This window comes from Pseudomonas sp. UBA3149, assembly GCF_002364655.1.
Lineage (GTDB): Bacteria > Pseudomonadota > Gammaproteobacteria > Pseudomonadales > Pseudomonadaceae > Chryseomonas > Chryseomonas luteola.
On record NZ_DEYV01000002.1, the window covers coordinates 57672 to 107921 of the forward strand.

Annotated in this window: 40 protein-coding genes (1 of these 40 cut by a window edge); 19 read left to right on the plus strand and 21 right to left on the minus strand. The window is 54.6% G+C overall.

The genetic code is table 11. The features are described from left to right. Window positions 1–251, minus strand: partial view of a DMT family transporter gene (locus B3729_RS00780; protein ID WP_074828379.1) — the 5' portion only. 178 nt of this gene lie to the left of the window's left edge; only the first 251 of its 429 coding nucleotides appear in the window; the start codon lies at window positions 249–251; the stop codon falls past the left edge of the window. A gap of 86 nt (window positions 252–337) precedes the next feature. Between B3729_RS00780 and B3729_RS00785 the strand changes: the two genes are divergently transcribed. Then, the gene (locus B3729_RS00785; protein WP_286786764.1) at window positions 338–1285 is read left to right on the plus strand and encodes a LysR family transcriptional regulator; all 948 of its coding nucleotides are present in this window, start codon (window positions 338–340) and stop codon (window positions 1283–1285) included. Window positions 1286–1764: 479 nt separating this feature from the next. Here B3729_RS00785 and mqo read toward each other — a convergent pair whose 3' ends face one another. Continuing rightward, complete coding sequence (mqo, locus tag B3729_RS00790; RefSeq protein ID WP_286786765.1) at window positions 1765–3396, minus strand: malate dehydrogenase (quinone); 1632 nt, start codon at window positions 3394–3396, stop codon at window positions 1765–1767. Between the two features lie 781 nt (window positions 3397–4177). Here mqo and B3729_RS00795 point away from each other — a divergent pair. From B3729_RS00795 to B3729_RS00820, 6 genes are all read left to right on the plus strand, one after another. Further along, the gene (locus B3729_RS00795) at window positions 4178–5332 is read left to right on the plus strand and encodes a mandelate racemase family protein (RefSeq protein ID WP_286786790.1); all 1155 of its coding nucleotides are present in this window, start codon (window positions 4178–4180) and stop codon (window positions 5330–5332) included. A gap of 67 nt (window positions 5333–5399) precedes the next feature. Continuing rightward, entirely contained in the window at window positions 5400–5663 is a 264-nt protein-coding gene (locus B3729_RS00800) for a hypothetical protein (RefSeq protein ID WP_286786766.1), read from the plus strand. Between the two features lie 153 nt (window positions 5664–5816). Then, a complete protein-coding gene (locus B3729_RS00805; protein WP_286786767.1) occupies window positions 5817–6551 on the plus strand; it encodes an oligogalacturonate-specific porin KdgM family protein in 735 nt (244 codons plus the stop codon). Between the two features lie 342 nt (window positions 6552–6893). Beyond that, window positions 6894–8684: a sodium:solute symporter family protein gene (locus tag B3729_RS00810; protein ID WP_219653155.1), complete on the plus strand. Its 1791-nt coding sequence runs from the start codon at window positions 6894–6896 to the stop codon at window positions 8682–8684. Window positions 8685–8813: 129 nt separating this feature from the next. Next, a complete protein-coding gene (locus B3729_RS00815) occupies window positions 8814–10544 on the plus strand; it encodes a sodium:solute symporter family transporter (RefSeq protein WP_286786768.1) in 1731 nt (576 codons plus the stop codon). A 116-nt stretch (window positions 10545–10660) separates the two neighbouring features. Further along, window positions 10661–11827 carry an oligogalacturonate lyase family protein gene (locus tag B3729_RS00820; protein WP_286786769.1) on the plus strand — a complete coding sequence of 389 codons (1167 nt, stop codon included), beginning with the start codon at window positions 10661–10663 and terminating at the stop codon, window positions 11825–11827. A 41-nt stretch (window positions 11828–11868) separates the two neighbouring features. Here the strand turns inward: B3729_RS00820 and B3729_RS00825 are convergent, their stop codons facing one another. After that, entirely contained in the window at window positions 11869–12603 is a 735-nt protein-coding gene (locus B3729_RS00825; RefSeq protein WP_019364554.1) for a FadR/GntR family transcriptional regulator, read from the minus strand. A 332-nt stretch (window positions 12604–12935) separates the two neighbouring features. Between B3729_RS00825 and B3729_RS00830 the strand changes: the two genes are divergently transcribed. Then, complete coding sequence (locus B3729_RS00830; protein WP_122043876.1) at window positions 12936–13907, plus strand: dienelactone hydrolase family protein; 972 nt, start codon at window positions 12936–12938, stop codon at window positions 13905–13907. A 40-nt stretch (window positions 13908–13947) separates the two neighbouring features. Here the strand turns inward: B3729_RS00830 and B3729_RS00835 are convergent, their stop codons facing one another. From B3729_RS00835 to B3729_RS00865, 7 genes are all read right to left on the minus strand, one after another. Further along, entirely contained in the window at window positions 13948–14511 is a 564-nt protein-coding gene (locus tag B3729_RS00835) for a DedA family protein (RefSeq protein ID WP_019364552.1), read from the minus strand. Window positions 14512–14849: 338 nt separating this feature from the next. Further along, window positions 14850–15485, minus strand: a complete 636-nt coding sequence (locus B3729_RS00840) for a DUF6348 family protein (RefSeq protein ID WP_010798933.1) — start codon at window positions 15483–15485, stop codon at window positions 14850–14852. Between the two features lie 257 nt (window positions 15486–15742). Next, the gene (gene poxB, locus B3729_RS00845) at window positions 15743–17467 is read right to left on the minus strand and encodes a ubiquinone-dependent pyruvate dehydrogenase (RefSeq protein ID WP_286786770.1); all 1725 of its coding nucleotides are present in this window, start codon (window positions 17465–17467) and stop codon (window positions 15743–15745) included. Window positions 17468–17680: 213 nt separating this feature from the next. After that, window positions 17681–17926 carry a hypothetical protein gene (locus B3729_RS00850; RefSeq protein WP_010798935.1) on the minus strand — a complete coding sequence of 82 codons (246 nt, stop codon included), beginning with the start codon at window positions 17924–17926 and terminating at the stop codon, window positions 17681–17683. 116 nt (window positions 17927–18042) lie between these two features. Next, complete coding sequence (locus B3729_RS00855; RefSeq protein WP_286786771.1) at window positions 18043–18957, minus strand: DUF2242 domain-containing protein; 915 nt, start codon at window positions 18955–18957, stop codon at window positions 18043–18045. Window positions 18958–19109: 152 nt separating this feature from the next. After that, window positions 19110–21074, minus strand: a complete 1965-nt coding sequence (locus B3729_RS00860; RefSeq protein WP_286786791.1) for a DNA topoisomerase III — start codon at window positions 21072–21074, stop codon at window positions 19110–19112. A 173-nt stretch (window positions 21075–21247) separates the two neighbouring features. Beyond that, window positions 21248–21505: a hypothetical protein gene (locus B3729_RS00865; RefSeq protein ID WP_010798938.1), complete on the minus strand. Its 258-nt coding sequence runs from the start codon at window positions 21503–21505 to the stop codon at window positions 21248–21250. Window positions 21506–21839: 334 nt separating this feature from the next. Here B3729_RS00865 and B3729_RS00870 point away from each other — a divergent pair, with 334 nt between their 5' ends. The 9 genes from B3729_RS00870 to B3729_RS00910 all read left to right on the plus strand — a co-directional run bounded on the left by B3729_RS00870 (window position 21840) and on the right by B3729_RS00910 (window position 32330). Beyond that, the gene (locus B3729_RS00870; protein WP_286786772.1) at window positions 21840–22856 is read left to right on the plus strand and encodes a zinc-binding alcohol dehydrogenase family protein; all 1017 of its coding nucleotides are present in this window, start codon (window positions 21840–21842) and stop codon (window positions 22854–22856) included. 192 nt (window positions 22857–23048) lie between these two features. Beyond that, window positions 23049–23876: a M48 family metallopeptidase gene (locus B3729_RS00875; protein WP_150346194.1), complete on the plus strand. Its 828-nt coding sequence runs from the start codon at window positions 23049–23051 to the stop codon at window positions 23874–23876. A gap of 215 nt (window positions 23877–24091) precedes the next feature. After that, the gene (locus B3729_RS00880; RefSeq protein WP_286786773.1) at window positions 24092–24802 is read left to right on the plus strand and encodes a response regulator transcription factor; all 711 of its coding nucleotides are present in this window, start codon (window positions 24092–24094) and stop codon (window positions 24800–24802) included. Beyond that, a complete protein-coding gene (locus tag B3729_RS00885; protein ID WP_286786774.1) occupies window positions 24799–26151 on the plus strand; it encodes a sensor histidine kinase in 1353 nt (450 codons plus the stop codon). Before B3729_RS00880 ends, B3729_RS00885 begins: the two co-directional genes overlap by 4 nt. 95 nt (window positions 26152–26246) lie before the next feature. Further along, window positions 26247–28463 carry a TonB-dependent siderophore receptor gene (locus B3729_RS00890; RefSeq protein ID WP_286786775.1) on the plus strand — a complete coding sequence of 739 codons (2217 nt, stop codon included), beginning with the start codon at window positions 26247–26249 and terminating at the stop codon, window positions 28461–28463. A 66-nt stretch (window positions 28464–28529) separates the two neighbouring features. Continuing rightward, entirely contained in the window at window positions 28530–29450 is a 921-nt protein-coding gene (locus tag B3729_RS00895) for an ABC transporter substrate-binding protein (RefSeq protein ID WP_019364542.1), read from the plus strand. After that, window positions 29447–30451 carry a FecCD family ABC transporter permease gene (locus tag B3729_RS00900; RefSeq protein WP_286786776.1) on the plus strand — a complete coding sequence of 335 codons (1005 nt, stop codon included), beginning with the start codon at window positions 29447–29449 and terminating at the stop codon, window positions 30449–30451. The genes B3729_RS00895 and B3729_RS00900 overlap by 4 nt, the downstream gene beginning before the upstream one ends. After that, on the plus strand, window positions 30448–31509 hold the full coding sequence (locus B3729_RS00905) for a FecCD family ABC transporter permease (protein ID WP_286786777.1): 1062 nt from the start codon (window positions 30448–30450) through the stop codon (window positions 31507–31509). The genes B3729_RS00900 and B3729_RS00905 overlap by 4 nt, the downstream gene beginning before the upstream one ends. Beyond that, window positions 31506–32330, plus strand: coding sequence for an ABC transporter ATP-binding protein (locus B3729_RS00910; protein WP_286786778.1), 825 nt, complete (start codon window positions 31506–31508; stop codon window positions 32328–32330). Before B3729_RS00905 ends, B3729_RS00910 begins: the two co-directional genes overlap by 4 nt. Before the next feature lie 8 nt (window positions 32331–32338). Here B3729_RS00910 and B3729_RS00915 read toward each other — a convergent pair whose 3' ends face one another. Both B3729_RS00915 and ppnN read right to left on the minus strand, forming a co-directional pair. After that, window positions 32339–33358 carry a transporter gene (locus B3729_RS00915; protein ID WP_010798948.1) on the minus strand — a complete coding sequence of 340 codons (1020 nt, stop codon included), beginning with the start codon at window positions 33356–33358 and terminating at the stop codon, window positions 32339–32341. Between the two features lie 135 nt (window positions 33359–33493). Next, window positions 33494–34867 (minus strand): nucleotide 5'-monophosphate nucleosidase PpnN, encoded by a 1374-nt coding sequence (ppnN, locus tag B3729_RS00920; protein ID WP_286786779.1) that lies wholly within the window; start codon window positions 34865–34867, stop codon window positions 33494–33496. Window positions 34868–35146: 279 nt separating this feature from the next. On the opposite strand from ppnN, the gene B3729_RS00925 reads away from it, so the two are divergent. Further along, window positions 35147–37510, plus strand: coding sequence for a DNA polymerase II (locus tag B3729_RS00925; RefSeq protein ID WP_286786780.1), 2364 nt, complete (start codon window positions 35147–35149; stop codon window positions 37508–37510). Between the two features lie 130 nt (window positions 37511–37640). Then, window positions 37641–38258, plus strand: coding sequence for a histidine phosphatase family protein (locus B3729_RS00930; protein WP_286786781.1), 618 nt, complete (start codon window positions 37641–37643; stop codon window positions 38256–38258). A gap of 324 nt (window positions 38259–38582) precedes the next feature. On the opposite strand, the gene B3729_RS00935 is transcribed toward B3729_RS00930, so the two are convergent. The 9 genes from B3729_RS00935 to B3729_RS00975 all read right to left on the minus strand — a co-directional run. Beyond that, entirely contained in the window at window positions 38583–39380 is a 798-nt protein-coding gene (locus B3729_RS00935) for an undecaprenyl-diphosphate phosphatase (protein ID WP_074828313.1), read from the minus strand. 402 nt (window positions 39381–39782) lie between these two features. After that, window positions 39783–40544 (minus strand): ABC transporter ATP-binding protein, encoded by a 762-nt coding sequence (locus B3729_RS00940; protein WP_286786782.1) that lies wholly within the window; start codon window positions 40542–40544, stop codon window positions 39783–39785. Then, window positions 40541–41581 carry a FecCD family ABC transporter permease gene (locus B3729_RS00945; RefSeq protein WP_010798954.1) on the minus strand — a complete coding sequence of 347 codons (1041 nt, stop codon included), beginning with the start codon at window positions 41579–41581 and terminating at the stop codon, window positions 40541–40543. The genes B3729_RS00940 and B3729_RS00945 overlap by 4 nt, the downstream gene beginning before the upstream one ends. After that, a complete protein-coding gene (locus tag B3729_RS00950) occupies window positions 41578–42648 on the minus strand; it encodes an ABC transporter substrate-binding protein (RefSeq protein ID WP_409438661.1) in 1071 nt (356 codons plus the stop codon). Before B3729_RS00950 ends, B3729_RS00945 begins: the two co-directional genes overlap by 4 nt. Before the next feature lie 188 nt (window positions 42649–42836). Continuing rightward, a complete protein-coding gene (gene zigA, locus B3729_RS00955; protein ID WP_286786783.1) occupies window positions 42837–44075 on the minus strand; it encodes a zinc metallochaperone GTPase ZigA in 1239 nt (412 codons plus the stop codon). Then, window positions 44059–44463, minus strand: coding sequence for an RNA polymerase-binding protein DksA (dksA, locus tag B3729_RS00960; protein WP_286786784.1), 405 nt, complete (start codon window positions 44461–44463; stop codon window positions 44059–44061). The genes zigA and dksA overlap by 17 nt, the downstream gene beginning before the upstream one ends. Window positions 44464–44657: 194 nt before the next feature. Then, window positions 44658–47108, minus strand: coding sequence for an EAL domain-containing protein (locus B3729_RS00965; protein ID WP_286786785.1), 2451 nt, complete (start codon window positions 47106–47108; stop codon window positions 44658–44660). 150 nt (window positions 47109–47258) lie between these two features. Beyond that, window positions 47259–48143, minus strand: a complete 885-nt coding sequence (locus B3729_RS00970) for an EamA family transporter (RefSeq protein ID WP_286786786.1) — start codon at window positions 48141–48143, stop codon at window positions 47259–47261. Window positions 48144–48643: 500 nt separating this feature from the next. Further along, the coding region (locus B3729_RS00975; RefSeq protein ID WP_286786787.1) for an acyltransferase family protein at window positions 48644–50250 on the minus strand (1607 nt) is incomplete at its 5' end.

A 50250-nucleotide genomic window follows, 5' to 3' on the forward strand; every position in this document is an offset into this window, starting at 1 on the left:
GTCAGTACGACGACATAGATAGGACCCAGAATGCCGCCCACCAGCAGCCAGCGTGGCTGACTGAATAATTGGGCCATTTTCGGGCGCGCAAAAATCAGTGCAAATGTGAGCAGTGCGGCGCCAACGAGAAAAATCGACAAGGTAGCGGAGAAGTGACCTATTTCCCCTCCCAGCGGCCCTAACAGGCCCGCCTCCATCGACAGACCCATGCCGGCAATCAGCACAACTAACAGAATCAGAGCGTGTTGCATGTTTATCCTCAAGAAAAAACAATGCGCTACGCTAGTAAGTTGTCATAATTGGAACAATCGGCTTTCAGACAAATAACTATTGTTTTATGAGCAACTCGCCTTCCATGCTGGCCTTGCGGCTGTTCGTCAGGGTCGCGTCGGTCAAGAGCTTTACGCAGGCAGCTGCAGAGTTCAATTTGCCTGCCTCATCCGTTTCGCGCCATATCTCTGCGTTGGAGGCGACGTTGGGGCAGCGGCTCTTGTATCGCCACACTCGGGCAGTCCGATTGACCGAGGCAGGGGAGCGCTATTACCAGCATGTTCGGGACGCCCTGCTTCAGCTGGATATGGCGGCGGAGCAGATTGGTGGAGACACTTCAGAGCCACAGGGAACACTTCGGCTCAATGCTGCCGTCGCGCTGGGGCGTCTGCATCTGGTTCCATTGCTGGTAGAGTTTCAAAAGCGATATACAAAAATAGACGTTGAGCTGACATTAACGGATGCGTTTATTGATCCTGTGCAGGAAGGGGCTGACATTACTTTCCGAGTAGGACGCCTGGAAGATTCCAGCCTGGTGGCGCGCAGTTTAGGAGAGCAACGGTTCGTGGTGTGTGCTGCGCCGGTGTATCTGGAACGGCAGGGTATACCGCAAAGTCCCGGGGCGCTTGAGCATCACAACTGCCTGGTCTACAAGGGAATGCGCGGTGTGCGTCAGTGGTATTTCCGCTCTACAAGCCAGACACCCTTTCAGGCCTATCAGGCCAAAGGTAGCTTTAGAAGCAATAATGCCGAATGCCTGCTTGAGGCGGCGGTGCTTGGGGAGGGGATCGTACTGTTCCCGACATGGCTCGTGCATCAAGCGCTAAGCAGCGGTGCACTGGTAGCAGTGTTGACGGACTGGGAAGCGTCAGAAGATCTCGAAACCCATGCAGTGCATGTGATCTATCCGGAAAACCGCATGCGCTCAGCCAAGGTGAAGGTTTTTCTGGATTTCCTGTTTCATCACGTCGGTCAGCCACCCTACTGGGACAATGGCTTGCCCGTTCAGCGTTGAGAGCGCTTAATCCTCGATGCCTGTACCCGCACGTCTGACTTTGGGATGCGCGTGAAAAGCTAGGCAGACGTCGGCTATGTGGGAGAACGCGATACTGTTAATCTGCTTCACGACTATTTACCGCTTCAGTCGCGTTACAAGTATCTGATCCTGTACCAGTAGTCTGATATAGACGCTCTACAACGCCCTTTCAGCCTAAAAGCCCGTTCGCAGGCGAACTCATTCATCTTTCGTCTTACCAAGCTTGTATCTGCATCTCGTTAAAGGCTTCAAGTAAGGTTTTCAAGATGAGCGAAGACGATATCGAGTTCATTGCTTCCTGGCTGGGGCTCATTCTTTTTGCGCGGATTGTACTATTCAGTCTGGGCTATGGTTGATGGCGGCCCTAACGCTAGGCGGAATGCGCCATGAAGACGCTTGCAGACGGACATAAAAAACGGCACCCGAAGGTGCCGTCTTAACCAAGGTAAACGAGCTGTTTAAAGCGCAGCCGTTTTTGCCTCAGTCGGCTGATTTTCTTCAGCCTTGTTTTCAGACGCTGCCTGCTGGGTAGCGGTAGCATCTTTAAGCTGGAGTATACCAGCTGTGTAGCTGCGGACTTCCTTGATCAGCGGAGCATTGTTATCCAGCGACTGACCGTAGGATGGAATGATTTCCTTAAGCTTGCTCTGCCATTCTGGCGTCGCAACCTTGTCCTTGAATACTTTTTCCATCAGATGAAGCATGATGGGCGCAGCAGTCGAAGCACCTGGCGAGGCACCTAGCAGCGCAGCAACGGAACCGTCCTGTGCGGAAACCACTTCGGTACCAAACTGCAATATGCCATTGCCGTTCGCATCTTTCTTAATGATCTGTACGCGCTGGCCGGCGGTCCAGAGCTTCCAGTCTTCCTTGCGAGCGTTCGGGTAGTAGTCCTTCAGCGCAGCGAAGCGGTCTTCATCAGACTGCATCAACTGACCAACCAGGTATTTGACCAGATCGAAGTTGTCCATTCCCACCTGCATCATGGGCCAGGTGTTGTTGCTGGTCATGGAATGCATGAGGTCCATCAGCGAGCCGTTCTTCAGAAACTTGGTCGAGAAGGTTGCGAACGGTCCGAACAGAATGACGCGCTTGCCATCCAGCGTACGGCTATCAATGTGCGGCACCGACATGGGCGGCGAGCCCACAGATGCCAGGCCGTAGGCTTTTACCTCGTGACGTTTGGCGATTTCCTGATTTTCAGTTACCAGGAACTGGCCGCCAACTGGGAAACCGGCATAGCCATTGGCTTCAGGAATACCTGTTTTCTGCAGCAGCATCAGAGAAGCGCCGCCTGCACCAATGAAGACGAAGCGGGTGTTTACCGAGGTTTCCTTGCCGCCATTGGCCAGGTCTGCAACGGTTACTTTCCAGGTGTTATCGGGGTTGCGCTTGATATCGCGCACTTCGCTGTTCACTGAAAGCTTGAACTGCGAATGATTTCCCAGCGAACCTACCAGCTGGCGAGTGATTTCACCGAAGTTTACGTCAGTCCCTGCCGGCATCCAGGTCGCTGCCACTTTCTGCGCAGGGTCACGACCTTCCATGATCAGCGGTGCCCACTGCTTGATCTGGCTGTGGTCTTCCGAGTACTGCATGCCCGCATACAGCGCGTTTTTCTGCATGGCTTCATAACGCTTGTGCAGGTAGTTGACGTTGTCGTCACCCCAGACAAAGCTCATGTGCGGCGTGGTATTGATGAACGATCTGGGGTTCTTCAATACACCGTTCTTGACCTGGAAAGACCAGAACTGACGGGAAATCTCAAAGCCTTCAGTAATCTTCGGAGGCTTGGTGACATCGATGGTGCCGTCCTTGAGTTCGGGCGTATAGTTCATTTCCGCGAAGGCAGAATGGCCCGTTCCGGCATTGTTCCAGCCGTTGGAACTTTCTTCGGCTACCTTGTCCAGACGCTCGTACATGTTGATCGTCCAGGTGGGCTCAAGCTCTTCCAGGTAGGTAGCCAGGGTAGCGCTCATGATACCGCCGCCGATCAGTACAACATCGACAGGGGCATTATCGTCGGCCCAGCTGTGTCCGGACATCGCGAACATGCTGGAGCACAGAGCAGCGAGAACACGCTTTTTCATGCAGATTTTCTCTAGTTAGGCATACAAGCAAATGAAATCAGATAGCGCTGTCTTATCGGCCATCTACACATTTGCTTGAGTAGGCAAGGCACACTTATTTTTGAATCTGTAACGCATCAAGTCGAATGAAAGGTCGGGTCGATTCGACATGAAGCACGCGTACAGCCAAAAAAATTCAAGGTCCGGATCAAGAGGTGGCAGGACATCCACTCGAAAATGTCACTACATTGCGTTGGGTGTAGCGGATACATCATGAGAGGTTTATCTGGGCGCTCAGTGAAACGTGTCCAGTAGAATATCGCGAAAAAGCCGCGACGGAAAGTCACACCTTAAAGTTCCGGTCAATAAGACCAAAGTTTAATGTCTGGCAGGGAGTCGGCAGGACATTATCATCGACACGTGCAGGTCGTCCGGTATTGCTCTGCTCGTTCTGTCCTCCCTCCTGTACCAGCCTGCAATCAACGCCTAGGCTTTTTATCCTTGCGTGGTAAGATGACTATGTTGTCTTTTGCAGAAGAAGCTGACCGGTCAGTCATCACTTTTTCAGATTTGAAAAAATAAATTACTTGATCTGCTTATAAGCTTGCTTAGGTTACATCTCCGCCAGAATTCGCTTTTTAGAGCCTATTTAGCGTCATTTTTCAATTCTATTAAAGTCTCAAGCTGGAAGCTGTAGCCTCCTTGACAAAATAGCGCGCAAGAAAAATACTGTGTCACGTGGTATGACGACATACCGGAAATTGCTCCAAAAAGAACAATAGTCATGGACAGCCTTCCTCTTATGAATATCTCCCGTGTCAGTGTCGATGTGTTTTCCTATCCCACTCGCCGTGCTGTCGATAGCGCAGGGCATTCCCATCCGGGAGATGAAGTCCAGGCCCGTATGGCATTGTTGAAGATCACCACGGAGGACGGTTGCGAAGGTTATGCCTTTGGCGCTCCGGAATTGCTTCGCCCACATATCATTGACAATTTTGTACGCAAGGTACTGGTTGGACAGAACGCGCTTGATCGTGAGCGACTCTGGCAGGATCTGGCGCATTGGCAGCGGGGAAGTGCAGGTCAACTTACCGACCGCAGCCTGGCCCTGGTGGAGCAAGCGCTCTGGGATTGGGCTGGCCGCAAGTTCCAGGTCCCAGTCTACAAGCTGTTGGGTGGCTACCGAGACAAGGTCTTGGCCTATGGTTCTACCATGTGTGGCGATGATTTGCCGGATGGCCTGTCAACACCTGACGAATATGCGCGTTTTGCCGAAAAGCTCGTAGCCCGTGGTTACAAGGGTATCAAGCTGCATACCTGGATGCCGCCCATCTCCTTCGCACCCGATGCCAAGATGGACGTAAAAGCTTGTGCCGCTGTACGTGAAGCAGTAGGCCCGGATATTGCCCTGATGCTTGATGGCTACCACTGGTACAACCGTACTGATGCCCTCTACATCGGACGTGAAATTGAAAAGCTGGATTTTGCCTGGTTTGAAGAGCCTATGATGGAGGAGTCCGCAGAGTCGTATGCCTGGCTGGCTGAAAACCTCACCATTCCTGTATTGGGGCCTGAAAGCCTGGGCGGCAAGTATCACAGCCGCGCGGGATGGGTGAGTGGAAAGTCCTGTGACATTCTACGCGCCGGGGTAGCTGGCGTAGGCGGTATTGGCCCATGCGTCAAAGTCGCTCACCTGGCTGAGGCGTTCGGATTGGATTGTGAAGTTCATGGTAATGGTGCACCCAATCTGGCTGTCGTGGGTGGAATCAAGAACTGCTCCTGGTACGAGCGCGGGCTATTGCATCCGTTCTTGGAGTATGACGACGTACCTGCCTATCTCAACAGTATCGTCGACCCCATGGACAAGGACGGTTACGTCCACCTGCCTGACCGTCCTGGCCTGGGTGAGGACATCAACTTTGCCTATATCGAAGCCCATATCGTGAGCCAGCACTGATCCACGGTTGTGCCTGGGCTAATCATGCCCAGGCAGGTCTTGAACAATTATAAAAAAGGACTGAGCTATGAACCTGAACACCTTTCGCCTCTCGCATGTCTTCTTCGAGTGCCTGGCCCGTATCTCCAGGCGAGTACCGGAACTGTATAACCTGGGGCTGGCTGGTACAGCGCACATTCATGCTCAGTCCTCCTCGTGCATCGCCTCCATACCCAGCCGTATCAACCGGCTACAGGCTTTCCGCTCCAGTCCTCTTGTTGCTCTGCCATTACCTCTGGCGATGACCGGCCGATGTAATGGTCGGCGCGGCCGGGCCAAAAGTCCTGCCTAAGCGCCGCTGGCAGGCCTGGCTTGCCGTTCGCGTGTTATCCATCTGAACCAATCGTGCCGCCGAATAGATCGGGAGCCGTACACCCCTGAATACCGGGCTGTTACCGCTTAAGCCTATTCAATCTCTCTGTACGTTATTAACAAGAATAAGATCATGAAGATAACAATAAAGACGCTAGCTGTTGCGACCTCTCTGGGAATCACCGTTTTGGCAGGCAATGCTCAGGCTGCCGATTCGGGTTATATCAACTATCGGCACCAGTATCTGGAAGACTCCAAACTTCACTCTGATCGCGTTCTGATCGGTATACGTCTGGACAATGGACTCGGTTTCGAAGGGGAACTGAAGTACAAGACTGGAGGCAGCCGTAAGGACGTCGCGTTTGATAACACCGTAGGGGATGGTCACGAATTTACGGCTGATTATCGGTACTCCCTCACTCCTCAATGGACGATTGCACCTTTTATAAGTTTGGTTGCAGTGGAAAACGCAACGACGTATCGAACCGGCGCGCGCCTGGGTTACAAGGTAAACAATCAGTGGACAATCAGCGGACGCTACCGCTACGAGGCCCGCAAGCTGGATCGCAATCAGGTCGACAACTCCGTGCCTGATAGAGCCAAGCGTGACCAGCACGTTCACCGCTTCGATGGGTGGCTGGGCTACGCTCCGGGCGGGAAATTATCGTACGAATATAACCTGGTCTATTTCAAGGCGGACTATACCCGTTACGACGGCAAGAAAACCGACTACGAACAAAACCTTGCCTTTAAATACAAGTGGGACAAGCGCTGGCAGCCCTTTGTTGAGTTGGGTGATGTGAAAGTTAATTCCACCGACAGTGATCGCCAGCTACGTATGCGCGTGGGTGTGCATTACAGTTTTTAACATGCAGTAAATATCCTGCAATGAAGTACAGATGAAGTTATTGGAAAGTACTTTATAAACTTAAAGATTCTCACTTCATCTGTCTTCATTCTTGTTTCTGAAACAACAAGAACATCATTTCAGAACAACGAAGTCATGTTCTCTTTTATTCGGTGAATAATATGAGAATCATCAAGGTAAAAATAACAGAGAGCACGCTTCGCTCTGTCCCTAATACCTCAAAGTTCATACCAGAGACCTTCCATAGTTCTTTCCAATGGGCGCGAAACAGGTTGCTTTAACATTTTCTATATCCCTCTGATTTGTTTTCGGCCAGTGGCGCCAATATTGTGAGAGAACGCTATGAACATAGATATGTTGGTGGTGGCAGGCTATTTTTTGCTGATGATCATCATTAGCCTTGCCTTCAAGAAAATGGCCAATAAGTCGGCAAGCGACTATTTCCGGGGCGGCGGTCGTATGCTGTGGTGGATGGTAGGCGCTACTGCATTCATGACACAGTTTTCGGCCTGGACCTTTACCGGGGCGGCGGGCAAGGCGTTTAACGACGGTCTGGCGGTAACGTTTGTTTTCTTGGGAAATATCTTTGCCTATGCTATTTCCTATTGGTGGTTCAGCCACCGCTTTCGCCAGATGCGTGTTGATACGCCTACCGAGGGTATCAAGATGCGTTTCGGCAAGACGAACGAGCAGTTCTTTACCTGGGCCATTATTCCTTTAAGCGTGCTCAACGGTGGTGTGTGGCTAAATGGTCTGGCGATCTTTGTCGGAGCCGTGTTTGGCTATGACATGGCGACCACTATTTGGATCACAGGTATCTCCGTACTGCTTATCTCGCTCTTGAGCGGAGCATGGGGGGTGGTCGCCAGCGACTTCGTTCAGACGTTGGTCGTTGCCGTCATCTCTGTGGCCAGTGCCATTGTCGCCTTGGTCGCCGTTGGTGGGCCTTCTGAAATGATTGCCCGGTTCCCGACCAATTTCGTGATGGGACCCGATATGAACTACGGCCTGCTGTTAATAGGCTCGTTCCTGTTCTTTCTGGTCAAGCAGCTGCAAAGCATCAACAACATGCAGGACTCCTATCGTTTTCTCAATGCGAAAGACTCTGACAACGCACGCAAGGCGTCCCTGCTTGCTCTGGCATTAATGGTCGGGGGAACGCTGATCTGGTTCATTCCACCCTGGGCCACAGCCGTCCTGTATCCAGATGCTCCGCTGGCACATGCTGAATTGGGAAATAAGGCCAGTGATGCAGTTTATCTGGTCTTTGCAGAACGCTTGATGCCGGTAGGAACGATAGGACTCCTGGTTGCCGGGCTATTTGCTGCCACCATGTCGTCGATGGACTCTGCCCTGTGCCGTAACGCCGGTATTTTTGTACGCAGTTTCTGGGCGCCTGTAGTGTGCCGTAACAAGCCTCTCAGCGAGAAAAAGCTGCTGCACGTCAGCCAGATCGCCACGATCGTAAACGGTATTCTGGTTATCCTTATTGCTCAACTCTTTGCTCAACTCAAAGGTCTGAGCCTATTCGAGCTGATGATGCGGGTTGCCACACTGCTTCAATCTCCCATTCTGGTGCCACTGTTCTTCGGCATGTTTATTCGTAAAACGCCAAAATGGGCGGCCTGGGGTACCGTTGCCTTTGGCATGTTTGTGTCCTGGTTGGTCATGAATGTATTCACTGCTCAATGGTGTGCCGGCTTGTTTGGAGTGACCCTGACCGCACGTGAACTTTCTGAGCTGACGACTACTATTACCGTGGCAGCTCATCTGGTGCTGACGGGCGGTTTCTTCTGCGCCACTACCTTGTTCTACAAGGAAGAGACATTTACTGCAGAGGAAAAACAGCAAACGGCCCAGTTCTTTAAGGACATCGAAACGCCTGTAATTGCTGAAGGTGATCAGGACGTGTATGACCGCCTACAGCGCAGCAAGCTAGGGCAGATTACCTTGATGATGGGGGCTGGCTTGATGTTGATGGTACTGGTACCCAACCCGCTCTGGGGACGGCTCCTGTTTGCAGCATGTGCCATCTCCATCCTACTCTGTGGCTACCTGCTCAAGCGCAGCGCTCATGTAGAAAAAAGTATAGAGACACTCCAGGCTCGATTGACTACCGAGCGTGCGTCCTGAGAAAGCGCTGAAAGATGCCGGCATCCGAAAGGGTGCCGGCTTACGCATGACCTGGCGTTTTCCAGACTGTTTGTTTCAGTATGCTTCAGCCCGCCTGCTTCAGCGTCACGTTGGCATAAGGCTCAAAGAATGACCTCACTCGATCTGTTGGTGGTTGCGGTATACCTCGTTTTTATCATTGTGGCAGCCTGGTGCTTTCGTCGTTACGCACAGAGCAGCAGTCAGTTCATCAATGGCGGTGGTTCCATGCCCTGGTGGATGGCCGGGGCGACTGCCTTTATGACGCAGTTCAGCGCTTGGACGTTTACCGGCGCCGCAGGAAAGGCCTTTACCGATGGCTTTCCCGTTCTGGTCCTGTTCTGGGGCAATGCTCTGGGATTTTTCATCGCCTGTCTGTTCTTTGCGGCACGTTACCGCAAGCTTCGGGTTGAAACCTCGATGCAGGTGATTGCCCTGCGTTTTGGCAAGCCGACCGAGCAACTCTTTACCTGGCTGCAGTTCCCGCTCTCAACCCTTACGGCCGCCATCTGGCTTAATGGATTAGCCTACATCCTCGCCTCGATGACCGGCTTTGGCATGGTACCGACCCTGCTCATCACCGGTACGGTCATTACCTTCATTTCCGCCAGTGGCGGTGCCTGGACAGTCAACGCAACCAACGTCATCCAGCTGGTTCTGATCTTGGCAATTACCCTGGTAACCGGCTGCTTTGCGCTATACACAGGCGGTGGGCCAGGCAACATCGTCGAGCGCTTTCCCGTGGATTTTTGGCAGGGGCACGACATGAATCTGTGGCAGATCCTGTTGTTCTGGATTGCCATGATCCTGATGCAGCAGGTGCTGTCGACCAACAACGCGATTACCTGCTATCGCTTTCTGGTTACTCGAAACGAGCATGAGGCTCGGCGGGCAGCCTTTCTGGCCGGGGTTCTTTTTGTGGTCGGCCCTGTCCTATGGTTTATTCCGCCGTGGGTAGCCGCCACGCAAGGTGCAGACCTTGTGGGGCAGTACCCTCAACTGGGCGAGCAGGCGGGAAACGCGGCCTATCTCTACTTTGTTCAACAGGCAATGCCAGCCGGTACGGTTGGGCTTACATTAGCGGCAATGGTGGCTGCGACCATTGCTCCCATGAGCACTGCGCTCAATCGCAATGCGGGGATCTTTATTCGTAACGTCTATCAGCGTCCTGCCCATGGGGAGGCCCACTTGCTTGCCATGGGCCGCTGGGTGACGCTGCTCAATGGTGCCCTGGCCACCCTGACAGCGTGGTGGATGGCCGAGCAGGAAGGCATAGGGTTCTTCGAGCTGGCAATGATGGTCAGCTCCCTGTTTCTTCTGCCCCTTTCCATTCCTGCTCTGTTGGCCGTGGTCGTACGACAGACCCCGGATTGGGCGGGTTGGAGTACGGTGCTGGTCGGCGCAGCGGTATCGCTGATCTTTTATGTTGGCTTCAACCCCGTGGCGCTTCCTGCGTGGTTGGGTGGGTATACGCTCACCGAACGTGAGGCGAGCGATCTAAAGTTTGGGGTGACGGTTCTGGCGCATGTGGTTTTCACGGGTGGTTTTTTTATCGGGACCCGCGTCTGGTATAGCCCTACCCGTAACACCGAGAGGCGGCAACAGCTCACGCTATTCTTTCGCAATATGTATCGTCCCCTGCAGCCCGATGAGATTGCCTGCGTCGATCCTTCCCAAGCCAGGAGGCTAAGCGCCCTGGTAACAGGTATGGGGCTGCTTTTACTTCCACTTCTTCTATTGGCTGAGGCTCCCCAGGGGCGCTGGTTGCATGCCGCTATTGTAGGAACGGTACTGATATCAGGATTAGCACTGCGACATTGGGCAGGCAGTAGTAGAACATAAGCAGTTAACGCTCAGAATTAAGACTTCGTTATCAATAGCGAAGAGGGCGAATCCATATTGTTGAGCAACTCATAAACAGTCCAATAGAACATCATTGAAAACAACAGAGGTGTGTTATGGCAAAGGGTTCCCATATTGAACTGGATTACCATACGTATAGTGATGAAGGTACTGGTGCTGAAGTAACACGCCTTACACCCACCGATACAGTGTGTCACCGAAACTATTTTTATCAGAAATGTTTTACCAATGATAGTACCAAGCTGTTATTTGCAGCCGAGTTTGATAATAACCGTAATTATTATCTACTCGATATTCAGAAAAAACAGGCGGTACAGCTAACGGAAGGCGCTGGTGATAATACTTTTGGCGGCTTTTTATCTCAAGATGACCGTTATCTCTATTATGTGAAAAACGAGCGTCAGTTACGCCGTGTGGAGTTGGCAACGCTGGAGGAAACAACGGTCTATCAGGTAGCCGATGATTGGGTTGGGTATGGTACATGGGTAGCGAACAGTGCCTGCACAAGCTTGGTTGGAATCGAGATCGCCCGCTCGGACTGGACGCCGCTGACCGACTGGGAAGTGTTCCGGACATTCTTTACCAGTAACCCCCATTGCCGACTGATTCGCGTCGATTTGGGCACAGGAGAGGCTCGTGTCGTTCACGAAAACACGATCTGGCTCGGGCATCCCATTTATCGCCCCTATCACGATCATACTGTTGCGTTCTGCCATGAAGGTCCTCATGACATGGTGGATGCCCGGATGTGGCTGGTCGATGAGGACGGCTCCAATGTACGCAAGGTGCGGGAGCAGAAGCCGGGGGAGAGTTGTACCCACGAGTTCTGGGTGCCGGATGGCTCCGCCATGATCTATGTCATCTATCCAAAGGGCCAGCAGGCGCGGCAGATCTGGCGATTTGATCCCGACACCGAAACCAATGAGATGCTGATGGAGATGCCGGCCTGCTCGCACTTGATGAGCAATGAAGACGGCACGATGCTGGTAGGTGACGGTTCCGGTACGCCTGTCGATGTAAAGGACACTCAGGGGTATACAATCGAGAACGACCCCTGGCTTTATGTCTTCGACGTGAAACGCCAGCAAACTGCGCGCCTGGCTGCGCACAATAGCTCCTGGCGGGTACTGGATGGCGACAGACAGGTGACCCATCCACATCCATCGTTCACGCCGGATAATCGCAAGGTGTTATTCAGCTCCGATTTCGAAGGCAAGCCCGCCGTGTATCTGGCAACGCTGCCCGACACGTTGTTTACCTGATTGACATGTCATGCCCAGCCAGTGGCTGGGCATGAGCGCCTTTACTCGTAAAGTGTATGGCGAGCCTCATGAGCCTGATAGAGGCGTACACGACTGTTGCTTAAATGCAGGTACATGGCCGCCCGTGCCGAATCAGGGCTCTGCAGCGCAATGGCGCTATAGATCTTTTCATGTTCGCGATACACAAGATCAAGATACGCGACGCGATCCTTCTGAGCGGCATAGGCCGAATTCATCTTGGTACGTGGAATGAGCTTTGTACCCAGATGCTTCATGATGTCGAACATATAGGCGTTGCCGGATGCCTTGGCAATGCGCAGATGAAACTGTGAGTCCGCATGGATGGCAATGCCTGTTTTCGGGCCACTGTCTTTCATGGAAAGCAGGGCCAGCTCGATCTCCTTGAGCTCCTGCGGGCTGCGATTCTGCGCTGCCAGCCCAGCCGCCTCGACTTCCAGGCTCATGCGTAGCTCCAGCAGGCTCAACACATCCTGCAGCGTGGAAATGGTTTCCGGTCCCAATTGCAGAGTAGGCGGGGGCGGCATATCAACAATAAAGGTGCCGACACTGCGGCGTGTTTCGACCAGACCCGCCGCTTGCAGTCGCAGCAGCGCCTCTCGCACCACGCTGCGACTGAATCCTTCGCTACTGGAAATTTCCAGTTCCGAAGGCAATTTTTCTCCCCGCTTGAAAACCCCATCGCGAATGTACTGCGACAAACGGGCAACCAGTTCTTCAGCTAGACGTTTTGGCTTTTGGGAAGGCCTGTCGATCATAAAGGGCTCATTTGTTTTTCTGGGCTCGATGACTTCCGCAGCAAGCATACACATTTCGGCTGATCCGCTCAGAAGAAAAGCATGGCAAACCGAACACCTTTGTGTGCCGTTGTGCAAGGAAGATGGCTTTCGATGCCATTGAGCTTTGATGCCTGAAACATGCCTGAAGGCACGTTGGAATCAGAGCGATCTGCGTCACATGAAAATTGACGGTCTCGATTATTGACTGATCAGTCAAGCTGCCCGGACCGTAAGGCAGAGCAGGGTATAAACCTACCGGGTTGTTTTGTTATGGTCAGGTGCAAGCCATAGCCATAAGCGAGACAACAAGAATGAAACGTTCCGCCCTTGCCACCCTGGCGGTACTTGGAAGTCTGGTGGCAGTTGCCCAGGCCCAGGAGCACTCGGATATTCCCGCGCGCCAGGAGTTTTATGCCTATGCCTCCCAGACCCTGAGTGATACCCAGTTCCTTACCGGGCAGTCAGGCAGGCCTGTCACCTTAACTGCCGGATTGAGCCTGCCAGCTGGGGAGGGACCGTTTCCGGCGGTCATTCTCCAACATGGCTCCGGTGGTATTGGCGATAACATTGCCTATTGGCAGCGCACCCTTAACCAGCAGGGAATCGCCACGTTTGTGCTCGATGGATTCACCGGCCGCGAGCTGATCAGTACCGGTAAGGACCAAGCTCAGCTGGGACGGCTCAATTTCATTCTGGATGAATACCGAGCCTTGGCGCTGTTGGCCAGTCAGCCTCGTATCGATGCCTCCCGTATCGTATTGATGGGCTTCTCTCGAGGCGGCCAGGCGTCGCTTTATGCCAGTCTTGCTCGCTTCCAGAAGGAATGGATGGCGGGAGACGCCCGCTTCGCGGCCTATATTGCCTTCTATCCTGACTGCTCCATTTCCTTCAAGGATGAAGACAAGGTGGTAAACAAACCCATTCGGGTCTTTCATGGCGAGGCAGATGACTACGATCCCTTGTCCCGGTGCACTCCTTACCTGGATCGCCTGGCCAAGGCAGGCGCCGATGTAAAGGTGTTTCGCTATCCTGAGGCCCACCATGGTTTCGACAGTCCTGCCTCTCAGCCTGTACGTGTAGCACAAGGCAGTCAGACGGTACGGGCATGCCAGATTGTCGAGGGTGAGCAGGGCGCGCTGATCAATCAGGAAACGGGGGAGCCGTTCCGCTATACCGACGCCTGCGTCGCGCATGATCCCCATGTAGGGCCCAATGCCGATGCCACACGGCAAGCCACAGAGGATGTATTGGCGTTTCTGAAAAACGTATTGGATAAACCGTAAAACGAATTACCCAGCCTCTTGCCAAGGCTGGGTGACAGGATCAGGCGTGGCGACGCCGACGGAAGAACCAGATTGCGGCAACGATAGCCAGTAAGGTGGCGGCTATTCCTGCCAGCCATAGTCCGGCATGTGGCTGGGTTGCAAAAAGCCGTTGCACGAACTCTCCCACACCGTAGCCAATACTGACCATGATGGTTGCCCAGAGAAAGGCGCCAACGATATTCAGTGGTACGAAGCGTCTGGCAGGGATGCCACTGGTGCCGATGATGATGGGACCAATGGTTCTGAAGCCATACGCAAACCGCGTCCCGATCACCCATAGCGATGGGTAGCGCTGAATCAGTTGGCGTGCTCGCTCGATTCGATGCTGATGACGGTGAAACTTCTTCAGGACGGGATCGCCATATCGCCTTCCGATGAAGAAGAGGAACTGATCACTGATCATTGCGCCAATGGCCGTCATCAGGATGGTCAGGAAAAAATTCAGATAACCATGGCGGGCAGCCACACCTGCCAATATGGCCAAGCCGTCGCCTTCGATAAGCGGCCCGACCATGACGGCCAGGTAGCCGTAGTGGGTTATCCATTCGTTCGGTTCAAGCATGTTGCGGTCCTGATAATCCAGGTATTGTCTCAAAAACAATACCGTCCAGGCGTTGGTCGCGCGTACCAGGCCTCGTTGAGATAGCGATCCGGGAATTTTGGCATAACCGCTTTTCGAAAGGGCAAATGAACCCTCTGCGTATCGCTATACGAAAGGATTTCGCAAACGGATCGCCATTTTGCCAAGCTAGCTAGAGAGTTACTGGCACCTGATCAAGGGAAGCACCGTTGATGATCACTTAGCGAGATCCTTGATGGCTTACAGGTATGATTCACCGATACTGCCGATAGCGCCAAAGCGGGTCATGGGATAAACCGCTCTGGCGCTAGGCTGTTGAGTTAGACTGCCCGCAGCACCACGAAATTGCGTACGCTGAAGTAGCCATCGTCACGGCTCCACGGAAGCGCCTGCAGGTTCGAAGCACCTTCTTCCCAATGAATATTGTCACTGAGTGCCTCAAAGCGGTGCTCCTGGTTATAGTTGCAGAAGAACGTACGAAACCAGTGGGTGTTGCCTTTCAACGGCATGTTTTGAATGGTGGTATGAATCGACGGCACCAGATTCTCCGGCAGCTCGCTGGTGCTTCCTTTGGCTGCGCGGATTCCGAGGTTGCCTACATAGGCCCGGTAGCGGCGCTCATTGATCAGCCAGTTTTCAACCGAAACGTGTTCGGCTGCATCGACTTCCCAGAACGCTGCCAACAAGACATGCAATGAGTTGGCGATAAAGTTTTCGAAGGCATTTGCCAGCCCCTCATCACCCTCACCGATACCTGCAAAAATCTCTTCGACCAGCACGCCCTCTTCGACCATCACATGAATATCCAGGCGCCCGCTGCCTTCGCCGGGATACCAGCGGGCACGTATGGCCGGGAGCTGATTGTTGGGCGCTACCCAGCCATCATATACAGCACCGGTCAGGCCGTGTTTTTCCAGAATCAGTTTGAGTGCGTCGGTTGGGTTCAAGGTCGTCATAGGAGTAGCCGTCAGTAAATAAGGAAGAGCATGCCGAGTTTGCCGGGGCTCAGAACTGACGAGAGTCAATAGGCCGGGCCGCAGAGTAAAACCTGCCGGCGATCACGCGTGGCTCATAAAGGCGCGGATCATAGGCAGCGCAGCGGCAATGAGCAATCCAAATGCCTTTACATTATTGGATCTGAGTTCTCGCTCATCTTTTGAAACATTCAAGTTCACCACACGGTGTGCGTGGTGAACTTTTTTGCACAGCGGCGCTAGCGCAACAGATTGGTACGTGCCAGCTCCAGGACTTCATCGCCACGGCCATTCATAACCGCCCGCAACAGATAAAGGCTGAAGCCTTTGGCCTGCTCGAGCTTGATGGCGGGCGGCATGGCAAGCTCCTGTGTAGCCGTCACGACATCGACCAGTACCGGGCCGTCATGGGCCAGGGCCTCCCGTAAGGCAGGCTCCAGCTGTTCGGCACTGTCGACACGAATTCCCTTGACGCCCATCGCATTGGCCATCGCAGCAAAATCCGGGTTCTGCAACTGGGTACCAGTATCCAGATAACCGCTGGCTTTCATTTCCATGGCGACAAAGCCCAATGTGGCATTGTCATAAACCACCACTTTGACCAGTAGACCCAGTTGGGCCAGCGAGATGAAATCACCCATGAGCATGGCGAAACCACCGTCACCGGACATCGAGATCACCTGGCGCGTGGGATAAGCTGCCTGAGCCCCTATCGCCTGAGGCATGGCATTGGCCATGGAGCCATGATTGAACGAGCCGATCAGGCGGCGTTTGCCGTTCATTTTCAGATATCGGGCAGCCCATACCGTTGGGGTTCCGACGTCTGCCGTGAAAATGGCATCCTCATCCGCCAGCTCACTCAGGACCCGGGTCAGATACTGCGGATGAATAGGTCGACCGGGTTGGGAGGGTTTGGCCAGATCATCCAGTCCCTCACGGGCCTTGGCGTAGTGCTTGAGCGAATCCTCGAGGAAGTGCCGATCGGTACGACGCTCCAGTCGTGGCAAAAGCTCACGAATGGTTTCGCCTACATCGGCGGTGATTCCCAAGTCCAGGGCGGTTCGGCGGCCTAATGCCTGAGGGTTGATGTCGACCTGTACAATCCTGGCATTGGTTGGGTAGAACTGACGATAGGGAAAATCAGTGCCGAGCAAAATCAGCGTGTCACAATTGAGCATCGCGTGGTAGCCGGAACTGAAGCCGATCAGGCCCGTCATGCCAACGTCGAACGGGTTATCCCATTCGACATGCTCTTTACCCCGTAACGCATGAACGACAGGTGCACCGAGCGTATCGGCCAGCGCAACGACTTCGTCGTGGTAGTCCGCACAGCCGCTACCGCACATCAATGTCACGGCTTTGCTATCCGCGAGCAGGGTGGCGAGTCTGTTGATATCCTGCTCCGAAGGCATCAGGCGAGGCGGATTGAGAACCGGCCAGGCGGTCTTCCCGGCGTCCACTTCCAGCAGCGCCACATCGCCGGGAATCACGATGACCGCAACGCCGCGCTGGAGGATGGCTGCCCGCATGGCACGATGCAGGACTTCGGGCATTTGTGCCGGGTTACTGACGAGCTCAACGAAATGACTGCATTCCTTGAAAAGCTCCTGAGGATGGGTTTCCTGAAAGTAGGAAAGACCAATTTCCGATGAGGGAATGTGCGCAGCGATTGCCAGGACCGGTACGTGGTTTCGGTGGCAATCATAAAGTCCGTTGATCAGGTGCAGGTTGCCTGGCCCACAACTGCCTGCACATACCGCCAGCTTGCCCGTAGCTGCTGCTTCCGCCCCGGCCGCAAAGGCTGCGGTTTCCTCGTGGCGTACATGCATCCAGTCGACGGTTTCCATCTTGCGCAAGGCATCGTTCAGGCCATTCAGACTGTCTCCGGTGACGCCCCAGATACGCTGTACGCCTGCCTGCTCCAGTGTGGTAGCCAACTGCTGGGCAATGGTGATCTTAGCCATAACGATTCGTCCTTTGACAAAGTAATGATCGATGGCTCAAGGCATCATAGGACGTGGCTGGGTTCGGTTGAACGCCAGGGATTGCAGCCATCCAGATGATGAGATAGCGATGCTGCAAACAAGTACGCTCTAGATCAGCCTGCCATCGAAGCTCTTTCGAAGCAGGCGTTCCAGGCTAAGTTCAATCGATTTCTGGAGGAAGATAGGGCAGGACTAACCCTTGGCGGATTGAATGGCGTCCAGCAGGGCTTGGTCAGACGTCTTGTCAATCCATGCTTCAGGCAAGCTCACGCGTACTGACTGCTCACCACCACTAGGCGTACATACCACGGTAACGTTGCCTTCGGCATCTTTGGTAAGACTCTTGGCCGCTTTGGCCGTTTTCTGGCTTCCTCCCGAGAAAGCCTCTACACAGGTCCACGTGGTATTGCCTTCGTCCTGAACGGTGCGTTGTTTCATGGTGTCACTCTATCGACTGCCTGCACGGCGTTACGCTATAGACGTAGCGCGCATGGTTAGAGTTCTTGACCTCAACGCCTTGCAGGCTTTCGGCAATCCAGAGTCATACCCGACCCTCACTCTTCAAGCAGCTCCAGCAAGTCATCCGAGGGTGCCGTGGCGTTTTCAGGCTGACCTGATGAAGTGGGCGTGTCAGCCGACGCTGGCGAAGCGGCGGGCTCGGTTGTGGGAGAGGCTGGAGCGGCGGCTGGCGCAGTAAATTGCTCGAAGGCTGACGTGTCGATAGGTGTAATGGGCGGCGCTTGGGGCGGTAATGGTACGGGTACAGAAGAAAACCCCGCATCATGATCCGGGCGTGTCTCAGGAGCAGGTGCCGCCGAGGCTGGCTTCGGTGCCAGCGCCTGTGCAGGTTGGCTGGGCTGTGCAGAAGAGGGCGTGCTGGCGAGTGGGCTCGGCGCGGGCGCTGCTTTTGTTTGATGTATTCCTTTGTTGGCCTTTTGGGCCTGAGCCGGCAAGAAGCTTTCTACCAGGGAAAAATAGCGGCTATAGAACTTGCCTGACGTAACCGTCTCGCTGGCGACCTTGACCATGGAGTCGTTTGTCGAGCCGATAGGCATCGAGACCGAGCCGAGCACACCTACTCCCAGGCTCGCCGAGTTATTGAGCTTTTTCAGCGCATAACGGTCCTGAAGCGCGTTGGCAAAGATGGTTGAACCATGATCGTTGGGGGTATTGGCCGTGCAGACAACATTAAAGCTGATTTCGAGGTGGTTCTCTCCGGTCTGCTGAAAGCTCTTACGGCCACTGACGAGCTTTGGATCATTGCTGGTAATGATATAGCCCTGACTGAGCAGCGCACGTCGAGCTGCTTCGCAGGCAGCTGTATCGTTTACCGGATAGCTACGCGAAAACGTACCCGAGTCATCGAAATTTTCGTGTTCGTACACGGCAGGCTTGTTGTTCGAGCAGCCAGCCAGGCCGGTCAGCATAGTGGCCAGTGCCAGTGCGCCGATACCAATCGATTTTGACATTGCAGATCCTGAAAACAGCCAACGCCAGACAAGAAACGCTTGGCGTACAACGGGCATGAAGAGAACGCATTAAACAGAATGCAATGCTACTACGGAAGAGTAAGGCTAAAAAGATATCAAGTGGGTGCTAGGTGACCGGATGTGTCCTCTTATCAAGCCGGACTGACAGGCTGGCGTGATCGCTTGCCATTACCTGGTGCCGTCTTGGTTGAGGCCTTGCGCGGAGCCGCCTTGCGCTTTTTCTTGAACGGCGTGGACTTACGCCCCGCTGGAATAGCCGGCCCGCTAAAGGTCAGGTTCAACCCCATGCAGCGCTCGACCTGTTTGCTCATCCAGGCGGATTGCTTGGTCACGAACTCTTCAAGGCTCATCTCTCCGGTTTGAACCATATCCAGCGCTTGCTCCCAGATAGCGGTTGTACCGGGATCGGCAATAGCCCGAGGCACAGCGTCGATCAGACTAAAGGCAGCAGGCGTGGCGAGCAGAGCCTTACCCTGCTTGGTCAGATAACCGCGGTCCAGCAGCCCTTGAATGATCCCGGCGCGTGTCGCCTCCGTCCCGATACCTGTGGTGTCCTTCAGCTTTTGCTTGAGCTTGGGGTCGTCCACCAGTTTGGCTACATTCTTCATGGCCTTGATCAGGTCACCTTCTGTGAAGGGCTTGGGCGGTTGTGTCCAAAGGTCTTTGAGCTGAACATCCACCACAGCGCATAACTGGTCGTTGGAAAGCATGGGCAGCGGCTGTGGTGCTGGTGCTTCCTTTCCCTTTGCTGGCGTAAGTGCTTCCGGCAGGGCTCGCTTCCAGCCTGGCTCGACGATGCGCTTGCCTACAGCCCTGAGCAACTGTCCTGCGCAGTCAAAATCGGCTTGAGTACGGTCGTACTCATGGTTTGGGAGAAATTGCGCCAGGTAGCGGGCGCGGATCAAGGTATAGACTGCCTTGTGCTTGCCCGTTAGCCGATCCAGGCTGCTAATGGCTGCGGTTGGAATGATGCCGTGGTGTGCGCTGACCTTTGCATCATTCCAAGCCCGCGAGCGGCGCCTCAGGTCCAGGTGCGCCTTGAGAGGCAGAAGGGAGGAGTCGGAGCGCTCAAGCGCCGCCATGATGGCTGGAGCTTCGCCATGCTGGCTCAAGGGAAGATAGCCGCAATCGCTGCGCGGATAGGTAATGACCTTATGGGTTTCGTATAGCGCCTGGGCAATATCCAGCGTTTCCTGGGCGCCCAGGCCAAGCTTTTTCGAGCACACCTCTTGCAGCGTGCCCAGATCAAACGGCAATGGAGCAAGCTCACGCATGCGTTCGGTCTGTACCTTCATCACCTGAGCAGTGTCTGTCTGGCGCATCGCCTCTGCTGCACTCTGGGCGATATCCTGGCGCAGGCAGCGGCCCTGATCGTCGCAGACATCCTCAGGAGCCTTCCATTGGGCCGTAAACTGATGGCCCTCGGCAGACAACAACACATCGATTGCCCAGAACGGTACAGGCACAAAGTTGGCAATGCTGCGATCACGGTCGACTACCAGTCGCAGGGTAGGGGTTTGCACACGTCCTACGGGCAGGACGCCCTGATACCCTGACCGTTGGCCCAGTAATGTAAACAGACGGCTCATGTTCATGCCGATCAGCCAGTCGGCACGCGATCGACCCAACGCCGAATGATAGAGGCTGAAGGTATCAGCGCCGGGTTTTAGCGTAGCCAGCGCTTTACGAATGGAAGCATCATCCAGCGCCGACAACCACAGACGCTGGATAGGCCCCTTGTAGCGACAATGTTCGACCAGTTCGCGGGCAATCATCTCGCCTTCGCGATCAGCGTCCGTTGCAATGATCAATTCCCGGGCTTCGCCAAGCAGCCTTTTGACCGCCTTGAACTGGCTTGCGGTCTTGGGTTTGACGAGCATTTTCCACTTTTCCGGGATGATAGGCAGATCTTGCAGATTCCACCGCTTATACCGATCGTCATAGGCATCTGGCGGGGCTGTTTCAAGCAGGTGGCCAATGCACCAGGTTACAGTGGCCTGTGGGCCTGTCCAGCAGCCTTCGCCACGGCGAGTAGCGCCCAGGACCTTGGCAATGTCTTTGGCTTGGGAAGGTTTTTCGCACAGGAAGAGCCGCATAGCTATCGTCATTCAAATCAACAATAGCGTAAGCATGCTTAAACCGCAGCACAGAGGCAATCGGAATCTGTATATGCATACAGATAATGCACGCTGCCAGCTTTATTTGGCGAGTCGATAAAATACGAAGTGGGCCGTCGATCATACTGTCATTCGGCCCAACCGGTTCTGCATTAGAACTTCAAGAGATCCACCATGTTAAGAATGGCAGTGGAGAACATCAGGGTAAAAAGGCATACCAGTGAGAGTTTAAGCTTTTTCAAGCCTGACTCCTGACGCTGGCGCTTGGCCTTTGTTAACGCCTTGATGGCTGCAGAGGGGCGAATACCGTTGTTCAGCATCCAACCCAGAATTTCATTTTCAGGCCGTCCTCTCATTACCGCTGAGGTAGCCAGTCGCGTTAGCCCTTCTGAGCACGCTTCGTCACGCATGAGTTAATCCAGTGATTTCGACCATCTGAGCGTAATGCGATATGCATGACGATTCAATGATGGCCGTATTACAAAAACGCATATTTATCGCTTACTTCGTCGGAAGTTGAGCCAGGTCAACCCGGCAAGTCAGCAGTCCCTTGGATCTACCTTGAAGGTAATCGACTCATGTGACCAGAACTTGACGACTATGTTGCAAGACAGGGTGATATTCCTGGCTGAATGTATACGCTATATGCACCTTGACGATCCGACCCCTGACAGTAGACTCTAAAATGAAACGTCGTTTCACAATGGCGAAACCTTTAATAATCACAACAATGAAAGGATCCCTATGAAAGCTCTCATGATCGAACAGGAGTTGCAGTGCCGCTTCCATGAGGTCGAGGCCATCGAGCCAGGGCCTGGAGAGGTTCAGGTAGCGGTTCGCCATGTAGGACTCTGCGGTAGCGATCTCAATACCTATAAAGGGTTGAATCCGTTAGTGGCACTGCCTCGTATTCCTGGCCATGAGATCGGTGGAGAAATCATCAAGGCAGGACCGGGCGTACCGCTGGACTATCGTGCAGGGCGGCGCGTCATTGTGGTGCCCTACACTGCATGTGGTCACTGCACCTCGTGCCGTCAGGGACGCGTGAATGCCTGCAAGACGAACCGGACACTCGGCGTTCAGCAGAACGGCGGGTTGCTCGAGCAGATCGTACTGCCCTACGAGAAGCTCATCCTGAACGATACCTTGCCAGCACGGCATCTGGCACTGGTTGAACCCCTATCGGTAGGTTTCCATGCCGCGAGACGCGGGCGGGTTGCCAAGGGGGACAGAGTGGTGGTCATTGGCTGTGGAATGATAGGCATGGGCGCCGTGGCCGGAGCTGTGTCACGGGGTGCAACAGTCATCGCGATGGATGTCTCCGAGACCAAGACCGAAATGGCGCGTAAATACGGTGCTTCACATACTATCGTGGCCTCGTCTGGTCATGTGGACAAGCAGATCGAAGCACTGACTGACGGTGACGGGGCTGATGTCGTCATCGAATGTGTGGGCCTGCCGGCCACGTTTACCCAGGCGATCGATATCGTGTCCTTTTCTGGACGTGTGGTGTACGTGGGGTACGCCAAGGAGCCGGTTTCCTACAAGACGCAACTGTTCAACCTGAAGGAGCTGGACATCATGGGCTCCCGTAATGCAACAGCCGAAGACTTTACAGCCGTCGTTCGCTATCTGAAGACCTTGGATCACTCTCCAGATGATCTGATTTCCAAGGTGTTTCCCTTCCAGGATGCCGAGCAGGCCTTGCCGTACTGGGATGCGGAGCGCGCTTCAACCTTGAAGATTTTGATCGAGCGATAACCTTTCCGATACCACCACGCCGTATCGCTTCTGCTTTACGGCCTCGCTTGCGCCTGCGTCAATTATTCATCAGGCGGTGGTATATGTTTCTAGAATTTAAATCGATTACACTAACGCACCAGCCATAGGCTGTTTTTGATTCATTTATCGTGCTGACAAGTAGGTCGGCTCAACATACGCTAGGGAAAGCATATGCGTCGTGTCTTATTCATAACGGGTCTTTCGTTTTCGCTTTTTCTTACTGGCTGCCAGGTAGTCAATACAACCAGTGGCGGAGCAGTAGGGGTCGAGCGTAAGCAATACATGTTCAGCATGCTGTCTGCCCAGCAGGTTGATCAGATGTACGCAGAGTCGTATTCCAGTTCAGTCAACAAGGCCAAATCATCCGGTGCGCTCGCCAACGAGACAGCAGAGGGCAAGCGTGTCCGTACGATTGCCAAGCGGCTGATTGATAGGGTTAGCTACTTCCGTCCCGATGCTGCTGCCTGGGATTGGCAGGTCAACCTGGTCAAAAATGATGAACTCAATGCCAACTGCGGTCCGGGCGGCAAGATCTTTGTTTATACCGGTCTGATCCAACAGCTAAAACTTACCGATGATGAGCTTGCAGCGGTAATGGGGCATGAAATTGCCCATGCGCTCCGTGAGCACAGCAGGGAAAAAATGTCTCGGGCGTATGCATTGCAACTAGGCCAAAGCCTTGGTGGCGCCTTGCTGGGCCTCAACCAATCGTCAATGCAAATTGCGAATAAGGTAACGGAAGTTGGTTTGTCTCTCCCGTTCAGTCGATCAAATGAAAACGAAGCAGATCTGATTGGCCTGGAGTTGGCTGCCCGGGCGGGCTATAACCCCAATGCGGCGTTGAGCCTCTGGCAGAAATTTGCACAAGCCTCAGCCAAGATGGGCAATAAGACACCTGAGCTTCTGAGCACGCATCCCTCTGATGAGAGCCGCATGGCCTCGATTCAAGCAGCCGTCCCCAAAGTGATGCCCTTGTACCAAGCCAGCCGCAAGTCTTGAGTTCGATCTTTATCCAGGGCTTATATGGATAAGGATATGCACTGCGATATCCTTATCCAGGCGATTTTAGGACATTAATTAAGATCCGCCCGGGTATCTTAACGAGCAGCAATACCCTTCTTCTGCTTTCGAGTTAACATCAGTGTTAACACCTGTCTACGTGAAAAAAGCCTCGGACGGATAACTTTGAACCCTTTGGCTGTTCCCCAAACGCTATGAACTCCTTTGTTTCCCTGCTCAATATTCTTGTCGTTGAAGACGATCCGGTGTTGGGTATGCACCTGCAGGCTCAGCTATCGGCGAGGGGATATGCGGTAGTGCTATGCAGTGATGCCTGTCGAGTCGCCGCACTGTTGAAAGAGCAGGTGTTCGATCTGGTAGTACTGGATATTCTGTTACCCAATGGCAATGGGCTTCACCTACTGGAGCAGATTCGTTCGTATAGTGCCGTGCCGGTTATCCTGGTCTCGGCGCTGGGTAGCGAGTCTGATCGTATCGTCGGCTTTCAAAAGGGAGCAGATGATTATCTACCCAAGCCCTTTAGCATGGCGGAGCTGGATGTGCGAATCGGAGCGCTACTCAGGCGCATTGCGTTTGAGCGCTCGGCCATGGAGACAGCGCCAACCGTGCAGGGAGAGCTGTACTTCGATCTTATCCGGACCGATGTGGTTTATAAGGGGCAATGGGCGGAACTGACCGCAACGGAATTTCGTATTCTCGAGCTATTGAACCGGCACGCTGGAGAGGTACTCAGCAAACCAGTGTTGTATCAGGAAGCTCTGCAACGTGCCTACTCACGCTACGATCGTAGTCTTGACATGCATGTCAGCCATATTCGCCGCAAGCTCCAGAGCATTGATTACTCGGCTTGCGAAGTTCGTACAGCCTGGGGAAAGGGCTACGTGCTGGTGTGTTCGTCTTCATGATGCGACTCCCGTATCGGCATTCCCTGTTCTGGAAGCTGTCTGGTCTTACTATCGCCGCCTGTCTGGTCATCGTCTGGCTGAGCTTAAGCTGGGGACGTAGCATGGAGCACAGTCATTACGAACTGGCACAAGCCGATAAAGAGGAACTGCTGAATTATGCTGCTTCCGTTGAACAGGCATGGAGGACACAAGGCAAGGGGGGCGTTGAAACTGTATTACGACGTATCCGAGAGGGAGAGCAGGTTTGGGCTGTAGCAATTGATCGTCTTTATCAGCCGTTAGGTCAGCGCGCTCTGACGCCTGGTGATGCCGATCGGTTCAGCTTTATGCGCCGTCTGGATTGGCCGTTGAGTGGCCGTGCTACCGAATTGCCTATAATGGATATTCCATTTCCTCAACACACTGAAGCGGGCCGTCTGGCAATGGAATTGCCCGAGCGCATGTGGTCCGGCAAGCCTTCCGTTCTGGGCCGTCTGGTGATCCATGGGGTGTTTCCCATGGCTACCATGTTTCTGTTATGTATGCTGCTCTATCGTCAGCTCATGGTGCCTTTGAGATGGCTCCAAGAGCAGGCATCCTCTGCTTGTCGCTCAGGCAGAAAGCCTACAATCGGCGTAAGCGCTCGCAGCGATGAGCTGGGTGAGCTGGGACGCGCCTTTGATCACATGGCGGAGCGGCTGGAAGGTCATGTCGACTACCAGCAACGACTTCTGCGAGATATGTCCCATGAGCTGCGCACACCGCTGTCACGGCTGCGTGTGCTGTGCGAGTCCTCCGAGGATGCGAATACGTTGCGTGCCCGCCTTGAGCGTGAGTTAGCCGGTATGCAGGAGCTGGTCGAGACCACACTGGAGCTGGCCTGGCTGGATACAGATAGACCCTCGTTGCTATGCGAGCCGATCAGCATGCAGTCGCTCTGGAATATCCTCATTGAGGATGCCTGTTTCGAGACTGGTTGGTCACGAGACGCTTTTGTATATCGCTTACCAGACAATTGCTGTGTACAAGCTCATTTGAATAGTCTGGCCCGTGCCCTGGAAAACCTCTTGCGCAACGCGATTCGTTACTCACCGGAAGGAGGATATGTGATTCTGGGGGGGCATTGTGAGGGCAGCGAGTGGTTGCTGTGGATACAAGACCAAGGTCCGGGGGTTGCAGAAGGTGCGCTCGACTACATCTTCGAGCCGTTTACCCGGCTCAATGGTGCCCGGCCTGGCGGTGACGGATTCGGCCTGGGTCTTTCCATCGCCCGATCGGCACTGATGATCCAGGGCGGCGCTATCTGGGCTGAAAACTGCAATCCAGGGCTTCGTGTGACCGTGCGCTTGCCTGCTGCTGAAATTGTATAGATTGTAAAAAAGCTTTCTTCTCAAATGGGAATGAATAGCATTTGCACCAGCTTTGGAGCGGTCTCGTTTCGAGATTTGTAGAACAGGAGTTGGTCATGCTGCGTATTCCTCATTCATCCACGCGACTGAGCATCGTACTGTGTGGGGTTCTTGCCAGCCATTCCGGCCTTGCGCTTGCCCAGTATGGCTCCAGCGAGCCGGTTGAGATGGAAGCTACCACGGTTATGGGTACCGCCGAGGAAGAGGCCAGGCAGGCCTTGGGTTACTCAGTGATTACCGCAGAGGATATTGCCAGGCAACCACCGGCCAATGATCTGTCGGAGATTATCCGGCGCCAGCCCGGTGTCAATCTCACAGGCAACAGTGCCAGTGGCGCGCGCGGTAACAATCGGCAAATCGACTTGCGAGGTATGGGGCCTGAGAACACGCTGATTCTGATCGATGGCCTGCCCAGTACCTCCCGAAATGCCGTCCGCTATGGTTGGGACGGTGACCGTGATACGCGGGGTGAGACGAACTGGGTTCCAGCTGAAGAAGTCGAGCGTATCGAAATCCTGCGTGGCCCGGCGGCGGCCCGTTATGGCTCCGGTGCCATGGGTGGGGTCATCAACATCATTACCAAGCGTCCTACGGAGCAATGGCATGGCTCGATGACGTTTTATGCCCTGGAACCCGAAAGCGGCGACGAAGGCAACGGACGCCGTGCCAATTTCAACCTGAGCGGTCCGTTGACGGAAGCTTTGGCATTTCGAGTCTATGGCAATATCGCCAGGACTGATGCAGATGCTTTGAGCATCAATGAAGGACATCAGGCCTCGGAAGGCAGTGTCACGGCGGGTCGGGAAGGCGTACGCAACAAGGACATCAATGCGCTACTCAGTTGGCAACTTGATCCGCAGCAAGTCCTCGATTTTGAAACTTCCTACAGCCGCCAGGGCAACATTTATGCCGGCGATACGATGCTCAATAACTCCGGCGGCAACGATGCCTTTGTTCGAAGTCTGTATGGCCATGAAACCAATGTATTGCAGCGCTCCAGCTTTACGTTGAAGCATAAGGGAACGTGGGATTGGGGTAATTCCACACTGGGCCTTTCCTATGATTACACCCGCAACTGGCGTCTGAACGAGGGACTTTCAGGCCGTACAGAGGGTGGGCCAAGTGAGGGGGATGGCGCGTTTATGTCGCGCCTGCGCAATACCCGCGCCTTTGGCAATCTTGATCTGCCTATCGACAGCGCAATGCCGCAGGTCTTAACCATTGGCGCCGAGTATTTACACGAGTCGCTAAGTGACCCTGGTTCTCTGCGCGCTCAGTCTTCTGATCCTGAGCCTGGCCAGATAGCAGGTTTTGATCGCACCCAGACCAAGACGACAGCCAACAGCTACGCCTTTTATGTCGAAGATAATGTGCAGGTTACAGACCGGACGGTGCTGACCCCTGGACTACGCTTCGATGACCATCAGACCTATGGTGATAATTGGAGCCCAAGTCTTAACTTGTCCCATGAGATCACGGACCGACTGACGTTCAAGGGTGGGATCGCGCGTGCCTACAAAACACCGAATCTGTATCAGAGCAATCCAAACTATCTCCTGTACAGTCGTGGTAATGGCTGTACAGCGATTACGTCTGGCAACGGAGGCTGTTATCTGGTCGGTAATGAAAGCTTAAGGCCTGAGATCAGCATTAACAAGGAGCTGGGTCTGGCTTATGACGCCGGAACATGGAGAGCCAGTGCGACCTATTTCCGTAACGATTACAAAAACAAAATCGTGGGCGGAAACGAATTTATCTATCGATTGGGCGACACCGGGCCTCGTGTACTGGAGTGGGAGAACACCGGTAAGGCGGTTGTCCAAGGGGTTGAAGGCAACCTGTTCATTCCGCTGACTGATACCGTGGATTGGAACACTAACTTCACCTATATGATCGAATCCAAGGATAAGCAGACAGGCGACCCCTTGAGCATTATTCCCAAATACACCATCAACAGTACGCTGGACTGGTACGTCACTGAAAAACTCTCTGCACAGCTTAATGTTACCCATTATGGAAAGCAGGAGGCTCCTTCATACTCTCGGCGTACCAATACGGATTATGAGGCTGCTGCCCAGAAGGACATTGATCCGTATACGTTGGTAGGCGTCAGCAGTGGTTATGAGTTTAACGAGCATTACAAAGTGCGTTTTGGTGTGAATAATCTGTTCGACAAGCGCATCTATCGAGAGGGCAACGCTTCGAGCGCCGGTGCGGTTACATACAACGAGCCGGGTCGTGCGTATTTTGCTTCCTTTACCGCCTCGTTTTAATGTTATTAAATCGGGCCGCCTGGCTAACCCGCTGCCCGTGCCGTATTTCTATTGTGGAGTTGTGTCATGAAGCGTGTTGATTCCAGTATTTTCCGTCTTAGTGTTCTTTTGTGCAGTCTCGTGCTAACTACCACAGCAGGTTCGGCTTTGGCGGCTACTGTTTCCACTGCCCACGGCGAGCTGAAAACCCCGGATACACCTAAGCGGGTCGTGGTGCTGGATGAGGCGGCTATGGATACCGCGCTGGCAGTAGGTATTAAACCAGTCGCTACGCTGGCGAGTCGTGGTGGCACCAGCGTATCAAACTATCTGCAGGATCAGGCGGGGCAGCCCGCTATCGTGGGTACGGCTCGTGAAATTAATCTGGAGGCAGTTTTCAACCAGAAGCCGGACCTTATCCTGGCGCGACAGGATTTACCGCAAGAACAATATGCCAAACTTAGCCTGATTGCTCCGACGGTAGTACCAAAAGGAGGGGAGTCGTTAGCTGACTGGCGAGCCAACGCAGAGCTTTATGCCCAGGCGCTCAACCGTAGTGATGAATTGAAAAAGCAGTTCGATCAGATAGACCAGCGTGTTGCCAAATTGAAGACGCAAGTCAAACCAGGGCAAGTGTTGTCGGTTGTTCGTTGGAATCCTCAGGGACCGATGGTCATGTCGAGCCATCTCTTTGCAGGCCAGTTACTGGAGCAACTAGGCTTTGCCAGTACGCAACTGGCCTCAGAGCTCAAAGATCGTCCTCATAGCGATATCTTGAGCCTTGAGAACCTGTCAAGCGCTGATGGAGACTGGATTTTCCTGGCTACCTTGAATGAGAAGGGTGACGAGGCCTTGGAGGCTGCTCGCAAGCAGCCTGCCTTTACTCGCTTGAAGGCCGTTCAGGCGAAGCAGGTGGCCACGGTTGATGGGCAGGTGTGGAGCAGCGGGTCAGGTCCGCTGGCTGCTGAGCATGTACTGGATGACGTAGAGCGTATCGTTCTTAAATGAAGGTGTCCGCTTCGCCTCGTTTGGGTGTTCCGTTCATTGCCTGTTGTCTAACGCTGCTGGTGATTCTGCTCACCAGCTTGCTGCTTGGTGCTGGGGAAGTTTCCGTGCTCCGTAGCATCAATGTCTTGCTTGGGGGTGGGGACGATGAAGCTCGCTTTGTTGTCCTCGAGCTGCGTGGGGCGCGCACGTTACTGGGACTTCTGGTGGGTATGGCCCTTGGCGTTGGTGGAGCCGTTTTGCAAACGGCAACCCGCAATCCGCTTGCGGAGCCCGGACTCCTGGGTGTTAGCGCTGGTGCATCCTTTGCCATGGTGGTTGCCATTGCGCTCGGCGCCAGCGCAGCTACTGTCAATCTTGGCATGGCCATTACTGGAGCCATGCTTGGATGCCTGCTCGTTGTGGCGGTGACTCAAGTGCGCGGATTTGACGCCGACCCTGTTCGCTTGATCCTGGCGGGAATGGCGCTCACAGGAATTCTGGGCGCCGCCAGTACCTTACTGCTCCTGTATGACCAGCGTACTGCCGATGAAATTCGGTTTTGGGTCATTGGCGCCTTGGCAGGCAGGCCCGCAGATACCCTGTCCTGGGCGCTGCCGGGCACACTGGCAGGCCTGTTGGTCGTGGCCCCTTTGGTCAGACCCCTGGCCGCCTTGAGCTTGGGAGAGCGTATGGCCATTGGATTAGGGCATCACCCTCAATTGACCCGATTGATCGCACTACTAGGCGTTGCCATTTTAGTAGGGACTGCCACTGCAGTAGCTGGGCCTATTGGCTTTGTCGGATTGGTTGTGCCGTTCTTGGCGCGGCGAATGGTCGGGCCTGATGTCCGCCGTGTCCTTCCATTATCACTAGTCCTGGGGCCCGCGGTGCTGCTATTGGCTGATATCTTGTCGCGCCTTTTGGTCAAACCTTACGAGCTTCCCATTGGTGTTGTGATTGCCTTTATCGGTGCGCCAATTCTGATGATAGTCGTCCGTCAACATCGCCTGCCTTCATTATGACTAAACCTTTTTCATCTCCGGTAACAGCTCGGTTTTGGTGGCTACAGGCAGGCCGTCAGGTGAGTGTACTGGTATCACGGAGAGGCAGTGTCGTTGCGCTGTGCCTGACAGTGCTGTTGATCCTCATGAGCGGTATCAGCCTGGCGTATGGCGTAACCGGGCTTAATCCCTGGCTGGCGCTGAAGGCTGTCATCGGGCACGGCGATCCCATGCATTTATTTTTGATTCAAGAGCTTCGCTTTCCCCGGCTTCTGGCTGGACTTTTGACAGGGGCCGCATTCGGGTTGGGAGGGTGCATGTTACAAACCCTGGCACGTAATCGGCTTGCAACGCCCGGGGTTATTGGTATCGACAATGGTGCAACGGCCTTTGCTGTCGCTTCCATCGTTGCTGTCACGACAAGCCTTGCGCCATCAGCCCTTGCCTTGAGTGGTGCGGCAACCGCAGCGGCCATGGCGTTTGCCTTGGGTGGCGGTGCAGGCGCACGTGGGTATCGCTTCATTGTTGTTGGAATCGGAATTGGTGCATTGTTTGGCGCCTTGACCAATCTGATGCTGGCACGTTCGTCCATCGATGCGGCCAACCAGGCCTATCCCTGGACGGTTGGCAGTCTTAACGCGCGCTCTCCAGCCTCGATTCAATTGTTGGCTATTGGTTTGCTGATAGGTTTACCGCTAGCCAAGATCCTGGGGCGCACCTTAGAGGTTCTTAGATTTTCCGATTCGGTCGCAATTGGGCTAGGCGTACGGATACGCCTGGCCCGGGTACAGATCCTTATGCTAACTGTTCTGCTCACGGCGTTAGCGGTCGCGGTTGCCGGTCCTGTTGGGCTTATCGCCTTGCTGGCACCCGAAGCGGCCCGCTATCTGGTCGGACAACGCGGTGTCCCTATCGTGACCTCTGCATTAGCAGGAGCCCTTCTGATGATCCTGGCAGACTGGGTGGGAAGAACCTGGTTTGCTCCTATCGAAATTCCAGTAGGTGTAGTGACTGCTGTTATCGGCGGACCTTACCTGCTCTGGATTTTATTGCGTCAACCTGTCCGGAAGTCGTTATGAGTAGTACTGTTTCACCGTTGCTGATGGCGACTAACGAGCATTCGGTTATTTTGGAGACCCGTCTTCTCGAGCTTTCTCATGGTCAGACGACCATTATCAATGGGCTTAATCTTAGAATCCAGCCGGGGCGGGTCACCGCTATTGTAGGGCCCAATGGATGCGGGAAGTCTACGCTTCTGGCGGGTCTTGCTCGCCTGCTCAAGCCGCGTGCGGGTGCGGTTCTACTCGATGGGAAGGCCATCGGTGAGCTGCCTTCCCGGCAGGTCGCCCGACAGCTTGCACTGCTGCCCCAAGATGCCAGCGCACCGGATGGATTGACCGTATCTGACCTCATCCGCTTTGGACGGCAGCCTCATCAGGGCTTGCTAAGGCAATGGTCTACAGATGACGAAGCTGTTGTTGATGCGGCATTAAAAGCAGCGGATCTGATTGAACTGGCCGAGCGGCCGCTTGACTCGATGTCGGGTGGGCAGCGCCAGCGTGCCTGGATTGCCATGGCCATTGCTCAGCAGACGCCGCTACTCCTGCTTGATGAGCCAACCTCTGCATTGGACCTTGGGCATCAACTGGAGGTATTTGAGCTGATTCGCATGCTGGCCAATGCGGGCAAGACGGTGGTCATGGTGGTACATGACCTCTCTCAGGCCTGCCGCTACGCTGATCATCTGGTCGCCATGCAGTCTGGTCGTATTATTGCTGAAGGTGTCCCGGCCGACATTGTCACCCCTGAGCTTGTTGAGACCTTATACGGCGTCCGCTGTGTTCTATTGAAGGATCCGGTTAGCGGAACACCTTTGATCGCCGGGGTCAGCCCGCGCTAATAGGACGCTCAATAGTCGTTTCTTTTCCTGAAGGCCCAGCGCCCTGCCAATAAGGTAAAGCTGGCAACCAGGATGACCAATATCCAGAAGCCGTGAGGCGCATCGGCGAGGGGGATGCCGCCCACGTTCATTCCAAAGAAACCTGCCACGATATTGATTGGCAAGGCCAGCACCGTGACCAGTGTCAGGGTGAAAAGGGTGCGGCTGGTTTGTTCATTGATCTGTGCGGCGATTTCTTCCTGAATGAGTTTGATCCGCTCAATCAGCACGGCCAAGTCGCTGATAACCAGTGAAAACTCGTCGGTCGCTGCCCGCAGCTCCCTTACATCCTCCTCCATGAGAAAGCGCGGCGGGCGATTGAGCAGCCGCATCAGGGAGTTGGGCTCTAGGGCCAGCAGGCGTTGGATTCGCACCAGGGTACGACGCATGTTGCCAAGCTCGGCGCGGTTGTCGGCAAGGCGGGTAGAAAGTAGGCGGTCTTCGATACGATCGACACTCAGGTTGGTTTCTCGAACGATCTGGGTAAGTACCTCTTCTTGGTCACGCAGCAGGTGGATTAGGAGTTCTAGCGGGGAGCGAAAACCCTCGCCCTTCTTGACCGCCGCGCGCAGGCGGTCCACCGAACGAAGCGGTTGATGCCGTACGCTGATCAGCATGCGCCGGTTGGCACAGACATACAGCGTGGCTACATCATAGGAAGCCTGTCCGAAGTTCAGGACGACATCGTTGACAACCGCGAGCAGGGTTGCATCGACATGTTCAAGACGAGTAGAGCGTGACCCTTCACTCAGGATTTCAAAAAAGTAGTCGGGCAGATCCAGGTGGGTCATCATCCAGCGTTTGCAAGCGGCATGGGCCAGGTTCAGATGCAACCAGACAAACTCGTCTCGCTCCTCTAGTCGCTCAAGTGCCTCCGTTACTCGAAGTGTGTCGATCTGTTCGCCAGGCTCGCCGGGGCGGAATATGAATCCATACAGGATTCCGGAAAGGTCAGAGTATTGCACGCCTGAAAGCAGCGATTGATCCATGCCAGCCCAAAACGGAGGAGTAATAAATCGCTGAGTAAAGCCAAAGAATATGACAAAAGGATGACGGGTGAGCGGACGTGGAACATCCTGTTGTTCGAGGGCTGGGAGAGCATGGGCTGCTCTCCCAGATCTGGCTCAGGTGACGACACGGTAGCAGGGTACATAGGGCGCGCCACCGGGCAGCTTCATCCGATGCTGGTCCACAAAGGCCTGCAACAGATGATCCAGCGGTTTCATGATGGCCGGGTCACCATGAATTGTGTAGGGACCGTATTGCTCGATCAACCGGATACCCTTGTCCTTGACGTTACCTGCCACAATGCCTGAGAACGCCCGACGCAGATTGGCGGCCAGCTCATGGGGCGGTATCTCGCGGCTCAAGGTGAGGCTCGCCATATTTTCATGGGTTGGATCGAAGGGGTGCTGGAAGCCCTCTTCAATCTTGAGCATCCAGTTGAAGTGAAAGGCATCGTTACGCTCGCGACGGAACTGTTTGACGGCTTTGAGACCTTTGGCCATTTCACGCGCCACTTCAGAGGGATCATCGATGATGATCTTGTAATGCTTTTGCGCCGCTTCGCCCAATGTGGCGCCAATGAAGGCATGTAGCTGTTCCAGGTACGGTGCAGCGCTGCTTGGGCCGGTCAGGATCACCGGAAATGGTAGGCCGGCATTTTCGGGATGCATGAGAATACCGAGCAGGTAGAGAAACTCTTCCGCCGTGCCTGCTCCACCTGGAAAGATGATGATGCCGTGGCCAACCCGTACGAAAGCCTCCAGACGCTTTTCAATGTCCGGCAGGATCACGAGTTCGTTAACGATCGGGTTGGGGGCTTCGGCGGCAATGATGCCTGGCTCGGTCAGACCCAGATAGCGACCGCCCGAGATCCGCTGCTTGGCATGGGCAATCGTGGCGCCTTTCATTGGGCCTTTCATCACGCCCGGGCCGCAACCGGTACAGATATCGAGGCTGCGTAGGCCCAATTCATGACCGACCCGCTTGGTGTACTTATATTCCTCGGTGCTGATTGAATGGCCGCCCCAACAGACAACCATCTTAGGCTCTACACCGGGTCGCAGGGTGCGGGCATTACGTAGCAGGTGGAATACGTAATCGGTAATGCCTTGCGAGGTATTCAGGTCGATCCGAACGCTTTCCAGCTCGCTTTCGGTGTAGACGATATCCCGTAGTGCACTGAACAGCATCTCACGAGTGCTGGCAATCATTTCGCCGTCGACGAAGGCATCTGCCGGTGCGTTGATCAGCTCCAGCCGTACGCCTCGATCCTGCTGATGGATGCGAACCTCAAAATCCTGATAAGCCTCAAGAATGGTCTTGGCATTATCGCTATGGGCGCCTGTGTTGAGGATCGCCAAGGCGCATTGGCGGAACAGGGTGTAGACGCTTCCTGAACCGGCAGCACTCAGTTGTTGTACTTCGCGTTGCGAAAGTGTTTCCAGGCTCCCCTTGGGGCTGACGGAGGCATTGATAACGTGTCTTGGAGCCATGCTTGATTCCTTATGACGAATACCACCACGCTAACGCGTGTAACATCAGGATGATGATCGCCGAGGCGATCGTGTAGTGCAGGGTGTTCTCTTCGGTACTGACCACCGGCGAGCTATGAAATCACAGCAATTTGTATCATTGGCTTCTCCCTGACGCGAAAAGATTCCCAACGCAAGTGGCGCATGTATCCAACTCTATCCCTTGTTCACGTGAGTTACCAATACAGGCATGACGCGGCAACTGGGTAGAATGCGGCGGTTAGTACTGAGGAAGTAGCGGTGGATCTACAACAGGGTTTCGTCCTGACCCGCCATTGGCGTGATACAGCGGCCGGTACGGAAGTAGAGTTCTGGTTGGCGACCGATCAGGGACCACGGCGGGTACGCCTGGCCATGCAGCGTTCCGTGGCATTTGTGCCGCTGGAACAGGTTGAGCCGATTCGTCGACTGATTGAGCACGAGCGGGAGGTGGAACTACGCCCGCTGGCGCTGTCCGATTTTCGTCATCGGCCAGTCCTGGGGCTTTATTGCCACCAGCATCGACAGCTGATCCAGCTTGCCAGACAGATCAAGGACGCCGGGCTGGATATCTACGAAGCGGACATCCGGCCACCCGAGCGATATCTGATGGAGCGCTTCATTACAGCACCTGTCTGGTTCACCGGTACTCCTGACGCGCACGGCGCAGTCCTGCAGGCCCAGCTCAAGCCCGCGCCTGACTACCGACCGCATTTAAAACTGGTCTCCCTGGATATCGAAACCAACGAACGAGGCGATCTGTATTGCATAGGTCTGCACGGGTGTGGCCAGCGGCAGGTCTATATGTTCGGACCCGCCAACGGTGACACCGAGGCCGTTGATTTCTGTCTGGAATACTGCCAGACACGTGCCGAGCTGATTGAGCGGCTCAATGGCTGGCTCACCTTGCATGATCCCGACGCCATTATTGGGTGGAACCTCGTACAGTTCGACCTACGCATCCTGCGGGAACATGCGCAACGCTTCGGAATGCCGCTCATGCTGGGGCGTGGTGACGAGGCCGTCGAATGGAGGGAGCAAGGGAGCGAGCATAGGCACTATTTCGTATCAGCACCGGGACGGTTGATACTCGATGGAATTGAAGCGTTGCGTTCAGCTACGTGGTCCTTTTCCTCATTCAGCCTGGAGAATGTTGCCCAGAGCCTCTTGGGCGAAGGCAAGGCCATCGATAATCCCTATCAACGGATGGCATCGATCAATCGCATGTTCGCGCAGGATAAACCTTCGCTTGCACGCTACAACCTCAAGGACTGCGAGCTGGTTACCCGCATCTTTGAAAAGACGGAGCTTCTGCCTTTCCTGTTGGAGCGAGCCAGCGTAACGGGCCTGCCGGTAGACCGTAGCGGGGGTTCGGTGGCAGCCTTTACGCACCTTTACCTGCCACTCATGCACCGGCAGGGTTTCGTGGCGCCCAATCTGGGCGAAAAGGTGCCGGAGGCGAGCCCGGGAGGGTTCGTCATGAACTCGCGGCCCGGGCTGTATGATTCTGTGCTCGTACTGGATTATAAAAGCCTGTATCCGTCGATTATTCGGACCTTTCTGATTGACCCGGTGGGGCTGGTCGAGGGGCTGCGCCAACCCGGCGATGATTACGCTGTTCCTGGTTTCAAGGGTGCGCACTTTTCCCGCACCCGGCATTGTCTGCCCGCGATGGTGGAGCGTGTGTGGGAAGGGCGTGAGGCGGCCAAGCGGGAACAGAACAAGGCGCTTTCCCAAGCGCTGAAGATCATCATGAATGCGTTTTACGGTGTATTGGGATCAAGCGGCTGTCGATTCTTCGATACCCGCCTTGCGTCATCAATCACGATGCGCGGGCATGAAATCATGCACCAGACGCGCGAGCTGATCGAGGCTCAGGGGTATACCGTCATCTACGGCGATACCGATTCGACCTTTGTCTGGCTCGGTCGTCCCCATGCCGAGGCCGAGGCTCAGCAGATAGGTCGGTCTCTTGTCCAACTCATCAATCGTTGGTGGCGCGAGCATCTACAGGAGACCTACGGCCTGGCCAGCGCCCTTGAGCTGCAGTTCGAGTCGCACTTCCATCGGTTTCTCATGCCCACCATTCGCGGTGCTGAAGAGGGCAGTAAAAAACGCTATGCGGGGTTGGTAAAAGGCGCTGACGGTACGGACGAGATGGTCTTTAAAGGGCTCGAAACGGTACGCACCGACTGGTCGCCATTGGCCCAGCGCTTTCAGCGGGAGCTTTATCTACGCATCTTCAATGCCGAGCCCTACCAGGATTACGTCCAGCGCTATGTCAGCCAGACCCTCTCAGGCGAACTGGACGAGCTGCTGGTCTATCGTAAGCGCCTGCGCCGTCGCCTGGATGACTACCAGCGCAATGTGCCACCGCATGTACGAGCGGCCCGCATGGCAGATGCTTACAACGACGAAAAAGGTCGACCGAGGCAGTACCAGAACGGCGGATGGATCAGTTACCTGATGACGAAAGCCGGCCCGGAACCGCTCGAAGCGCGTCGATCACCGGTGGATTATGACCATTACATCGAGCGCCAGCTCAAGCCCATCGCTGACGCTATCCTGCCTTTCGTGAATGACCGGTTCGCCAGGTTGATCGATGTTCAGCTGGATCTCTTTTGATAGTAGACGCATCCATCAAGCGCTCTTTCAGGCTACCGATACGGCAAGAGGCCATAAGGTGTTTATATGAAGAGGTGAAGTGATAGGCTTGTGGTCCCGCCGCTTAACTGATCCGATAAGGAAGCATGTGATGACTGCTCAGGCACCAACGCTCTATGTGATCCGGCATGGAGAGACCGACTGGAACGTTGAGAGTCGCATGCAGGGCCGCCGAGACATACCGCTCAACGCCAAGGGTCGAGAGCAGGCACAGGCGGTGGGGGTTCTGCTCGATTGGCTGTTACCCAGTCCTGGTGCGCTGGACTTCGCTTCAAGTCCTCTGATTCGCGCCCGTGAAACAATGGGGATCGTTCGGGCCCAGCTCACGTTGCCACCCGAGCAGTATCGTGCCGACGAACGCCTTGCTGAGATTTCGTTTGGTACATGGGAGGGGCTTCGTTGGGATGAGATTGAGGGCTGCTATCCTGAGGCCTTTACCCACTGGAGAAAGGACGCCTTTAACTTCCAGTTCGAAGAGGGCGAAAGTTATGCCCAGGCCCTGCTTCGACTGGCTTATTTCCGAGAAGATCTGAAGCAAGACACCGTGCTGGTTGCCCATGCAGGCATTATCCGAACGTTGATGGCGCTATATGGGTGTATTCCATACGAACAGGCGCCACACCTGCTGATTCCGCAAGGGCAGGTACTCATGCTTCGCCCTGAATCCTTCTGCTGGCTAAAGGGAAGTCAGGCTCCCAGCGGCAACTGAGCTCTGCCATCTGCCAATGCTGAGACTAGGGGTTTTAGAACCGTGTCAGCCTATTTCCCGCTCGGTATAGCAAAAGGCTTACACGCTGTGTGCAGGGTTGGCGCTATGGCGTTCCTGTATTGCTCTGTATTCTATGCGCATCACTTGAGCACAGGATGTGCTGCATCAGATCACGGATGATTGATTAGCCAGGATGGCTGCTCTGCAGGATGCAGAGAGAGTGAGTAAAAAACCCCGCTTCGGCGGGGTTTTTGTTTTTGCGCTGAAAACATCTAGTTTTCACCAGGGCAGGCCGCCTGTAGCAGACCGCCCTGTGTGAGTGATTTAGATAAACAAGGCGAACAGCACTGCGCCAAGCACGAGGCGATAGATCACAAATGGAAGCATGCCGATTTTGTCGAGGGCCTTCAGGAACAGCTTGATGCACAGCAATGCTGAGATGAACGACAGCCCGACACCCCAGGCAATATCGACCCATTGTGCATCGGTGCCCGTCTGGATCAGTTCAACGGTCTTGAGTCCCCCGGCAGCCAGGATGAGCGGAATCGACAGTAGGAAGGAAAAACGGGCTGCTGCCTGACGCGTAAAACCAAGCAGTAGCGCTGCGGTCATGGTGATACCGGAGCGTGATGTGCCGGGGATCAGCGCTAGTGCTTGCGCCAGACCAATCACCAGGGCTGATTGCCAACTCAGGCTATCCATGTCCCGGGTACGGCTGCCTTTGGCGTCCGCCCACCACAGGATCAAGCCGAAAACGATGGTGGAGGTCGCGATTACCAAGGCTGCACGGGCATAGCTTTCGATGTAATGCTCCAGCATGAGGCCTGCCAGTGCTGCTGGAATAGTACCGATAATGATCGCCCAGCCAAGCCGGCTTTCCGGGCTCGACTGGCGCGTTACAACTTGGCGGGTCCAGCCCATGGCTGTCGCCAGAACCTCATGACGAAAGGCCAGAACCACCGCAAGAAGGGTTCCTACATGTACGGCCACATCAAAGGCGAGCCCCTGATCCGGCCAGCCAAAGAGCTGGGAAGGTAGAATCAGGTGTGCGGAGGAGGAGACAGGTAGAAACTCGGTAATCCCTTGAATGAGTGAAAGGATTAATACGTGGAACCATTCCATTAGGTGTCCTTACTGCATAGCGGTAACTGAGTTAAAGCTGGACACTACTAGCCCTGCGATGCAAACACAGCAGGCAGTTGCCCAAACATGAATTGCATTGGGGGGCAAAAATGGGGTTAGTTCCTTTTAAAGCCAATAAGCTTTTGAGAGTGTGATTCCTTTCACTCAAAAAGATCCCGTTTTCAGATTCGTCCACAAAGATTAGACATTTTTTTCACGTAATTTTTACAAGCGATCTTGTAATGCAGCATTGCCGATTGGGTTGGCGATGGTGACGGTACTGGCTGTATCATTCGGATAAAGAAGACATACACAGGGTGAGATGGCTGTTTAAACTGGCTATGGTTCAGGCTGACAGGCAGGCGTTATTCCGGCCCGTCGATACTTGAGACGTGGCGCGACTCATATCAGGTATTGAATATGCAGTCTTCCGTGATAGGCGGAGGGGGCTACCTCTGCTCTGACGCCATACACCGAATGGATAAGCTCTGCCGTAAGCACCTCTTGCGGCCGTCCCGAGGCAATGCAGCGGCCTTTGTGTAGAACGGCCAGCGTATCGCAAAACATAGCCGCCAGGTTCAGATCATGGATGGCCAGGACGCAGGTCAGTGGAAGACGGTGAATCAGTGAAAGCAGCTCGAGCTGATGCTGGATATCCAGATGGTTGGTCGGCTCGTCCAGCAACAGTTCGGTTGGCTCTTGGGCCAGGGCGCGAGCAATCTGTACCCGCTGGCGCTCACCACCGGAAAGCGTGTGCCAACGCTGATGCCGGCTGTTGTGCATGCCAACATGCTGTAGCGCTTGCTCCACCACTTGGTTATCCCTGGCTGTCCAGGGCGAGAGTACCGTGCGGTGAGGCGTTCTGCCCAGGCGTACCGTTTCCAGGACCGATAGGTCAGCTTCGGTCGAAGCGTGCTGCTCGACCATAGCGATTCGCCGCGCCACCGTACGGCGAGGCAGGCGGCTTACGGGGTCGTTATCCAGCGTGACGCTGCCGTCCGTAGGGGTGCGCAAGCCTGCCAGCAACCGGAGCAGCGAAGATTTTCCCGACCCATTAGGGCCGATCAGACCTATGACGCCTCCCTTGGGAATTTCCAGCGTTACGCCATCCACCAGCAGGCGACGACTCACCGACCAGGAGACGCGATGTGCAGCCAGGGTCATGGTGATGTCCTCGTACGATACAGGATCAGCGCAAAGGCCGGCGCACCTACCAGCGCGGTCACGACCCCGATAGGCAGGACCTGATGGGGAACCAGTATGCGAGAGACGATATCCGCCAGCACGAGAAAATTGGCACCCAGCAAAATGGATGCGGGCAGAAGTCGAGTGTGCGACGGACCTACCAGAAAGCGTGCGGCATGGGGAATGACCAGGCCTACAAACCCTACCGCGCCTACAAGGCTGACCATCGTAGCGGTAATCAGTGCTGTCAGCGCAAAAAGAATCAGGCGCACGGCGATTACCGGAACACCCAGAGAGGCTGCGGTTTCTTCACCAAACGAGAACGCATCCAGCGTACGGGCAAAAAACAGACAGGCTACCAGGCCAATGCCGACCGCACCCACGGCTAGGGTGACGTCCGGCCAGCGGATACCGCCCAGACTCCCCAGGAGCCAGAACATCACGCTTCGAGCCTGCTCGGCGTTGGCGGACGTCGACACGATATACGCCGTCAGGGCGTTGAAAAGCTGGGAACCTGCTACGCCTGCCAGCAAAATGCGGGTCGGTCCACTGTTGAGCTTTGCTGCCAGAAGCAGAACCAGTACGAAGGCCAGCACTGCACCTAGGAATGCCCCAACTGAGAGACTTAGGGTGCCGGCACCTATGCCCAGCAACATAACGACAACCGCTCCGGTAGACGCACCCGCCGAAATGCCCAGCACGTAGGGTTCGGCCAGCGCATTGCGTAGGAGAGCTTGCAGAATCGCACCGCATAATGCCAATCCGGCACCGCAAGATGCAGCGACCAGAGCGCGGCTCAGTCGATATTCCCAGACAATGCCCTGCTGAATTGGGTTAAGTGCATAGTCTCCCCAGCCCAGCCCATTGAGGATGGCCTTCAACGTAATATCGAAGGGAATCTGCATTTCTCCCAGCGATGCCGCCATTAATATCGAAACGCCCAGCGAAACCAGTGACAGCAACGCAAACAGCAGGCGCCAGGGCCTGCCGCGATCATTGGACAGCGGTTGTATCATTGGACTGGCCTGGAGTGAGACGTTTCCAGAGCATTGGAAATCGCCTCGATACCGTCCAGAACGCGCATCGAAGGATTAAGTGACTGCGCATCCACAACGATAATCTGATTATTCCGGACGGCCTTGAGCTGACGTGTTACGGGATCGCTGCGAAGAAAGGCAAGTTTTTTCTCCACATCGTCTGCCGGATAGAGGCGTCTCTCCATCCGCGTGATGACAAGCAGATCCGGATCCTGGGCGGCAATCTGCTCCCAGCTGACGCTGGGCCATTCATCGTTGCTCTGGATAACGTTATTCAGGCCGAGCACCTCTGAAATATACGCCGGGACACCCTGCTGACCGGCTACCCATGGATCACCTTCCAGGCGTGAGCTGGAAAACCAGTACACGACCGACTGAGGCATATGCTTGTGTTGCCCGGCTTGGGCAATAGCCTGCTTCAAGCGCTCATCCAACTGATGGGCTAGGGCATCCCCGCGCGCCTGGACATCAAAAATACGTGCAAGCTCGTGGATTTCCTGGGCTATTAGATCGAGCGTGAACGGTTTGGTGCGGCTACCGTCGGCATTGGACGTAGCCGTTACCTCTTTCCCCTCGCAATCGCTCGGCGCTATATAAGCAGGGATACCCAGTGACGCCAGCTGTTCGAACGTGGCCACTTCGCCATTCGGACCAACATGGTAGGTGTATTGCGCAGCGACGAAATCCGGCGATGTGTTGGCGACCGCTTCAAAGCTGGGTGCGTTATCAGCAAGCCGAGGGATCTTATCGTTATCGGCCTTGAGGCTGGTCTGAACCGGACCGAACCAGATGCCTGTTCCCACCATTCGATCAGCCAGACCCAGTGAGAGCAACAACTCTGTACTGGCCTGTCCCAGCGTAACGGCTCGCTTGGGCGAATCCGCAAAGGTCAGTGTATGTCTGCAATTTGTCACGGTAAGCGGATAGGTCGTATGGTTTTCAGCCAAGGCAACGCTGGTAAATGAGGTGACTGATACCAGAAGTAATCCCAGCAGTGGAATGAGTCGACGAGCAGGCATCGCCGATTTAACGCAAGCAAACCGCATGATATTCCTTGTAAGGGATGACACGTCCCATTAAACGCCCATGATAACCCTCAAGCCGCTATCCATGCTTGAGCCTGAATAACGTAAAGGGTTTAAGGCAGGTTCTACACTCATTCACAACGGTGCGACCAAGTAATGCTCGGCATGAAAGAGCGAAGCACGCTTCTACAATCTACTGTGGTGTCCGATCAGTTGGTTGCCTGATCGTCTGTCCAGTCCCCAAAAGGATCGGGCCAAGTACGCCAGACGTGCGACCTTAGTGCAAACTCCTGATCGGTTAGCAGGCAACAGTCAAGCTCATTCTTCAATAGGTTGAAGTCCACATTCTGACCGATAAACACGAGTTCCTGGCGGCAGTCACCTACCTCCGGGTTCCAGCAAGCCATGATGCTCGCCAGGCTTTCTTCATCCTGAGGCCAGGACGTTTTAGGGACGAAGCGCCACCATTGGCCCGCCGGGCCATGGCGCATAAGCCCTCCCGCCTGAGACCAGCTACCGGCTTCTTCTGGCTTGGAGGCCAGCCAGAAGTATCCTTTGGAGCGAAGCAGTCGGCCGTTATGCCAATCCTGATTCAGAAAGTCGAAGAAACGTTGGGGATGAAAGGGGCGGCGTGCCTTATAGGACGTAGAGGCAATGCCATACTCCTGCGTTTCAGGAATATGCTCGCCACGCATTTCCTTGAGCCAGCCCGGCGCATGTGCGGCGCGTTCAAAATCGAAAAGGCCGGTGTTGAGAATCATGTCCAGTGGGACGTCACCCATTACCATTGAATGAATACGGGCATGGGTATTGAGTCGCTTCAGAATCGCAACGAGTTCTTCGCGTTCGGCCTGGCTGATCAGGTCTATCTTGCTGATCAGAATGACGTCTGCAAACTCTACCTGCTCAATTAGCAAGTCGGTAATGGAGCGCTCATCATCGTCACCCAACGTCTCACCGCGCGAAGCCAGGCTGTCGGCATTCTGGTAATCCTGCAGAAAGTTGACACCATCTACAACGGTGACCAATGTGTCGAGCCGTGCGAGATCGGCAAGACTGGTACCCTGTTCGTCTCGGAAGGTAAACGTCTCGGCAACCGGAAGCGGCTCGGAAATGCCAGTCGACTCGATGAGCAGATAGTCGAAGCGGCCTTCGCGTGCCAAGCGGCTGACCTCTTCAAGCAGGTCTTCACGCAGCGTGCAACAGATGCAGCCATTGCTCATTTCGATCAGTTTTTCTTCCGCGCGATTGAGGCTGACGTCACGTTGCACTTCGCTTCCGTCGATATTGACTTCGCTCATGTCGTTAACGATGACCGCAACCCGCCGGTTTTCACGGTTTTTAAGGATATGGTTCAGCAAGGTGCTCTTGCCGGCACCCAGAAAGCCGGACAGTACCGTTACAGGCAATGAAGAAAGATAAAGGGAGGGATCAATCCTGGCGGACATGGCGTTCACGTTGTTCCTGTCGTTGCTTGGCTTCGATACAAAGGGTGGCTGTCGGGCGTAGCAGGAGCCGGCCAAGGCCTATGGGCTCACCCGTTTCCTCGCACCAGCCGTAGGTACCTTGAGCCAAGCGATCGAGAGCGGCGTCGATCTTGTCGATCAGCTTTTTCTGGCGCTCCAGTTGGCGTAGCTGCCACTGCTGCTGCTCTTCCCGGGTGGCGATGTCCGCGGCATCTGCAGAATACTCAAGCGTTCGTAGGGCCTGGAATTCGGCATCGATCTGGCGAGACAACTCTTTCCGTTCGGTCTCCAGCCTCTGTTTGAAAAAAACCTGTTGGGCTTCACTCATGTAGGCTTCTACAGGTTGTGCCATGAGCTCATGCTTGTTCATGAAAAATAACCTATATATGTTATAACATAACAATACAGGATCGTTTAGGACGAATCAATGCCTCTCCAGCTGTGCCTTTTACGGTAGCGAGATCAGTTAGGCCGAGCTACGCAGCCAGTCTATAAGTGTAACCACGCTTTGAAGCGCATCAGACGTCAACGTGCCCCAACCGATCCGTTGGGGCAGTGAGGGATTCAGTTGAAATGAACAGGCTTTGTGTCTGCCTGAGGCTCCTCAGGCGCCCATAGTTCGGTAGCCCATTGAGCGCATATTTGACGGGTGAATGGCTGAGGGTGGGAGACGGCATAACCCTGTACATAATCTACGCCGAGCACTTTCAAGGCCTCGATAATGGCGGAAGTCTCTGCAAATTCGGCAATGGTGCGTTTGCCGGTGAGATGACCCAAACGATTGATCACATCAACAGTGGCTCGGTCGACCGGATCTTCCAGCAGGTTTTTCACAAAGCTGCCATCGATCTTGAGATAGTCCACCGGCAAATGTTTGAGGTATGTGAACGAAGACATCCCTGCGCCAAAATCATCCAGAGAGAAGCGAAAACCCAACTCTCTTAGGGTCTCGATAAACGTACGTGCGGCATTGAGGTTGGCTATGGCGTGGGTTTCGGTAATTTCAAAGCAGATCCGGTTGGGCGTAACTGCGTGCAGGGCCAAACGATCCTGAATGTAATCGATCAGGGACATATCGCCCAATGACGAGCCTGACAGGTTAATGGCGCATACGCTTAACAGCTTCGGCGGCAAGGTGGCGCAGATAGCAAAGGCCTCGTTGATGACCCAACGATCCAATAACCCCATGAGGCCGTAGCGTTCGGCAGCAGGAATGAACGCGAACGGGCCTATCAGCGTGCCTTGTTCATCGTGAAGCCGGAGCAGGACCTCGACATGGCGATCATGTGCAGTCTGTGGGCCAACTCCATAGATAGGCTGGGCGTACAGACAGAAGCGATCCTCGTCCAGCGCCTTGTGAATTCGCTGCACCCAGGTCATTTCGCCCTGACGCTGGGTCATTTCCTTATCATCATAGGTGTAGACCTGGATCCGGTTGCGGCCTTTGTCCTTGGCGGCATAGCAGGCAAGATCCGCCATGCGTAGGGCATCTTCACTACTGAGTTCCCGGCCGCCCAGATGGACGATACCGATGCTCAGGCCCACCTTGAAGGATTGGCCTGCTGCCTGGAAGTCCTGACTGCGGGCCAGCAGCCGCAAGCGCTCGGCAAGGGCCTCGGCGGCCTCGGGTGTGCAGTTTTCCAGCAATACACCAAACTCATCACCTCCCAGTCTTGCCAGCGTGTCGTTGGCACTCAAGAAGTTTTGAAGGGAGGTGCAGAGCTGCAGCAGCAGGCGGTCGCCCTGAAAGTGGCCGGTGGTGTCATTGACGATCTTGAACTGGTCTATATCGAAAAAAAGCAGAGACGCGTGCTTGTCCTGTGTGTTTTCCAGCAGCAGTGTTAGCCGCCGCTCGAACTCGCGTCGGTTAAGCAATCCTGTCAAAGGATCGTGAGCGGCCTGCCATGCCAGCTGATCAAGGTATTCCCGTTCGCGAGTCCGGTCATGCAACACCAGGACAGCGCCCGCCTGTCCATTCATCTGTCCCAATGGAGCGCTGGCAAGGGCAACGGGAAGTGACTTGCCGTTACTGCTGCGCAAGGTGTAGTGCGTGGTTACGTCACTGGATTGCCATTCGCCTGCAAATAGCCGAGTGCTGACAGGCACTGGGGTCGAGGTGCCACTGTCTTCAGTCTGGATATCCAGTAGCGCATCGACAGGCTTTCCTACAGCCGCTTCCGCTGTATGACCAATCAGGCGCGCCGCGGCCGGATTGAGATATTCCAGACGCCCATTGGCATTGACTGCTATAACGGCATCGACGATAGAGGCGAGGATAATCTGTGCCCATTCTTTCTCTTTTTGAAGTGCCCGCTCGAACGCGCGGCGCTGCATGACCAGCGTATGCATCCGCCAGGTCGTCAGGCCCACCAGCAGCAGAGCGGTTCCCAAATTGATAAGGAGCAGGACGTGAATGAAGTGACGTGAGGCTTCCCCTAGCACACGAGAAAAGGCAATGGTTTCCGGCAGCATACGGTTATGCAGCATGAGCAATTGTTGCTTCCAGTGCTCACGGTTCCGCAGCGACGCGTCCGCTGAGCGGGCGTACACCGTTTGAGCCAAAGCCTGAAGCTCATCCATATGAGGGTCGGTCACATGCCAGTGATTGATAACTTGCCGAAGTGGATCGACAGTATGAGCCCAGCGAAACAGGCGGATCATACCCGGCATATCAGCAGGGTGATTGCCCGCCGCAACCAGCAGTTTATACGCCTCTTCAGGGTCGCCACGTGCCTCTAGCAGGTCACGCGCCTGCCGATCGAGCTGATTGACCTTAAAGTAGTCGAGAAACATCTGGTAGTGGCTCGGCTCGCCCGTATCGATGTAAGTGTTTAACGCCAGCATGGCGTTGCCCAAGCTTTTGCTCCATAAGCTCTCAGCCGTCACATAGCCTCTGACAGTCGACAGCAGATTCAGACTGGCAACAGCCACCAGCGCCTGCAGGCAGACGATAAAGATGAAGGGCCATACGACTCGATGAGTACGTTGGCTGGTGGCTTTCGAACGTTTGAACATGAAACCTTTCCAGCAATGCCATAAGTGGCAGTTTGATGAAAAGGTATCGGCGGAAGGTGCGTTTAACTGTTGCCGGATTTACGGGTTTTTACAAAAAAAAGCGAACCGCTGGAGGACGGCTCGCTAAAGAAAACAGCAGGAACAGGTGTGTCAGTTCAATACACGTTGCCGCGGTGCAAACAGACGGCCACCAAACACATTGACTGCTAGGCCCCCCATGACCAGCAGGGCACCGACCAGCTGGAAGGACGTGAGCTGCTCATCCAGAAATACAGCTGCCGAAGCGATACCGATAATCGGCACCAGCAGCGAAAACGGTGCAACCTGGCTTGCCGGATAACGCGAGAGCAGACGGCTCCACAGGCAGTAGCCCAGCAAGGTTGCAATGAAGGCCAGATAAATGACGGCCAGAATCGATGATGTGCTGATCCCTTGTAGGGCGCTGACTATCCGGTCAGGACCTTCAAGCCAGTACGACAGCAGGTAAAAGGGGATCGGTGGAACAATGCTGCCCCATACGACCAGCCCCAGCATATCGACCTGACCAATACGCTTGGTGACGATATTTCCCATCCCCCACATGGCGGCCGCGCAGAGGGTGAGGACAAATCCCAATACGCTCAGGTTACCGCCACTTTCCATCCCAATGAAAATCAGTCCACCTGCAGCAATGATAAGGCCGATGAGGTTCTGGGGGCGGAAGCGCTCGCCCAGAAACAGAACGGCCATCAGCAACGTAAAAAATGCCTGAGCTTGAAGTACCAGCGAGGCAAGGCCTGCCGGCATACCCACATACATGGCCGAAAACAAGAAGGAAAACTGGCCCAATGAAATGGTAGCGCCGTAGGCCAGCAACCATTTCCATGAAATGGCGGGCCGCTTGATGAAGAATACTGCCGGTAGGGCCGCCAGGGTAAAGCGTAGCGCGCCAAGCAGCATGGGAGGTACGCCATGCAGTCCGATCTTGATAACCACGAAATTAAGACCCCACGCCACAATGACGACCAGGGCTAGAAGCAGATCCTTAGGGGACATGTGCAACCCGTTATCCAGATGAGGCAGCCGCAGGCTGCGAAATAAAGCCGGTCTGGCATCCCTGACTGGCCCCATGGTTTGTACCTTAGGTGGTAACACCTTGTAACTATAGATACAGCTGGATGAATTTCAGGGCGAACAGTAAGGGGAGAGCGCCTGGTATTCGTGTCGTTGCACGCCGTGCTCTGGCTGATTGCGTCCAATACCCGTTTCGTTTTATTGGTGTGTTCGACACGCTGCGCATGGCTAGGCGAAACTTTGACCCTGCGAGCTGCGTATGCCTACACCTTCCCGCATTATTTGCTTTGAGCTTATCTGATTTAAAAACCGGGTAGCGACGCTAAGCGAGACTTGATAACTACTTCTAAGGCATTAGAAGTCAATAATACCAGCCTGTTTAAGAGTGCTACTGACCAAGACAGTATCGGTGCTAAAAACAGGTAATCAGCTTTAAGGATAGTGTCTGATGTGGCCCGCCGTTTGGGCGGGCCATTTTCTTTCTATCGTATAACGGTACTGGATTGACTGCTCGCAGCGTTGGATGTCTGCAGCAGACCTTGAGGCACCTTGAACGGATTGCCATAAGCCGTGATGTATTTGCGCCCAATGAGTGAGGAGCCGACCGTGTTCAAGTGATCCCCATCCATATAGAGCGGTACATTCTCGAGCGACGAGTAGCAGCGTTCGGTATCACAGATCACCCTTTTCGGGTCGATCACAACAATGCCTGGATGTACCTTGTTCAGGTTATCGATAATCGTGTCGAAGTCCTTTTGCCGCTCATTCACCGCAACGACTGGAATAGAGCAGTCGCCATCCAGTTCGAAGGCCAGCTTCTTGATATCGCAGCGGTGCAGGTCTTCGCCCATTTCTGGAACGTCCTCAATAATGACAGGCGTAGCACCAGACGCCACAATCTTGGCCACTGCGTTTTGAAGACCGGTCTGCAGCGTGTTCATGGCGATAAAGTCGTCACTAGGCGCGTCGGGGCGGATACGGTAGAAATCCGTCATCCCCGGCTCGTTCAAGCCATACAGATACATGGCCCAACGCCCGGACAGAATGACGTACTTGAACTGACTCTTTTCAATCAGGTTACTGATGACTGGGGAGGTCAGCTCAATCGACTTGTCGACGTGATTGCGACGTGGGTTCACATGAACACCCGCCACACCTGGCAGGTAGATAGTATTGGAGCGGGTTATATCGTATCCGCGGAGGTTGGCCTCCTTGAGCATGACATCGATCATGCCGGTAATTGCCCCGGCGTGCGAATCACCTACCAGCAGAACATCTACTTCTTTCTTGTCCTGAACACCGAGTTTGCACTGATCTGCAGATAACGGATTCAACAGGTCCGCGCCGTTGAAACAGCCTGCCCTTAGCTTGGGGAAAACTTCCTTGACGTTTTTATCCATTGTCAGCAGCGTACTGTCGTACCTGGACGCAAAGCCTTCCAGCTTGGCAGCTATCACCAGAAATGACGTTGTCATCAGGACCGGCAAGAGATAAAGAAACGCGAAGGTGTTTTGCGGCTTGAATTTGATCTGAGTACGGAAAGGCTGCTCCACGAAGCGCCAGCTGAGGTATGCCAGCGCAAGGGAAACGCTGACCAGCATGATCTGATCTGTCGCCGTAATCTTTCCATGAACATAGTTATGAAAAGCGATCAGCGGCCAGTGCCATAGATACAAGGAATAGGAAATCAGGCCAATGAACACCAGCGGCCGCAACGACAACAACTGAGACGCTACGGTACGATGATGACCGCCGGACCAGATAAGCAATGCTGCTCCCAGGCATGGCCAGAGTGCATTCAGCCCTGGGAAAGGACTTGCCTTGTCCAGTACCAACGCCGGTATCAGGATCAGAGCAAGACCTGCCAGACCTGCAAGGGTAGACAAGTGTTTGCCGGGACTACCCAGTGTTCTCCAGTGCATGGCCAAAGCGCTTCCAATCAGCAGCTCAAAGGCCCGTGTCGGCAAGAGATAGTAGGCGGACAATGGCTTGTATAGCGCGCCTAGCTCGGAGATGACAATGGCAACGACCAGTACGGCAAGGATCGCCCAGTTGAACAGTTGTTTACCTAAGGAAGTTCTGAAAAAGA

What these genes read in the sequence shown, in the direction of transcription:
- B3729_RS00785 (WP_286786764.1), top strand. Translation starts at nt 338, where the DNA reads ATGAGCAACTCGCCTTCCATGCTGGCCTTGCGGCTGTTCGTCAGGGTC.
- mqo (WP_286786765.1), bottom strand. Translation starts at nt 3,396, where the DNA reads ATGAAAAAGCGTGTTCTCGCTGCTCTGTGCTCCAGCATGTTCGCGATG.
- B3729_RS00795 (WP_286786790.1), top strand. Translation starts at nt 4,178, where the DNA reads ATGAATATCTCCCGTGTCAGTGTCGATGTGTTTTCCTATCCCACTCGC.
- B3729_RS00800 (WP_286786766.1), top strand. Translation starts at nt 5,400, where the DNA reads ATGAACCTGAACACCTTTCGCCTCTCGCATGTCTTCTTCGAGTGCCTG.
- B3729_RS00805 (WP_286786767.1), top strand. Translation starts at nt 5,817, where the DNA reads ATGAAGATAACAATAAAGACGCTAGCTGTTGCGACCTCTCTGGGAATC.
- B3729_RS00810 (WP_219653155.1), top strand. Translation starts at nt 6,894, where the DNA reads ATGAACATAGATATGTTGGTGGTGGCAGGCTATTTTTTGCTGATGATC.
- B3729_RS00815 (WP_286786768.1), top strand. Translation starts at nt 8,814, where the DNA reads ATGACCTCACTCGATCTGTTGGTGGTTGCGGTATACCTCGTTTTTATC.
- B3729_RS00820 (WP_286786769.1), top strand. Translation starts at nt 10,661, where the DNA reads ATGGCAAAGGGTTCCCATATTGAACTGGATTACCATACGTATAGTGAT.
- B3729_RS00825 (WP_019364554.1), bottom strand. Translation starts at nt 12,603, where the DNA reads ATGATCGACAGGCCTTCCCAAAAGCCAAAACGTCTAGCTGAAGAACTG.
- B3729_RS00830 (WP_122043876.1), top strand. Translation starts at nt 12,936, where the DNA reads ATGAAACGTTCCGCCCTTGCCACCCTGGCGGTACTTGGAAGTCTGGTG.
- B3729_RS00835 (WP_019364552.1), bottom strand. Translation starts at nt 14,511, where the DNA reads ATGCTTGAACCGAACGAATGGATAACCCACTACGGCTACCTGGCCGTC.
- B3729_RS00840 (WP_010798933.1), bottom strand. Translation starts at nt 15,485, where the DNA reads ATGACGACCTTGAACCCAACCGACGCACTCAAACTGATTCTGGAAAAA.
- poxB (WP_286786770.1), bottom strand. Translation starts at nt 17,467, where the DNA reads ATGGCTAAGATCACCATTGCCCAGCAGTTGGCTACCACACTGGAGCAG.
- B3729_RS00850 (WP_010798935.1), bottom strand. Translation starts at nt 17,926, where the DNA reads ATGAAACAACGCACCGTTCAGGACGAAGGCAATACCACGTGGACCTGT.
- B3729_RS00855 (WP_286786771.1), bottom strand. Translation starts at nt 18,957, where the DNA reads ATGTCAAAATCGATTGGTATCGGCGCACTGGCACTGGCCACTATGCTG.
- B3729_RS00860 (WP_286786791.1), bottom strand. Translation starts at nt 21,074, where the DNA reads ATGCGGCTCTTCCTGTGCGAAAAACCTTCCCAAGCCAAAGACATTGCC.
- B3729_RS00865 (WP_010798938.1), bottom strand. Translation starts at nt 21,505, where the DNA reads ATGCGTGACGAAGCGTGCTCAGAAGGGCTAACGCGACTGGCTACCTCA.
- B3729_RS00870 (WP_286786772.1), top strand. Translation starts at nt 21,840, where the DNA reads ATGAAAGCTCTCATGATCGAACAGGAGTTGCAGTGCCGCTTCCATGAG.
- B3729_RS00875 (WP_150346194.1), top strand. Translation starts at nt 23,049, where the DNA reads ATGCGTCGTGTCTTATTCATAACGGGTCTTTCGTTTTCGCTTTTTCTT.
- B3729_RS00880 (WP_286786773.1), top strand. Translation starts at nt 24,092, where the DNA reads ATGAACTCCTTTGTTTCCCTGCTCAATATTCTTGTCGTTGAAGACGAT.
- B3729_RS00885 (WP_286786774.1), top strand. Translation starts at nt 24,799, where the DNA reads ATGATGCGACTCCCGTATCGGCATTCCCTGTTCTGGAAGCTGTCTGGT.
- B3729_RS00890 (WP_286786775.1), top strand. Translation starts at nt 26,247, where the DNA reads ATGCTGCGTATTCCTCATTCATCCACGCGACTGAGCATCGTACTGTGT.
- B3729_RS00895 (WP_019364542.1), top strand. Translation starts at nt 28,530, where the DNA reads ATGAAGCGTGTTGATTCCAGTATTTTCCGTCTTAGTGTTCTTTTGTGC.
- B3729_RS00900 (WP_286786776.1), top strand. Translation starts at nt 29,447, where the DNA reads ATGAAGGTGTCCGCTTCGCCTCGTTTGGGTGTTCCGTTCATTGCCTGT.
- B3729_RS00905 (WP_286786777.1), top strand. Translation starts at nt 30,448, where the DNA reads ATGACTAAACCTTTTTCATCTCCGGTAACAGCTCGGTTTTGGTGGCTA.
- B3729_RS00910 (WP_286786778.1), top strand. Translation starts at nt 31,506, where the DNA reads ATGAGTAGTACTGTTTCACCGTTGCTGATGGCGACTAACGAGCATTCG.
- B3729_RS00915 (WP_010798948.1), bottom strand. Translation starts at nt 33,358, where the DNA reads ATGGATCAATCGCTGCTTTCAGGCGTGCAATACTCTGACCTTTCCGGA.
- ppnN (WP_286786779.1), bottom strand. Translation starts at nt 34,867, where the DNA reads ATGGCTCCAAGACACGTTATCAATGCCTCCGTCAGCCCCAAGGGGAGC.
- B3729_RS00930 (WP_286786781.1), top strand. Translation starts at nt 37,641, where the DNA reads ATGACTGCTCAGGCACCAACGCTCTATGTGATCCGGCATGGAGAGACC.
- B3729_RS00935 (WP_074828313.1), bottom strand. Translation starts at nt 39,380, where the DNA reads ATGGAATGGTTCCACGTATTAATCCTTTCACTCATTCAAGGGATTACC.
- B3729_RS00940 (WP_286786782.1), bottom strand. Translation starts at nt 40,544, where the DNA reads ATGACCCTGGCTGCACATCGCGTCTCCTGGTCGGTGAGTCGTCGCCTG.
- B3729_RS00945 (WP_010798954.1), bottom strand. Translation starts at nt 41,581, where the DNA reads ATGATACAACCGCTGTCCAATGATCGCGGCAGGCCCTGGCGCCTGCTG.
- B3729_RS00950 (WP_409438661.1), bottom strand. Translation starts at nt 42,648, where the DNA reads ATGCGGTTTGCTTGCGTTAAATCGGCGATGCCTGCTCGTCGACTCATT.
- zigA (WP_286786783.1), bottom strand. Translation starts at nt 44,075, where the DNA reads ATGTCCGCCAGGATTGATCCCTCCCTTTATCTTTCTTCATTGCCTGTA.
- dksA (WP_286786784.1), bottom strand. Translation starts at nt 44,463, where the DNA reads ATGAACAAGCATGAGCTCATGGCACAACCTGTAGAAGCCTACATGAGT.
- B3729_RS00965 (WP_286786785.1), bottom strand. Translation starts at nt 47,108, where the DNA reads ATGTTCAAACGTTCGAAAGCCACCAGCCAACGTACTCATCGAGTCGTA.
- B3729_RS00970 (WP_286786786.1), bottom strand. Translation starts at nt 48,143, where the DNA reads ATGTCCCCTAAGGATCTGCTTCTAGCCCTGGTCGTCATTGTGGCGTGG.